The organism is Streptomyces sp. NPDC047081 (genome assembly GCF_040643775.1).
In the GTDB taxonomy this organism is placed as follows: domain Bacteria; phylum Actinomycetota; class Actinomycetes; order Streptomycetales; family Streptomycetaceae; genus Streptomyces.
This window is the reverse complement of record NZ_JBEYUY010000013.1, coordinates 230,687-276,695: the sequence shown is the minus strand read 5'-3', so window position 1 is coordinate 276,695 and position 46,009 is coordinate 230,687. Positions and strand designations below refer to the sequence as shown.

General features: G+C 70.7%; 35 protein-coding genes and 1 pseudogene. 18 read left to right on the top strand and 18 right to left on the bottom strand.

Annotated features, from left to right (window positions below; all coding sequences use genetic code 11):
* Positions 1–70 precede the first annotated feature (70 nt).
* Positions 71–418 (top strand): annotated as a pseudogene (locus ABZ848_RS25865) (pyridoxal phosphate-dependent aminotransferase); the annotation flags it as partial.
* Positions 415–1,482, top strand: a complete 1,068-nt coding sequence (locus ABZ848_RS25860; protein WP_360835643.1) for an MBL fold metallo-hydrolase — start codon at positions 415–417, stop codon at positions 1,480–1,482. The pseudogene ABZ848_RS25865 and the gene ABZ848_RS25860, both read left to right, overlap by 4 nt.
* On the opposite strand, the gene ABZ848_RS25855 is transcribed toward ABZ848_RS25860, so the two are convergent.
* Positions 1,479–2,105: a DedA family protein gene (locus ABZ848_RS25855; protein ID WP_360835641.1), complete on the bottom strand. Its 627-nt coding sequence runs from the start codon at positions 2,103–2,105 to the stop codon at positions 1,479–1,481. The genes ABZ848_RS25860 and ABZ848_RS25855 overlap by 4 nt on opposite strands.
* A complete protein-coding gene (locus tag ABZ848_RS25850; protein WP_360835639.1) occupies positions 2,102–2,875 on the bottom strand; it encodes an MBL fold metallo-hydrolase in 774 nt (257 codons plus the stop codon). Before ABZ848_RS25850 ends, ABZ848_RS25855 begins: the two co-directional genes overlap by 4 nt.
* 84 nt (positions 2,876–2,959) lie before the next feature.
* On the opposite strand from ABZ848_RS25850, the gene ABZ848_RS25845 reads away from it, so the two are divergent.
* The 6 genes from ABZ848_RS25845 (at position 2,960) to dnaK (ending at position 11,008) form a co-directional block, all read left to right on the top strand.
* A complete protein-coding gene (locus ABZ848_RS25845) occupies positions 2,960–3,367 on the top strand; it encodes a hypothetical protein (protein WP_360835637.1) in 408 nt (135 codons plus the stop codon).
* A gap of 86 nt (positions 3,368–3,453) precedes the next feature.
* On the top strand, positions 3,454–5,496 hold the full coding sequence (locus tag ABZ848_RS25840) for an alkaline phosphatase family protein (RefSeq protein ID WP_360835635.1): 2,043 nt from the start codon (positions 3,454–3,456) through the stop codon (positions 5,494–5,496).
* 79 nt (positions 5,497–5,575) lie between these two features.
* The gene (locus ABZ848_RS25835) at positions 5,576–6,637 is read left to right on the top strand and encodes a MoxR family ATPase (RefSeq protein ID WP_360835633.1); all 1,062 of its coding nucleotides are present in this window, start codon (positions 5,576–5,578) and stop codon (positions 6,635–6,637) included.
* A 65-nt stretch (positions 6,638–6,702) separates the two neighbouring features.
* Positions 6,703–8,436 carry a hypothetical protein gene (locus ABZ848_RS25830; protein WP_360835667.1) on the top strand — a complete coding sequence of 578 codons (1,734 nt, stop codon included), beginning with the start codon at positions 6,703–6,705 and terminating at the stop codon, positions 8,434–8,436.
* 57 nt (positions 8,437–8,493) lie between these two features.
* A complete protein-coding gene (locus ABZ848_RS25825) occupies positions 8,494–8,922 on the top strand; it encodes an OsmC family protein (RefSeq protein ID WP_360835631.1) in 429 nt (142 codons plus the stop codon).
* Positions 8,923–9,136: 214 nt separating this feature from the next.
* Positions 9,137–11,008: a molecular chaperone DnaK gene (gene dnaK / locus ABZ848_RS25820; RefSeq protein ID WP_360835629.1), complete on the top strand. Its 1,872-nt coding sequence runs from the start codon at positions 9,137–9,139 to the stop codon at positions 11,006–11,008.
* On the opposite strand, the gene narI is transcribed toward dnaK, so the two are convergent.
* From narI to ABZ848_RS25785, 7 genes are all read right to left on the bottom strand, one after another.
* Positions 11,005–11,727, bottom strand: coding sequence for a respiratory nitrate reductase subunit gamma (narI, locus tag ABZ848_RS25815; protein ID WP_360835627.1), 723 nt, complete (start codon positions 11,725–11,727; stop codon positions 11,005–11,007). The genes dnaK and narI overlap by 4 nt on opposite strands.
* A complete protein-coding gene (gene narJ / locus ABZ848_RS25810; RefSeq protein ID WP_360835625.1) occupies positions 11,724–12,218 on the bottom strand; it encodes a nitrate reductase molybdenum cofactor assembly chaperone in 495 nt (164 codons plus the stop codon). The genes narI and narJ overlap by 4 nt, the downstream gene beginning before the upstream one ends.
* Positions 12,218–13,813 (bottom strand): nitrate reductase subunit beta, encoded by a 1,596-nt coding sequence (narH, locus tag ABZ848_RS25805; protein ID WP_360835623.1) that lies wholly within the window; start codon positions 13,811–13,813, stop codon positions 12,218–12,220. Before narH ends, narJ begins: the two co-directional genes overlap by 1 nt.
* A 32-nt stretch (positions 13,814–13,845) precedes the next feature.
* On the bottom strand, positions 13,846–17,529 hold the full coding sequence (locus ABZ848_RS25800) for a nitrate reductase subunit alpha (RefSeq protein ID WP_360835621.1): 3,684 nt from the start codon (positions 17,527–17,529) through the stop codon (positions 13,846–13,848).
* A gap of 85 nt (positions 17,530–17,614) precedes the next feature.
* A complete protein-coding gene (locus ABZ848_RS25795; RefSeq protein WP_360835619.1) occupies positions 17,615–18,427 on the bottom strand; it encodes an SAM-dependent methyltransferase in 813 nt (270 codons plus the stop codon).
* Between the two features lie 40 nt (positions 18,428–18,467).
* On the bottom strand, positions 18,468–19,331 hold the full coding sequence (locus tag ABZ848_RS25790) for a helix-turn-helix transcriptional regulator (RefSeq protein WP_360835617.1): 864 nt from the start codon (positions 19,329–19,331) through the stop codon (positions 18,468–18,470).
* A 106-nt stretch (positions 19,332–19,437) separates the two neighbouring features.
* Positions 19,438–20,262, bottom strand: a complete 825-nt coding sequence (locus ABZ848_RS25785) for a helix-turn-helix transcriptional regulator (protein WP_360835615.1) — start codon at positions 20,260–20,262, stop codon at positions 19,438–19,440.
* Positions 20,263–20,409: 147 nt separating this feature from the next.
* Here ABZ848_RS25785 and ABZ848_RS25780 point away from each other — a divergent pair, with 147 nt between their 5' ends.
* Positions 20,410–20,715 carry a 4a-hydroxytetrahydrobiopterin dehydratase gene (locus ABZ848_RS25780; RefSeq protein WP_360835613.1) on the top strand — a complete coding sequence of 102 codons (306 nt, stop codon included), beginning with the start codon at positions 20,410–20,412 and terminating at the stop codon, positions 20,713–20,715.
* A 5-nt stretch (positions 20,716–20,720) separates the two neighbouring features.
* Entirely contained in the window at positions 20,721–21,470 is a 750-nt protein-coding gene (locus ABZ848_RS25775; protein WP_360835611.1) for a class I SAM-dependent methyltransferase, read from the top strand.
* Here the strand turns inward: ABZ848_RS25775 and ABZ848_RS25770 are convergent.
* Positions 21,448–21,915 (bottom strand): hypothetical protein, encoded by a 468-nt coding sequence (locus tag ABZ848_RS25770; RefSeq protein ID WP_360835609.1) that lies wholly within the window; start codon positions 21,913–21,915, stop codon positions 21,448–21,450. The two genes, ABZ848_RS25775 and ABZ848_RS25770, sit on opposite strands and share 23 nt — an antisense overlap.
* Positions 21,912–22,391: a hypothetical protein gene (locus tag ABZ848_RS25765; protein ID WP_360835607.1), complete on the bottom strand. Its 480-nt coding sequence runs from the start codon at positions 22,389–22,391 to the stop codon at positions 21,912–21,914. The genes ABZ848_RS25770 and ABZ848_RS25765 overlap by 4 nt, the downstream gene beginning before the upstream one ends.
* A gap of 62 nt (positions 22,392–22,453) precedes the next feature.
* Between ABZ848_RS25765 and ABZ848_RS25760 the strand changes: the two genes are divergently transcribed.
* On the top strand, positions 22,454–23,449 hold the full coding sequence (locus tag ABZ848_RS25760; RefSeq protein WP_360835605.1) for a YafY family protein: 996 nt from the start codon (positions 22,454–22,456) through the stop codon (positions 23,447–23,449).
* Positions 23,450–23,488: 39 nt separating this feature from the next.
* Complete coding sequence (locus tag ABZ848_RS25755; RefSeq protein ID WP_360835603.1) at positions 23,489–25,366, top strand: rhamnogalacturonan lyase; 1,878 nt, start codon at positions 23,489–23,491, stop codon at positions 25,364–25,366.
* 45 nt (positions 25,367–25,411) lie between these two features.
* Here the strand turns inward: ABZ848_RS25755 and ABZ848_RS25750 are convergent, their stop codons facing one another.
* The 3 genes from ABZ848_RS25750 to ABZ848_RS25740 all read right to left on the bottom strand — a co-directional run bounded on the left by ABZ848_RS25750 (position 25,412) and on the right by ABZ848_RS25740 (position 32,013).
* Positions 25,412–26,023: a hypothetical protein gene (locus ABZ848_RS25750; protein WP_360835601.1), complete on the bottom strand. Its 612-nt coding sequence runs from the start codon at positions 26,021–26,023 to the stop codon at positions 25,412–25,414.
* Positions 26,024–26,165: 142 nt separating this feature from the next.
* Positions 26,166–28,823: a cellulose binding domain-containing protein gene (locus ABZ848_RS25745; protein ID WP_360835599.1), complete on the bottom strand. Its 2,658-nt coding sequence runs from the start codon at positions 28,821–28,823 to the stop codon at positions 26,166–26,168.
* Positions 28,824–29,097: 274 nt separating this feature from the next.
* On the bottom strand, positions 29,098–32,013 hold the full coding sequence (locus ABZ848_RS25740; protein ID WP_360835597.1) for a glycoside hydrolase family 48 protein: 2,916 nt from the start codon (positions 32,011–32,013) through the stop codon (positions 29,098–29,100).
* 285 nt (positions 32,014–32,298) lie between these two features.
* Between ABZ848_RS25740 and ABZ848_RS25735 the strand changes: the two genes are divergently transcribed.
* Positions 32,299–33,768 carry a cellulase family glycosylhydrolase gene (locus ABZ848_RS25735; RefSeq protein ID WP_360835595.1) on the top strand — a complete coding sequence of 490 codons (1,470 nt, stop codon included), beginning with the start codon at positions 32,299–32,301 and terminating at the stop codon, positions 33,766–33,768.
* 30 nt (positions 33,769–33,798) lie between these two features.
* The gene (locus tag ABZ848_RS25730; RefSeq protein ID WP_360835593.1) at positions 33,799–35,517 is read left to right on the top strand and encodes a glycoside hydrolase family 6 protein; all 1,719 of its coding nucleotides are present in this window, start codon (positions 33,799–33,801) and stop codon (positions 35,515–35,517) included.
* A gap of 109 nt (positions 35,518–35,626) precedes the next feature.
* Here ABZ848_RS25730 and ABZ848_RS25725 read toward each other — a convergent pair whose 3' ends face one another.
* The gene (locus ABZ848_RS25725; protein WP_360835591.1) at positions 35,627–36,391 is read right to left on the bottom strand and encodes a phytanoyl-CoA dioxygenase family protein; all 765 of its coding nucleotides are present in this window, start codon (positions 36,389–36,391) and stop codon (positions 35,627–35,629) included.
* 182 nt (positions 36,392–36,573) lie between these two features.
* Between ABZ848_RS25725 and ABZ848_RS25720 the strand changes: the two genes are divergently transcribed.
* Positions 36,574–37,500, top strand: coding sequence for a methyltransferase (locus tag ABZ848_RS25720; RefSeq protein WP_360835589.1), 927 nt, complete (start codon positions 36,574–36,576; stop codon positions 37,498–37,500).
* 37 nt (positions 37,501–37,537) lie between these two features.
* Here ABZ848_RS25720 and ABZ848_RS25715 read toward each other — a convergent pair whose 3' ends face one another.
* The gene (locus tag ABZ848_RS25715; protein ID WP_360835587.1) at positions 37,538–39,049 is read right to left on the bottom strand and encodes a glycosyltransferase family 39 protein; all 1,512 of its coding nucleotides are present in this window, start codon (positions 39,047–39,049) and stop codon (positions 37,538–37,540) included.
* A gap of 113 nt (positions 39,050–39,162) precedes the next feature.
* On the opposite strand from ABZ848_RS25715, the gene ABZ848_RS25710 reads away from it, so the two are divergent.
* Together ABZ848_RS25710 and ABZ848_RS25705 are read left to right on the top strand one after the other, a co-directional pair.
* On the top strand, positions 39,163–42,651 hold the full coding sequence (locus tag ABZ848_RS25710) for a hypothetical protein (protein WP_360835585.1): 3,489 nt from the start codon (positions 39,163–39,165) through the stop codon (positions 42,649–42,651).
* 115 nt (positions 42,652–42,766) lie between these two features.
* Complete coding sequence (locus ABZ848_RS25705; protein WP_360835583.1) at positions 42,767–43,474, top strand: SDR family NAD(P)-dependent oxidoreductase; 708 nt, start codon at positions 42,767–42,769, stop codon at positions 43,472–43,474.
* A 99-nt stretch (positions 43,475–43,573) separates the two neighbouring features.
* Here the strand turns inward: ABZ848_RS25705 and ABZ848_RS25700 are convergent, their stop codons facing one another.
* Positions 43,574–44,269: a glycoside hydrolase family 75 protein gene (locus ABZ848_RS25700; protein ID WP_360835581.1), complete on the bottom strand. Its 696-nt coding sequence runs from the start codon at positions 44,267–44,269 to the stop codon at positions 43,574–43,576.
* Positions 44,270–44,462: 193 nt separating this feature from the next.
* On the opposite strand from ABZ848_RS25700, the gene ABZ848_RS25695 reads away from it, so the two are divergent.
* Positions 44,463–45,074, top strand: coding sequence for a hypothetical protein (locus tag ABZ848_RS25695; protein ID WP_360835579.1), 612 nt, complete (start codon positions 44,463–44,465; stop codon positions 45,072–45,074).
* A 78-nt stretch (positions 45,075–45,152) separates the two neighbouring features.
* On the opposite strand, the gene ABZ848_RS25690 is transcribed toward ABZ848_RS25695, so the two are convergent.
* On the bottom strand, positions 45,153–45,989 hold the full coding sequence (locus ABZ848_RS25690) for an aldo/keto reductase (RefSeq protein ID WP_360835577.1): 837 nt from the start codon (positions 45,987–45,989) through the stop codon (positions 45,153–45,155).
* Between the last annotated feature and the right edge of the window lie 20 nt (positions 45,990–46,009).

The window sequence follows — 46,009 nt, the reverse complement described above, 5'->3', positions numbered from 1 at the left end:
GGGCGGGCTGGGGGGCTGAGGCGGGCTCTGGAGCGGCTCGGGGCTGAGGCGGGATTCTGGGGGCCCGGGGCTCTCCCGGCCCCCGCAGGCCGGCCGCCACCTCTACGCCGACCTCGGCCCGCTGCGCACCGCCCTCACCGCACACGGTGTCGGCGACGCACAGGAACTGGAGGACTTCCTCGCCGCCCGGCTCGGCATGCCCGCGCCCGGCGGCCACCGCTTCGGCGACGAACTGGGGGCGCTGCGCGTCCGTCTGTCCACCGGCCCGCTGCTCGGCCGGACGGACGAGCAGCGCGCGGAATGCCTCAGGTCACCCGTGACGTTGGAACTGCCACACGTGCAACGCGCGTTGAACCATGTGAAGTCGGTCTTCGACGATCTACGCGACGACGCTCAGCGATGGGAGCCTCCTCGATGACGCAGCAGTCCGAGTCGACCACCACCACGGGCACGAGTACGACCACGGAGGAGGCCGATGTCCCGGCGTCCTCAGGCCGGTTCGCCCCGGCGTTCCCGCCGCTCGCCGAACCCCGCCCGCTGGGCGGGCGCAGGGTGTGGCCGCGGACCTTCCACGACCGTCTGACCGCCCCGCTGCCCAACCTCAAGGCCATGGCCAGGTTCGCCCGCGAGGGCTCGATCCGCCCCGGCCGCGAGGGCCTCGCCGACATCCCCCGGATCCCCTTCGCCCCCGCCCCGCTGCCCCGCGTCGACGCCCGCACGGTCGCCGTCTCCTGGGCGGGACACGCCAGTTGGATCGTCCGCATCGGCGGCCTGACCGTCCTCACCGACCCGGTCTGGTCCCGCCGCATCCTGGGCACACCGGCCCGCATCACGCCCGTGGGCGTCCCCTGGGAATCCCTGCACCACGTCGACGCGGTCGTCATCAGCCACAACCACTACGACCACCTGGACGCCCCCACCCTGCGCCGACTCCCGCGCGACACCCCGGTGTTCGTGCCGGCCGGACTCGGCGCGTGGTTCCGCCGCCGGCGCTTCACCGTCGTCACCGAGCTGGACTGGTGGGAGGCGGCCGAACTGGACGGAGTGCGCTTCGACTTCGTCCCCGCCCACCACTGGTCCAAGCGCACCCTCACCGACACCTGCCACAGCCTCTGGGGCGGCTGGGTCCTCACGGCACCCGACGGCCGACGCGTGTACTTCGCGGGCGACACGGGCTACGGCCACTGGTTCTCCCGTATCGGCGACCGCTACCCGGGCATCGACCTGGCGATCCTCCCCATCGGCGCGTACGACCCCCGCTGGTGGCTCAGCGACGTCCACTGCGACCCGGAGGAGGCGGTCCGCGCGGCTCGGGACCTGGGGGCGCGCAGGATGGCACCGATGCACTGGGGCACGTTCGTCCTGTCGGCGGAGCCGGTCCTGGAACCACTCACGCGCGTGCGTGCGGCCTGGGAGAAGGCGGGCCTGGACCGCGAAGACCTGTGGGACCTGCCGGTGGGAGGTTCGCGGGTGCTGGACTAGGCGGTCGTCGTACGACGGATCCGCCGCCAGAGGCTCGGCGCCGCGCTGACCAGCACGGTCAGCGCGACCGCCGCCACCACGCCCTCCCACGGCTCCTTGAAGAGCGAGCCGCCGAGAATGCCGATCACCTGGTACGTCGCCGCCCAGGCCAGGCACGCCGGCAGGTTCCCCCGGGCGAAGCGCCGCATCGGCCACTTCGCCATCAGGCACGCCAGCATCACCGGGATCCGCCCGGCCGGCACCAGCCGCGACAGCACCAGCACCGCCACCCCGTGCTCGGCCAGCTTCTCCTGCGCCTGCGTCAGCTTGTCCTCCGGCGCCCGCGACCGGATCGCCTCCAGCCAGCGCGAACCGTTCTTGGAGCCCATGCCCCGCCGCCCCAGCCAGTACAGCGCCCCGTCCCCGAGGAACGCGGCCAGCGACGCCGTCACGAACACCAGCAACAGCGAGAACGGCGAGGTCTGGTGAAACGCCACCACCGCCGCCGTACTCACCAGGGCTCCCGTGGGAATCACCGGCACCAGGGCCCCGAACAGCACCAGCAGGAACAGCGAGGGATACCCGATCGCCTGCTGGGTCGACTCCGGCGGCACGGTCGTCGCGGTGGCGGCCAGCCAGGTCACTTCGCGACCTCCAGCCGCACGCTCTCCCCGTGCCCGAGCCGGTGCACCGCGACCGCCGGCGCGCGCTCGGCCGCCAGGCGCACGAACTCGTCGCCGGGCGCGTGGAACTCATGGGGGCGCACGGCGTCCATCCCGATCGGCCAGTACGTGCCGTAGTGCACCGGCACCGCGCTGCGCGGCGCCAGCCGGGCCAGCGCCTCCGCCGCCCGCCCCGCGTCCAGATGCCCGTCCCCGAGATGCGGCCCCCAGCCGCCGACCGGCAGCAACGCCACGTCGACCGGCCCGACCACGGCCGCCATCTCGTCGAACAGCCCGGTGTCCCCGGCGAAGTACGTCCTGGCCTCGCCCTCGATCACATAACCGAGAGCGGGCGCGCGGTGCGGGCCGACCGGCAGCCGCCGTCCGTCGTGCCGCGCGGGCACGGCCCGTACACGGAGATCACCGACCGTCACCTCGTCCCCGGCACTCACCTCGGTCACCGTGAGATGGCCGAGCCGGCGCAGCCCCGGTACCGCACGGGGCGCGCCCCGGGGCACCAGCAGGCGCGTGCCCTCCGCGAGCCGCTCCAGCGAGGGAACGTGCAGGTGGTCGGCGTGCAGATGCGAGACGAGCGCGAGGTCCGCGCGCACGGCGCCGGGCGGCGGGAGCGCGCCCCGGCGGCGGCGCAGATGGGCGAGGCGGCGGGCGAACAGAGGGTCGGTGAGCACACGCACGTCCGAATCCGTGACCGCGCAGGTGGCGTGACCCCACCAGGTGATCTCCACCGGCACCTTCTTTGCCTCCTTCGCGCGACTCCCCGAAGCCTACGGGCTGGAGTAGGGTCGGCGGCGAAACCCGGAGGTGAGGGGGACGCCATGGGACCGATGCGCGTGCGCGTCACTGCGATCGCCAGTCTGACGCCGCTCGAGGAGCTGGACGCCGATCCCTTCCTGGTGGATTCCCGCAGCCAGCACGCGATGTGCGCGCGGTGGGCCGCGGAGCGCGGGTACATCGTGGCCCGGGAGCTTCTGGTACGAGGGCTGCGGGCCGACCACTGCGTCCTGTGGGACGGGGTCCGGCCGGGCCTCGACCTCTTCGTGGCCCCCAGCCGACGGGTCCTGGAGAGCGCGCTGTCGTCCGTGGAGGAGTTCACCGCGGAGTGCGCCCGGCGCGGGGTGCGGGTGGAGACCGTGGGCTTCGAGGAGCCGTGCTACGACGCCCAGATGAAGGCCCGGGTGCACCGCAGGCTGTCGATGCCGACGGCCGGGTACGACGGGCGGTAGCGCACCGAAGGCCCCCGCGGGATCTCGTATGACAGGCTTGGTCCGGGCCCGCAGCGACGACGGGCCGGGACGTGAGGTGTGCGGGCGTGCGTGGCGGGCGTTGGCGGCGGGTCGTCAGTCAGCTGGGGCGGAGCGTTGCCGTGTGGGCCGTCTCCACGGTCACCATGCTCGTGCTCGCCGGGATCCTCCCCGACTTCAGACTGCAGTCGCCCGACGGCGAGAGCGCCACCCACATCGCGGTCACGGCCGCCGTCGGCGCCGGTGCCTTCGGTGTGCTGTCGGCCCTCGTCTGGCCGCTGCTCGTACGGCTGTTGCTGCTCGTGCCCGCGCTCGTGCTGGGCCTGCTCGTCTTCGTCCTCAACGGCTCCCTGCTGCTGGTGGCCCTGCGCCTGAACCCGTCCAGCAGCGCCGAGGCCGCCCCCGAGACCGCCGTGGTCGTCGCCGCCGTGATGTCCGCCGTCGCCTCCGCCACCGGCGGTGCGCTGGCCGTGCGCGACGACGACGCCTACCGCCGCCGCCTCTACCGCCTCGCCGACCGCCGCCGCAGACGCCTGCCCGCCGGCCCCTCCAGCCCCGGCACCGTCTTCCTCCAGCTCGACGGCGTCGGCCACGACGTCCTGCTGGCCGCCGTCGGCAAGGGCCTGATGCCCACCGTCGCCCAATTCCTGGAGAATGGCACCCACCGGCTCACCCCCTGGCGCACCGACTGGTCCAGTCAGACCGGCGCCAGCCAGCTGGGCATCCTGCACGGCACCAACCACGACGTCCCCGCCTTCCGCTGGTACGACAAGGACACCCGCGAGGTGATGGTCTGCAACCGGCCCACCAGCGCGGCCGAACTCCAGCGCCGGGCCGTCGAGTTCACCGGCGACGGCGGCCTGCTCACCGCCGACGGCGCCAGCCGCGGCAACCTCTTCAGCGGCGGCGCCGACGAACAGGCCCTCGTGCTGTCCATCGCCACCCGCCGCCGCGGCCGCGAGAACCGCTCCCGGGCCGGCTACTTCGCCTACTTCTCCGACCCGGCCAACGCCGTCCGCACCGCCATGTCCTTCTTCGCCGAGGTCGGCCGGGAGATGGGCCAGTCCACCCGCGCCCTGATCAGGAAGCAGCGCCCGCGCGTCTCCCGCGGCGGCCTCTACCCCTTCGTCCGCGCCTTCGCGACCGTCGTCGAACGGGACGTCGTGGTCGCCGCCGTGATGGGCGACATGCTCGCCGGGCGCACCGCCGTCTACGCCGACCTGGTGGCGTACGACGAGGTGGCGCACCACTCCGGGCCGACGAGCCGGGACGCCGAGAAGGTCCTGGAGCGCCTCGACCGCTCGCTCGCGCTGATCGTGAACGTCGCCGAGCACGCCCCGCGGCCGTACCGGATCGTCGTCCTCTCCGACCACGGGCAGAGCCCCGGCGAGACCTTCCGCGCCCGCTACGGGCTCGGCCTCGGTGAGCTGGTGCGGGCCGGCTGCGGGCTGCCCGTGCCGCGCAAGGCGCAGCGCACGCACAGCGGCGCCGAGGCGCGGGCCGCGGTGCGGGCGGCGCTGCGGCGGCCGGTCGAGGAGAAGGGCCCCGCCGGGCGCCGGTCCGAGCCGATGGTCCTGGCCTCGGGCAACCTCGGCCTGGTGTCCTTCCCGGACGTGCCGCACCGGATGAGCAAGGAGGAGATCGACGCCCGCCACCCGGCACTGCTGACGACGCTGGCCAACCATCCCGGGATCGGGTTCCTGCTGGTCCGCAGCGAGGAGCACGGCGGGGTCGTGCTCGGGGCGTACGGCGCGGAGATCCCGGTCGGTGAACTCGACGACAAGAGGGGGCCGTTGGAGCCCTTCGGGCCGGGGGCCGCGGACGCGGTGCGGCGCACGCACTCGTTCCCGCACACGGCCGACATCATGGTCAACTCCTTCCACGACCCCGCCGACGGCGAGGTGCTGGCCTTCGAGGAGCAGATCGGCTCCCACGGCGGGCTCGGCGGGGCGCAGGGCAGGCCGTTCCTGCTGTCGCCGGTGGTGTTCTCCGAGCCGGTCGAGGAGGGGCGAGAGCTCGTCGGGGCGGAGCAGGTCCACCGTGTGCTGCGGCGGTGGCTGCGGGAGACGGACGGGCCGCAGGTGCCGATCGCGCGGGACCGGGCCGCCTGAAAATCGGCTGCGCCGACGGGGACGTACGCACACACTGTTCGAGTCGCAAACTTCTCGAACATCCCGAAGGAGCCGCTTCTTGCAGGCTGCCGTCACGGTTACTCCCGCCCGTATCCCCGAACTGCTTCTCGGCCTCGCCACCGTGCGGCCGGTCTTCATCTGGGGCGCTCCCGGCATCGGAAAGTCCTCCCTGGTAAGGGAGTTCGCGGAGTCCCTGGGGCTGGAGTGCGTGAGTCTGCTCGGTACTCAGCTCGCCCCCGAGGACCTCATCGGCGTCCCGCAGATCCGTGACGGACGGTCGGTGTTCTGCCCGCCGGAGGCGATCGCCCGGGACGAGCCGTACTGCCTGTTCCTGGACGAGCTGAACGCGGCCACCCCGGATGTGCAGAAGGCGTTCTACTCGCTGATCCTCGACCGCCGTATCGGCAACTACGAGCTGCCCAAGGGGTCGATCGTCATCGGCGCCGGCAACCGCGCCACCGACAACGCGCTCGCCCGTCCCATCGCGTCCGCCCTCGTCAACCGCCTCGCCCACGTCCACCTGGAGGCCTCCGCCAGGGACTGGCTGACCTGGGCCGCGAACAACGACATCCACCCGTGGATCCTCGACCACCTCACCGACCGCCCCGACCACCTGTGGTCCAAGCCGCCGAAGACCGAGGAGCCCTTCTCCACGCCCCGCTCCTGGCACATGCTCTCCGACGCGCTGCGCTCCTTCGGCCGCGACCTCGACGAGGAGACGCTGAAGGTCCTCGCGCACGGCACGCTGACGCCCGCGCACGCCACCGCCTTCTGCGGTTACGTCAAGATCGTGCGCAGCCAGTTCGGCATCGAGGCGATCATCAAGGGCGACGCCCGCTGGCCCAGCCGCCTGGAGGACCGCGACCTGCTCTACTACCTCGCCGAGTCCTTCCGCGGCCGTCTGATCAAGGAACTCCCGGTCAGCAAGGAGCACATGTCGGCGGCCGGCCGGCAGACCGCGTACCGGGCGAAGTCGCTGCTGGTCCAACTCGCCGAGATCTCCGTGGAGGTGGCCCAGACCGTGATCGCCTCCGACGCCGACGGCAATCCCGTACTGCCGTCGTGGTTCCTGATCGAGGCAGCCCGGGACATGCCCCGGCTGGTGGAGGCGCGGCGGTGAGCGGCCGCGGCAAGGGCAAGGGGGAGAAGAAGCGGGACCTCGCGGCGGAGGCGTTCGCCGAGGGGATGCGGCTGGTGAAGGCCAACCCGGCCCTCGCGGCGGTGGAGTTCTCCGTCTGCCGGCACGAGGAGTGCGAGTACGCGCCGCGCGACGGACTCGTGGTCGTCGACTCCGACGCCGACCTGCACGTCCACCCCAGCCGCCTTGCCGAACCCGCCGCCTGGGCCTGGGCGTTGGCGCACGCCGTCCTGCACCTGGGCTTCGGGCACGTCCCGGCGGCGAAGGGCGAGCGCACCCAGCCGGACCGCTTCGACCTCGCCGCACGCTGCGTCGTCGTCAACCGCTTCCTGCTCAACTTCACCATCGGCGAGACCCCCGAGCACCTCCCCGCCTCCTATCCCGACGGCGACGAGGAGCAACTCGCCGCGCGCTGGCGGCGGGACGGCCTCCCGCCCGTCTACGAGCACTGCGGTACGGCGGGCGGGGAACCCGACCAGCGGCTCCTGCGCTGGAAGGGGTGGTACGGCGGACCCCCGGACCACCAGCTGGCGTTCGCCGCCGCGCTGACCCGGACCGTGTCCGCGGCGATGGACAAGGCGGGTGGGCGACGGGACTCGCTCAGCGGTGAACTCGCCCCGCAGCGGCCCTGGCAGAAGGCGCTGAGCTGGTTCATCTCCTCCTACCCGCTGCTCGGCGGCATCGCGGCCGGCATCACGCTCGTCGCCGACGCCGAACTGGCCCGCGCGCACGGCATCTCCGTGGCCGCGGTGAACGCCGAGGCCGGCGAGATCTACATCAACCCGCTGCGCCGATTCGACGACGAGGAATGGCGGTTCATCCTCGCCCACGAGATGCTGCACGCCGCCCTGCGCCACGGCGACCGCTGCGGCACCCGCGACCCCTACCTCTTCAACATCGCCTGCGACTACGTCATCAACGGCTGGCTGAACGAGATGCAGGTCGGCACCATGCCGGAGGGCCTCCTGCACGATCCGGCTCTGACCGGTCTCTCCTCCGAGGAGGTCTACGACCGCATCGCCGGCGACCTGCGCCGGATGCGCCGGCTGGCCACCCTGCGCGGCAAGGGCGTCGGCGACGTGCTCGGCTTCCCGCTGGGGCCGCCCGGCGACTACGTCGACCTCGACGAGTTCTACCGGCGGGGCCTGTGCCAGGGCCTGGAGCTGCACCAGGGGCAGGAGCGCGGCTTCCTGCCGGGCGGCCTGGTCGAGGAGATCCGCGCGCTCAGCCACCCGCCGCTGCCCTGGGACGCCCAACTGGCCCGCTGGTTCGACGAGTTCGTGCCCAGCCCGCAGCCGGTACGGACGTACGCGCGTCCCTCGCGCCGCCAGTCGTCCACCCCGGACATCCCGCGCGCCGGCCGCTATTTCCCGCCGGAGGAGATCGCCCGCTGCACCTTCGGCGTCGTCCTGGACACCTCCGGTTCCATGGGCCACACCCTGCTCGGCAAGGCGCTGGGCGCCATCGCCTCCTACGCCGAGGCACGCGACGTACCGGCCGCCCGCGTGGTCTTCTGCGACGCGGCACCGCACGACGCCGGGTACGTGCCGGTCACCGAGATCGCCGGGCGGGTACGGGTGCACGGGCGCGGCGGCACGGTCCTGCAGCCCGGGGTCGACCTCCTCCACCGTGCGGACGACTTCCCGCCGGGCGCGCCCGTCCTCGTGATCACCGACGGCTGGTGCGACGTGCTGCGGGTCCGCCGTGAGCACGCGTATCTGATCCCGGAGGGGGCCGGGCTGCCCTTCACCGCGCGTGGGCCGGTCTTCCGGGTGCGATGAGCGGGAATGTGATCGGATGGGAGCCTAAGAAACCTCCAGCATTCGGAAGGAATCACCGTGGCAACCACGCGCTCCGCACACACCGTCTGGGAAGGCAACCTGATCGAGGGCAGCGGTGTCGTCAACTTCGACTCCTCCGGTGCCATCGCGGCGCAGCCGGTCACCTGGGCCTCGCGGTCCCAGGACGCGAACGGCAAGACCAGCCCCGAGGAGCTGATCGCCGCGGCGCACTCCAGCTGCTTCTCCATGGCCCTGTCGCACGCCCTGAACGGCGCCGGCACCCCGCCCACCAAGCTCGTCACCTCGGCCGACGTGAATTTCCAGCCGGGTGAGGGCATCACCGGCATCCACCTCACCGTCGAGGGCACGGTCCCCGGCATCGACAACGAGACGTTCGTCGCCGCGGCGGAGGACGCCAAGAAGAACTGCCCGGTCAGCCAGGCCCTGACCGGCACGACGATCACCCTCTCGGCCAAGCTGGCGTAGCGCTCCGCTGGGGTGAACCGAGATCGGCCGCTTGTCGGCTGCGGCGCCGTCGTGGCTGGTCGCGCCCCGCGGCGGAGCCGCATATCGATAGAGCCCCGCGCCCCTGAGGGGGCGCGGGCTCAGCGGCCGCTTGCTGGGTACCCGTCCCATTGACAAGAGCCCGCTCAAGTTTTGTGCTGGATTTCGAGCGGTGCCCTGGCGGAAGGGGACGGAGATGGCACGTGCGGTCGGGATCGATCTCGGGACCACGAACTCGGTGGTCGCCGTGCTGGAGGGCGGCGAACCCACCGTCGTCGCCAATGCGGAGGGGGCCAGGACCACACCGTCGGTCGTGGCCTTCGCCAAGAACGGGGAGGTGCTGGTCGGCGAGGTCGCCAAGCGGCAGGCCGTGACCAACGTGGAGCGGACGGCCCGCTCGGTCAAGCGGCACATGGGCGACGCGAGCTGGCGTTTCCCGGACCAGGGCGACATCGACGGCACCCGGTTCCGGGCACAGGAGCTGTCCGCGCGGGTGCTGCAGAAGCTGAAGCGGGACGCCGAGTCCTACCTCGGCGAGGACGTCACGGACGCGGTGATCACCGTACCGGCGTACTTCGACGACTCACAGCGGCAGGCGACCAAGGAGGCCGGGGAGATCGCCGGCCTGAAGGTGCTCAGGATCATCAACGAGCCCACGGCCGCCGCGCTCGCCTACGGCCTGGACCGCGGCGAGGAGCAGACCGTGCTGGTCTTCGACCTCGGCGGCGGCACCTTCGACGTGTCCCTGCTGGAGATCGGTGACGGGGTAATCGAGGTCAAGGCCACCAACGGCGACACGCATCTCGGCGGCGACGACTGGGACCAGCGGATCGTCGAGTTCCTGGTGAAGAAGTTCCAGGGGCAGTACGGCATCGACCTCGGCAAGGACAAGATGGCCCTGCAGCGGCTGCGCGAGGGTGCCGAGAAGGCCAAGATCGAGCTGTCGTCGTCCTCGGAGACGACGATCAACCTGCCCTACATCACCGCGTCCGCCGAGGGGCCGCTGCACCTCGACGAGAAGATGACCCGGGCCCAGTTCCAGGAGCTCACCGCGGATCTCCTCGACCGCTGCAAGACCCCCTTCCACCAGGCGGTCAAGGACGCCGGCATCAAGCTCTCGGCGGTTGACCACGTGATCCTCGTGGGCGGCTCGACGCGGATGCCGGCCGTCACCGATCTGGTCAAGGAGCTCACCGGCAAGGACCCGCACAAGGGCGTCAACCCGGACGAGGTCGTGGCCGTCGGCGCGGCCCTCCAGGCGGGCGTGATCCGCGGCGACGTGAAGGACGTCCTGCTCCTGGACGTCACCCCGCTGTCCCTGGGGATCGAGACCAAGGGCGGCATCATGACGAAGCTGATCGAACGCAACACGACGATCCCGACCCGGCGTTCGGAGATCTTCACGACGGCGACGGACAACCAGCCTTCCGTGGGCATCCAGGTGTATCAGGGCGAGCGTGAAATCGCCGCGTACAACAAGAAGTTGGGCGTCTTCGACCTGACCGGTCTGCCGCCGGCCCCGCGCGGGGTGCCGCAGATCGAGGTGGCCTTCGACATCGACGCGAACGGGATCATGCACGTGTCGGCGAAGGACCTCGCGACCGGCCGCGAGCAGAAGATGACGGTGACGGGCGGGTCCGCGCTGCCCAAGGACGACATCGACCGCATGATGCGGGAGGCCGAGCAGTACGCCGAGGAGGACCGCAAGCGGCGGGAGGCCGCCGAGACCCGCAACCAGGCCGAGCAACTCGTCTACCAGACCGAGAAGTTCATCCGCGACAACGAGGACCGGGTGCCGGCGGACACCAGGACGGAGGTGGAGGCGGCGGCCTCGGAGGTGAAGACCCTCCTGGAGCAGAACGCCGACACGAACGAACTCCGCACCGGCGTCGAGAAGCTCGCCACCGTCAGCCAGAAGATGGGCCAGGCGATGTACGCGCAGGCCGAGCAGCCCACGGCAGACACCGGCACCGGCACCGAACAGCACACCTCACCGCAGGACGAGGAAGGCGTGGTCGACGCGGAGATCGTCGACGAGGACCGGGACGCGAAGGGCGGCGCCGCCTAGGCCCCGGTCTTCTCCCAGCCCCGCCGCTCCGGCCGCGGCCCCAGCTGCTTGGGGTCGCGGCTGCGGTACACCACGTACGGGCGGAACAGGTACTGCACCGGCGCGCTGAACATGTGGACCAGGCGGGTGTACGGGACCAGGGCGATCAGGGCCATGCCGATCACCGCGTGGATCCGGTAGAGGACCGGGACGCCCTCCATCAGGTCCGTCTTCGGCTGGAGTGTGAAGAGGCTGCGGGCCCAAGGGGCGATGGACTCACGGTAGTTGTAGCCGTCGCCGGAGGCGTGGGTCAGCTTGGCGAGCATGCCCATCGCGATCGCGGCCAGCAGGACGAGGTACATCAGCTTGTCGTTGAGCGTGGTCGCGCGGAAGACCGGCGCCTTCGTGCGGCGCCGGTACACCAGCAGCAGGATGCCCCCGACCGCGAGGACACCCGCCGCCGTGCCGCCGTACAGCGAGAAGAGGTGGTACGTGTGCTCGCCGATCCCGATCTTGTCCGTCCAGGACATCGGGACGAACAGGCCCACGACGTGGCCCGCCAGCACGAAGAGGATGCCGTAGTGGAAGGCGGGGGAGGCGATGTTGAGGAGCCTCGACTCGTAGACCTGGGACGAGCGGGTCGTCCAGCCGTACTTGTCGTAGCGGTAGCGCCAGACCAGGCCGGCGATCAGCAACGCGAAGGCGACGTACGGCAGGACGCCCCAGAGCAGTGTGGTCATGGGCGGGCTCCGATACGGGCGGTCGGCAGCGCCGCGCACACGGCGTCCAGCACGGACGCGTACGGTGTGCCGAAGTCGGTGAGCCGGGACCGGAGTTGCTCCAGTCCGGCGCGGTGTTCCGTGAGGAGGTCCGTGTTCCCGGTGCGGGCCGCGAACTCCAGGACCGCGGGCAGGAAGTCGGGGAGCTCCTCGCCGCTGAACTCCAGCCCGGCGGCCCGGTAGACGTCCTTGAAGCGGACCAGCGACATGCCGCGCCGCCGGGTGTCGCCGTCCCGCCACCAACTCAGGTAGAGGCTGTGCCGGTTCTTGAAGTCGAAGACCTGGACGTAGTGCGCGGCCAGTTCCTGCGCCGGGGTGACGGCCGCGTGGTCGACGAACTCCCGTAGCTGCGGGGCGGCTTCGCGCAGCAGCGGCAGCCGGGCGCGGAAGTCCTCGTCGGGGTAGGTCAGACAGAGCGCGGCAGCCTGGTACAGCACGGTGTCGGATGGCATCAGGCCTCCTCGGCGTCGGCGGGGTCGTCGGAGGTCTGCCGTCTCCGCAGCCCGTGGAAGTTCTCCACCGACACCAGCGGCAGGTGCTTGCGTCCCGAGTCCTGGCCGAAGGGGCCGTCGCCGCCCATGCCGGGCCCGCCCTCGTAGTCGAGGCTGCACCCCTCCGGCAGCGCGGACTCCTCCAGGCGTCGCGCGTCGCCGACGGCCGCGGTCGGAATCACGTACCGGTCCTCGTACTTGGCGATCGCCAGCAGCCGGTACATCGCCTCGATCTCCTCGGGCTTCATGCCGACGGCGTCGGTCACCGAGGCGTCGGGCTCCTCGCCGAGGTTGATCGCCCGCATATGGGCCCGCATCGCGGCCAGCTTCTCCAGCGAGGCCCGCACCGGCTCCACGTCACCGGCGGTGAAGACCTCCGCCAGGTATTCCAGGGGGATGCGGAGGGTGTCGATCGCCCCGAAGAGGTTGCCGGCGTCCTCGCCGTCGTGGCCCGTCTCCGTCAGCGCGTCCACCACCGGCGACAGCGGCGGGATGTACCAGACCATCGGCATGGTGCGGTACTCGGGATGCAGCGGGAGCGCCACCCTGTACTTGCTGATCAGCACGTGCACGGGGGAGCGGCGGGCCGCCTCCACCCAGTCGTACGGGATCCCCGCCGCCTCGGCCGCCCGCTGCACCTCACGGTCCTCCGGGTCGAGGAACACCCCCAACTGGGCCTCGTACAGCGCCTTTTCGTCGCGCACGGAGGCGGCCGCGGTCACCTTGTCGGCGTCGTACAGCACGACCCCGAGATAGCGCAGCCGCCCCACGCAGGTCTCCGAACACACCGTCGGCAGCCCGACCTCGACCCGCGGGTAGCACATGGTGCACTTCTCGGCCTTGCCGGTGCTGTGGTTGAAGTACACCTTCTTGTACGGGCATCCCGTCACGCACATCCGCCAGCCCCGGCAGTGGTCCTGGTCGACCAGCACGATGCCGTCCTCGGCCCGCTTGTACATCGCGCCGGACGGACAGGACGCCACGCAGGCCGGGTTGAGGCAGTGCTCGCAGATGCGCGGCAGATAGAACATGAAGGTCTGCTCGAACTCGAACTTCACCTTGTCCGAGGCCTGTTGACGGGTCCGCTCGACCATCGGATCGAGGTCGCCGTAGGCGGGGGCGCCCGCGAGGTTGTCGTCCCAGTTCGAGGACCACTCGATCTTCATCGGCTTGCCGTCGAGCTGGGAGATCGGGCGGGCGACCGGGTAGTCGTCGCCGAGCGGGGCGTCGGTGAGGTTCTTGTAGTCGTAGGTCCAGGGCTCGTAGTAGTCCTTGATCTCGGGCAGTTTGGGGTTGGAGAAGATCCCGGCGAGCTTGTGCAGACGGCCGCCGGCCTTGAGCTGCAGCCGGCCGCGCTTGTTGAGCTCCCAGCCGCCGCGCCACTTCTCCTGGTCCTCGTAGCGGCGCGGGTAGCCCTGCCCCGGGCGGGTCTCGACGTTGTTGAACCAGACGTACTCCATGCCCTGCCGGTTGGTCCACGCCTGCTTGCAGGTCACCGAGCAGGTGTGGCACCCGATGCATTTGTCGAGGTTCATCACCATCGCGATCTGAGCCATGCAGCGTCCAATAGTGACTCCGTCACGGGGCATCAGTACTCGACCTCCTGGCTGCGGCGGCGGATGACCGTCACCTCGTCGCGCTGGTTGCCCGTCGGGCCCAGGTAGTTGAAGGCCCAGCTCAACTGGGCGTAGCCGCCGACGAGATGGGACGGTTTGAGGATCAGACGGGTGAGCGAGTTGTGGATGCCGCCGCGCTTGCCCGTGGTCTCCGTCTTGGGGACGTTGACCGTGCGTTCCTGGGCGTGGTGCATGTAGACCGTGCCGGCCGGCATCCGGTGCGAGACGACCGCGCGGGCCACGACCACGCCGTTGCGGTTGACCGCCTCGATCCAGTCGTTGTCGGTCACGCCGATCGCCTCGGCGTCCTGCGGGGACATCCAGATGCTCTGGCCGCCCCGGGAGAGGGCGAGCATGAACAGGTTGTCCTGGTACTCGGAGTGGATGGACCACTTGTTGTGCGGGGTGAGGTAACGGACCGTCACCTCCCGCTGTCCGTCCGGGCCGAGCTGCGGTTCGCCGAACAGCCTGTGCATGTCGAGCGGTGGCCGGTAGACGGGGAGTGCCTCGCCCAGCTCGTGGATCCAGTCGTGGTCGAGGAAGAAGTGCTGGCGGCCGGTGAGGGTGTGCCAGGGCTTCAGGTGCTCGGTGTTGAGCGTGAAGGCGGTGTAGCGGCGGCCGCCCGACTCGCTGCCCGACCACTCCGGCGAGGTGATCACCGGCACGGGAGCGGCCTGGGTGTCGGCGTAGGTGATCCGCTTGCCCTCGTGCTCGGCGGCCAGATGGGCCATCTCCTGCCCGGTGCGCTCCTCCAGGGTGTGGAAGCCCTGGGTAGCGAGCCGGCCGTTGGTCGTACCGGACAGCGCGAGGATCGTGTTCGCCGCCTTCACGGCCGTGTCCAGGGAGGGGCGGCCCTGGTAGCCGGTGCCGTTCAACTGCCGTAGGTGTTCGACCTCTTGGTCGGGCTTGAGCGCGATTCCCTTGGCGGGCAGGCCGAGTTGCTCGACCAGCGGGCCGAGTGCGGTGAACTTGGCGCCGATCGCGGTGTAGTCCCGCTCCACGACCACCAGGTTCGGCATGGTCTTCCCGGGCACCGGCTCGCACTCGCCGCGCTTCCAGTCCAAGGCCACCCCGCCCGGCTGGGCGGTCTCGCCCGGGGTGTCGTGCTGGAGCGGGGCCGCCACCAGGTCCTTGCGCACGCCCAGATGGTCGACGGCCAGCTCGCTCAGCCGCTCGGCGAGGGCCTTGAAGGTGTCGAAGTCGGTGCGCGCCTGCCACGGCGGGTCCACGGCGGGCGTGAAGGAGTGCACGTAGGGGTGCATGTCGGTGGACGACAGGTCGTGCTTCTCGTACCAGGTCGCGGCCGGCAGGACGACGTCCGACAGCAGCGTGGACGAGGTCTGCCGGAAGTCCAGGGACAGCAGCAGGTCGAGCTTGCCCTCGGGCGCCTCGTCCCGCCAGGTCACGTCACGCGGCCGCTCGTCGGGTGAGGCCTCCTCCGCGCTCAACGACGAGTGCGTGCCCAGCAGATGCTTCGTGAAGTACTCGGCGCCCTTCGCCGAGGAGCCGAGCAGGTTGGCCCGCCACAGCGTCAGCACGCGCGGCCAGTTCTCCGGCGCGTCCGGGTCCTCGCACGCGAACTTCAGTGTCCCGGCGCGCAGTTCGGCCACCGCCTTCGCCACCGGATCGCCGAAGGCGTCACCCAGCTCCAGCGGGTTGCGGTCGAAGGTCGGGTACGAGGGCATCCAGCCCGAACGGGCCGACAGCGCAAGGCAGTCCGCGCCCGTCATGCCCTTGAACCGGCCCTCGCCCAGCGGGGAGGCCAGCACCTCGGCCGTGAACCGGTCGTAGCGCCACTGGTCGGTGTTGAGGAACCAGTAGGCGGCGCCGATCATCTGCCGCGGCGGCCGCGACCAGTCCGAGCCGGCCGCCAGCGTCGCCCACCCCGTCGCCGGACGGCACTTCTCCTGGCCGACGTAGTGCGCCCAGCCGCCGCCGTTGCGGCCCTGGCAGCCGGTGAGCTGGAGCAGGGCCAGGAAGGAACGGTAGATCGTCTCGGAGTGGAACCAGTGGTTGGTGCCCGCGCCCATCAGGATCATGCAGCGGCCCTTGGACCGCTTGGCCGTCCGCGCGAACTCACGGGCGATCTTCACGCACTTGGCCGCCGGGACGCTGGTGTGCGTCTCCTGCCAGGCCGGTGTGCCGGGCGCCGACGCGTCCTCGTAGGAGGCGGGCCAGCTGCCCGGGAGACCGGCGCGGGCGACCCCGTACTGCGCGAGGAGCAGGTCGAAGACGGTCGTCACCAGCGGGCCGCCCCTGCCGCCCAGCCGGGTCGCCGGAACACCGCGCCGGACCACGTCCCCGCGTCCCTGGCCGTGCTCGCCGCCCTCGGTGTCGAAGCGGGGCAGCAGCACCTCGACCGGGCCGGACGCCTCATGGCCGTACAGGGTCAACTGCGGGTCGATCGGGCCGAGTTCGAGGTTCCAGCGGCCCTTGCCCGAGTCGGTCCAGCGGAAGCCGAGAGAGCCGTTCGGGACGACCGCGCGACCGCTCGTGCCGTCCAGCACGACCGTCTTCCACTCGGCGCCCTCGCCGGTCTGCCCGAGGTCGGTGGTGCGCAGGAATTTCGACGGGACGTGGGCGCCGTCCTTCTCGGTGAGGGTGACCAGGAAGGGCAGGTCGGTGAACTGCCGTACGTAGTCCGCGAAGAACGGTGTCTCGCGGTCGACGAAGAACTCCTTGAGGATCACATGCCCCATCGCGAGGGCCAGTGCGCCGTCCGTGCCGGGGTGCGGGTGCAGCCACTCGTCGGCGAACTTGGCGTTGTCCGCGTAGTCGGGGGCGACCACGACCACCTTCTGGCCGCGGTAGCGGGCCTCCGCCATCCAGTGGGCGTCGGGAGTGCGGGTCACCGGGACGTTCGAGCCCCACATCATCAGATAGGCCGCGTCCCACCAGTCGCCCGACTCCGGCACGTCCGTCTGGTCGCCGAAGACCTGCGGGGAGGCGACGGGGAGGTCGGCGTACCAGTCGTAGAAGGAGAGCATGGGCGCGCCGATCAGCGAGTGGAAGCGCGCTCCCGCCGCGTGCGACACCATCGACATCGCGGGGATGGGGGAGAAACCGGCGATGCGGTCGGGGCCGTACGTCTTGATGGTGTGGACGTGGGCTGCGGCGACGATCTCGACCGCTTCGTCCCAACTCGCCCGCACCAGACCGCCCTTGCCGCGGGCCTGCTGGTAACGGCGGCGGCGCTCCGGGTCGTTCTGGATGTCGGCCCAGGCGAGGACGGGGTCGGACAGCCGCTGTCTGGCCTCGCGGTACAGCTCCAGCAGGACGCCGCGGACGTACGGGTAGCGCACGCGGGTGGGGGAGTAGGTGTACCAGGAGAAGGCGGCCCCTCGCGGGCAGCCGCGCGGCTCGTACTCGGGGCGGTCGGGGCCGACGCTCGGATAGTCGGTCTGCTGGGTCTCCCAGGTGATGATGCCGTCCTTGACGTACACCTTCCAGCGGCAGGAACCCGTGCAGTTCACCCCGTGCGTGGAGTTCACGACCTTGTCGTGGCTCCAGCGGTCCCGGTAGAAGGCGTCCGCCTCGCGCCCGCCGACCTTCCCGATGCTGTGCATGTCGGGGGCCGCCGTACCGGAACGGAAGAACCTCCCGGCGCGCAGCAGCGCCGCTCCCGGTTCGGTGGGCGGTATCCGCGTGTCGGTCACGTGCCTCGCTCCCTTGCTCACCCTTTGCCTCGACGCTAGGGGTGAGCAGGGGAACGCACCTGTTCAGGCGGCCGTACGGGTGGTGTCAGGCCTTGCGGGCGACCCCCGCGTACACCGGCACGACGCCCTCGGCCTGGACCGCCACGTCCTCGGGGTCCGGACGCCAGCCGGTCACCGGGATCACGCCGGGGCCCAGCAGCTCCAGACCCGTGAAGAAGCGCTGGAACTCGGCGACCGGGCGGGGGAAGAAGGGCGTGCCGCTGGCGCGGAAGGCGCCCGCCGCCTTGGCGATGGCCTCCGGATTGAGGTCGGGCGTGACCTGCGACAGGATCAGATAGCTGCCCGGGGCGAGAGCCGCGACGTACTTCTGCACCAGGCCGTGGACGTCGTCGCCGTCGGCCTCGTCGCCCAGGTAGTGGGTCAGCGCCACCAGGGACAGCGCGACCGGCCGGCTGAAGTCCAGGGACTCGGCGGCCCGCGCCATCAGAGTGTCGATGTCCCGCACGTCCGCGTGCACATAGTCCGTGCTGCCCTCGGCGGTGCCGCGCAGCAGCGCCTGGGCGTGCCGCAGCACGATCGGGTCGTTGTCGGCGTAGACCACCCTGGACTCCGCAGCCACCCCCTGCGCCACCTGGTGGAGGTTGGGCTCGGTCGGGATGCCCGTGCCGATGTCCAGGAACTGGCGGATCCCCGCCTCGGCGACCGTGCGAACGGCCCGCTGCATGAACCGCCGGTTGGCCCGCGCACCGCGCACCGCGGTGTCGTCCAGGGAGAGGATCTTCCGGGCCAGCTCCTCGTCCACCGGGTAGTTGTCCTTGCCGCCCAGCCACCAGTCGTACACCCGGGCGGGATGCGGCCGGCTGGTGTCGATCTGCGGTGCGGCGTCGGATCCGGTCATGCGTGTCTTCCCCTCCAGATGGACAAGTGCGGTGCCTGGCTCAGAAGTCCTCGCGGTACTCCCGCAGGATCTTCTTCGTGCGCGCGGCCGACGCGGCCCGCGCCGTCATGTGGTCGAGGACCTCCAGATGCGCGGAGACCTCCGTGCGCGAGTCGAGGTACAGCGCCCCGGTCAGATACTCGGTGAAGACCATGTCGGGCAGTTCCGGCTCGGCGAAGCGGAACAGCGTGAAGGGCGCGTACGTCCCCGGGTGCGGGCCGTCCTTGAACTCGGCGACCTGCAGCGTGACCCGGTCCCGCTCGGCGAAGTCCAGCAGCTTGTCCAGCTGCTCCCGCATCACCTCGCCGCGGATGCTCACCGGCCGCTTCAGCACCGTCTCGTCCATGATCACCCAGAGGTGCGGCGGGTCCGGGCGCTCCAGCAGCGACTGCCGGGCCATCCGCAGGGAGACATGCCGTTCGATGAGGTCCGGGCCGGTCTGCCCGATCGTTCCTGCTTCCATGACCGCACGCGCGTACGCCTCGGTCTGGAGCAGCCCGGGCACGAAGTGCGGCTCGTACGAGCGGACCAGGCGGGCGGCGCCCTCCAGGCTGACGTACAGGCTGAACCAGTCCGGCAGCACGTCGTGGAAGCGCTGCCACCAGCCCGGCTGGTTCGCCTCCTCGGCCAGCGCGACGAACGCGGCCGCCTCGTCCTCCTGGACGCCGTACGTCTCCAGGAGCACCTGGACGTACGGGATCTTCAGCGAGACCTCGGCCATCTCCATGCGCCGTACGGTCGCCGGGGCCACCCGCAGCACCCGGGCGGCCTCCTCGCGCTTGAGCCCGGCGGCCTCCCGCAGCTCCTGCAACCGCTTGCCCAGCACCACCTGGCCCACGGTGGGCGCGGGCCGCCGCTCACTCACGTGCCCGCCTCCCCTGGGTTCCAAGTCTGCGCGAAGCAGTGTGTCATGTTCCGCTGTCAGTCTCACGGGGTCGAGGGTGAGGTGCTCGCCACGTGTTCCGGACGGCTCAGGGAAGCAGCGACCGGAGGTACTTGACCGTCGCCGGGTCGGCCGGGAGGAAGGTCTCGATCGCCAGCTCGGCGACCGTCACGTCCATCGGGGTGTTGAAGGTGGCGATGGACGAGATGAAGGAGAGGGTGCGGCCCTCGTGGTCGATGCGCATCGGGAGGGCGAAGTGCGGTGCGGGTTCGGCCGGTTCGTCGTCCACGGCCGTCTCCGGCACGGGGTACGCGGCGACCTCCTCGTACAACTTCCGCAGTGGCTCGGAGCGTTGGAGGGCGATCTGGCGGTCCATCTGGTGCAGGAGATGGCCGCGCCATGCGCGCAGGTTGCGGATGCGGGGAGCCAGGCCCTCCGGGTGCAGGGTCAACCGCATGGCGTTCAGGGGCGGTTGCAGCAGGTGCTCCGGGATGCCGTCGAGGAGCATCGCGATGCCCCGGTTCGCGGCCACCACGTCGTACGTCGCGTCGACCACCAGCGCCGGGTAGGGCTCGTAGCCCTGGATCAGGCGCTCGATGCCCTCGCGCAGGGCGTCCAGGGCCGGGTCGTCGAGCGGGGTCTCCGGGTAGCGCGGGGCGTAACCGGCCGCCAGGAGTAGGGAGTTGCGCTCGCGCACCGGGACGTCCAGGTGCTCGGCCAGCTTCAGCACCATCTCCTCGCTCGGCCGGGAGCGGCCCGTCTCGATGAAACTGATGTGCCGGGCCGAGGAGTCCGCCCGCAGCGCCAACTCCAGCTGGCTGACCCGCCGCCGCTCCCGCCACGCCCGCAGCAGCGGGCCGACGCCCTGGCCGGTGGGGGCGGGGGCGGGTTCGGGGGTCGCGGCGGTGGTCATACGTACGACGGTAGCCGAGGAGCCGACGTGCCGTGGAGTACGGGGGAAGGGGACCCGGCGGCCGCCCGCGCCCGTACTGACCTGGGCCGACTCGGCGCCGCTGTGGCAGCCTGGAGGTGTACCCGACATCCAGTAAGGAGCGAGGTCATGCCCGTCGAACCCCTGTCGCAGAAGGAGATCGAGGACCGGCTCGCGGAGCTGCCGGGCTGGTCCGTCGACGACGGCCGCCTCACCCGCACCTACCGCCTCGGCTCGCACTTCGCCGCGACCGCGATGGTCGTGCACATCGCCCAGGTCCAGGAGGAGCTGAACCACCACTCCGACCTCGCCCTCGGCTACAACACGGTCGCCCTGACCGTGCACACCCACAGCGCGGGCGGCGCCCTGACCACGAAGGACTTCGAGCTCGCCCAGCGGGTGACGGAGCTCGCACAGGGACACGGGGCACACTGACGCGCGTGCTCGACTACGACAAGGAGGCCGCCGCGTACGACGCCACACGCGGCGGCGAACCCAGGGCCGAGGCGGCCGCCGATGCCGTGCTCGGCCTCCTCCCGGCCGGCACCGCCCGCCTCCTCGACGTGGGCTGCGGCACCGGCATCGTCACCCGGCGGCTCACGGCCGGGCTCCCCGCCACCCGGGTGACGGGCGCCGACCTGACGTACGGCATGGCCCGGATGGCCGCAGCCCGGCTGCCCGGCGCGATCGTGCTGGCCGACAGCCGCGCGCTGCCCTTCCCGGACGCGGTCTTCGACGCCGTGACCAGCGTCTGGCTGCTGCATCTCCTCGACGACCCCGAGGACGTACGGGCCGTCGTCGCCGAGTGCGCCCGCGTCCTCAGGCCCGGCGGCATCTACGTCACCACAGTCGACAAGGCCGCCGCGCACGACGTGGGCAGCGACATCGACGCCGTCCTCGCCGCCCGCCCGCGCCGCCCGGCCCCCGACGCCGCGCCCCTGGTGGAGGCGTACGCCGCCGCCCACCGCCTGTACCCCGCCGGACAGACCCGCTTCCCGGGCCGGGGCCAGGGCCGCAGCCCCCGGCGCACCGCGGCCGACCTGCGCCGCGGCTGGTTCACCCAGCTGCCGCCCGGCGACCCGCGGACCGAACGGTTCGCCGAGCGTCTCGCGGCCCTGCCCGACCAGGAACGGCCGCGCCCCGACCCGGAGTTCACCCTGCGGGCCTTCAGGAAGCCGTCGGCCGACTGAAGTCCATCGTCCAGTTGGTGACCCAGCTCCGCCCGCCGTCGACCGAGAACGCCTGCTCCCAGCGGGCGGACACCGGCGACATGCCCGACCATACGAACCGCACCCGTACGTCCTTCCCGTCGTGGGTGTCGTCGCCGTGGAACTCCCCGCGGTCGCCGTCGAAGCGACCGGTCACCGGCGGGAAGAGCGTGCCGGTTCGGCTCGCGGCCCAGTGCAGCGACCACTGCCGGGTCTCCCGGTCGAACAGCCGCAGGGTCGCGCCCTTCGCGCCCAGGTACGGCATGTCGATCTCGTCGACGTTCGCCGCCCCGTCGAACAGCGGCCAGCAGCGGCTCGTGCCGGGGAACTCCACCCAGTCGCTGTCCGGGTCGAGGAAGTCGGTGCGGCGGTGGTTCGTGACCTCCCACTCGCCGTGGAAGAAGTCGAAGTCGTGCGGGCTGCTCATGAGCGGTCTCCAGTGGTTCCAGCGGGCAGGGGGTCGGCCAAGTAGGCCTCGATGTCCGGGACTTCGGGCGCGAGCATGTGCCGCACCCAGGCGTCCCGCTCGTGCAGGACCGGCGGCAGCTCGAAGACGCAGCCGATCCAGGGGGCCCGCGGCCTGACGAAGTGGGTCGGGTCCGCGTCCGGGCAGCCGAGCACCGGTTGGCCCGCCGCCGCGTTGCCGTAGTGCAGGACGTTGTCCCAGACCCAGCTGTAGGCGTTGATGTACGCGCCGTCGTCGTTTCCCCGGTGAACGACGACGAACGTCGCGGGCGGAGTGCCGTCCGGCTCCGGCAGCAGCTCCGGGAGGATCCCGTACGCCGCCTTCTCGACGTCCGGTGCGATGCCGGACGGGTCGGCCGTGACGTGGTAGCGCTTGATCCGCCGGCCGGCCACCTCGATCGGCGGCAGTACGGTCAGCAGTTTCTCCGTGAAGGCCATGAGCCGAAGCTAGGACGGCTTCACTGACACCCTCTGTCAGTGGAGTCTGGAATTCTGGAGGCGTGAAGTCCAGCCGACTCGTCTCGATCCTGCTCCTGCTCCAGACCCGGGGCCGGATGACCGCCGCCCAGCTCGCCGAGGAGCTGGAGGTCTCGGTCCGCACGGTCTACCGGGACGTCGAGGCCCTGAGCGCGGCGGGCGTCCCGCTGTACGGCGACGCGGGCCACGCCGGCGGCTACCGCCTGCTGGACGGCTACCGCACCCGGCTGACCGGCCTCACCGCCGGCGAGGCCGAGGCGCTCTTCCTGGCCGGCGCCCCCGGCCCCGCCGCCGAGCTCGGCCTCGGCTCCGTGCTGGCCGCCGCACAGCTCAAGCTCCGCGCCGCGCTGCCGCCGGAGCTGCGCGCCCACGCCGACCGGATCAGCGGCCGCTTCCACCTGGACGCGCCCGGCTGGTACGCGGACGCCGAGGAGGCGCCGTACCTCCCGGCGGTGGCCGACGCGGTGTGGAACAGCCGGGTGCTGCACGTCCTGTACCGCCGCTGGGCCGAACCCACCGATGTGGAGCGCCGGTTGGAGCCGTACGGTCTGGTGCTGAAGGCGGGCCGCTGGTATGTCGTCGCCGGTCCCGGACCGCGCACCTTCCGCGTCGACCAGATCCTCGAACTCTCCTCCTGCGACGAGGAGTTCACTCGTCCCGACGACTTCGACCTGGCCGGCTACTGGACGGCGTACCAGCGGGACTTCCACGACCGGCTCCACCGGGGCGAGGCGGTCGTCCGCCTGGCGCCGGGTGTGCGGCTGCCGAGGGCGGTGAACGACCGTACGGACAGGGCGGTGAACGGCCGTACGGACAATGATGGTTGGACGGTCGCCACCGTCCCCATCGAATCCGTCGATCACGCGCACGGCGAATTCCTGCGCCTGGGCACGGACATCGAGGTGCTGGAGCCGCCCGAGCTGCGCTCCCGCCTCGCCGCGACCGTTGCCGAACTGGCCAAAAGATACGCCAAGTTGGCGCAAAGGCACGGCAACGAGGGGGCGGACGGCGGCGACTGAGTGGGCGGAACCCGTCCGTCCTCTCTGGAGGTTCGTCACGTGCAGCACCCGCACAGGCACCGCAGACGCCGAGCCCTCCTCTCGGCAGTGACCTCGGCCGCGGCCCTGGTCGCCGCCGGGCTCACCGCACTCGCCGCCACCGGCACAGCGGAGGCCGCCACCGCCCGCCAGGTCGAGAAGCTCGACCGGGGGGGCGTCAGCGTCCACACCGACAGCGGCAACCTGGTCAGCTGGCGCTGGCTCGGCACCGACCCGAACGACGTCTCCTTCAACGTTTACCGCGCCGGTACGAAGGTCAACTCGGCCCCGATCACCGGCTCCACGAACTTCTTCCACTCCGGCGCCCCCGCCCAGGCCGACTACACCGTCCGCGCGATCGTCGGCGGAGTCGAACAGGCCGACTCGGTGCACGCGATCCAGTTCCGCACCGGCTACAAGGACGTGCCCATCACCCCGCCCGCGGGCGGCACGACCCCCGACGGGGTCGCCTACACCTACGAGGCCAACGACGCCTCCGTCGGCGACCTCGACGGCGACGGCCGGCTGGACTTCGTCCTCAAGTGGCAGCCGACGAACGCCAAGGACAACTCCCAGTCCGGCTACACCGGAGACACCGTCATCGACGGCATCAAGCTGGACGGCACCCGCCTGTGGCGCATCGACCTGGGCCGCAACATCCGCTCCGGCGCGCACTACACACAGTTCCAGGTGTACGACTACGACGGCGACGGCAAGGCCGAGGTCGCGATGAAGACGGCCGACGGCACGGTCGACGGGGCGGGAGCCGTGATCGGCAGCTCCTCGGCCGACTACCGCAACTCCAGCGGCTACGTCCTGTCCGGCCCCGAGTACCTGACGATGTTCAACGGCCAGACCGGCAAGGCGATGCAGACCGTCGACTACGTACCGGCGCGCGGCACGGTGTCGTCCTGGGGCGACTCGTACGGCAACCGCGTAGACCGCTTCCTCGCCGGGACGGCCTACCTCGACGGCTCCCGCCCCTCCCTCGTCATGGCCCGCGGTTACTACACCCGTACGGTGATCGCGGCCTGGGACTGGCGAGGCGGCGCCTTCACCCGCCGCTGGACCTTCGACACCAACTCCTCGACCAACTCCGGTAAGGGGTACGACGGTCAGGGCAACCACCAGCTGTCGGTGGCCGACGTGGACGGGGACGGCAAGGACGAGATCGTGTACGGCTCGATGGCCGTGGACGACAACGGCAACGGGCTGTGGACCACGAAGAACGGCCACGGGGACGCCATGCACGTCGGCGACCTCGACCCGTCCCGGGCGGGCCTGGAGGAGTTCAAGGTCGACGAGGACTCCTCCAAGCCCTCCTCCTGGATGGCGGACGCGAAGACGGGCCAGATCCTCTGGTCGACGCCGGCCAACGGCGACAACGGCCGGGGCGTCGCGGGCGACATCTGGGCGGGCAGCGCGGGCGCCGAGTCCTGGTCCTCGCACGCGGACGGCGTCCGCAACCCGCAGGGCACGGTCGTCGCCTCCCGCAAGCCTGCCGGCATCAACTTCCTGTCCTGGTGGGACGCCGACCCGGTCCGCGAGCTCCTCGACGACACCCACATCGACAAGTACGGCACGTCCGCCGACACCCGCCTGCTGACCGGCTCGGGCGTCCACTCCAACAACAGCACCAAGGCGACGCCGTCCCTCTCCGGGGACATCCTGGGCGACTGGCGCGAGGAGGTGGTCTGGCCGACGACCGACAACACGGCCCTGCGCATCTACTCCACGCCGTACGAAACGACGACGAGGATCACGACCCTCCTCCACGACACCCAGTACCGCACGGCCCTGGCCTGGCAAAATACCGCCTACAACCAACCCCCGCACCCGAGCTTCTTCATCGGCGACGGGATGACGACGGCACCGCGGCCGACGGTGTACACGCCGTGAACCAGAGCGGGGACGCACTCGTACGAAGAGCGCGTCCCCGTCTCCCTAGCTGAACCCTCCGGTGAAGTCGCTGTTGAGCTGGGCGGAGCAGATGTTGTAGCCGCCCTGGGCCCGGCCGGTCTTGGTCTTCCCGTCGATGGTGACGGAGCAGTGGACGTCACCGCCGCCCATGAGCTGCGCCGTCACCTGGTAGTAGAGGGCGTCGTCCTTGACGGTCAGGGTCTTCGTCATCGGCAGGCGGCTGCCCTGCAGGTTGGTGCCGTCGTTGCCATAGGTGATCTCCACGCCGGAAGGGGCCGACCCCCACACCTTGAACACCGCCTTGCCCTCCGGTGCGGTGTCGGCGGCGTCCTTCTCCGTCTGCGCCTTGGCCGCAGCGGTCTTGGTCGCGGTCTTGGTGACCGTCACGGTCGGCGCGGGCTCCACCTCGGCCTCCGACTTGGCCGTGACCGTGACGGTGGGCGCCGGCTCAGCGGCGGACTTCTCCCCGTCACCGCCGTTCCCGGCCGACCCGATGCCGATCCCGACGAGGAGGATGACCACGGCGACGGGAAGGAGCACGCGCTTGCGCGCCCACGCCGGCCTGGAGACCGGCGGGACGGGCGGCGGCGGCCCGAAACCGGGCGGAGGTGGTGGAGGCGGTTGTATGTACGACATGGACCCCCCTGAGGTACTTCGCGCCGGGTGCGCGTAATGGGGAGTGTGAAGAATAAGTGAGAGATGGGTAAACGAAGTGATCGATTTGTGACCGTATTCGGTGCGGCAAGGGTGTGCGCCGGTTGGGCGCACACCCTTCGGTTCAGGCCGTGGTGCAGGTCTGGTCGGTCAGTTTGAATGCCGTCGGTTTGGTGTTCGCTCCCGACCAGCTGCCCGTGAAGCCGAAGGTCACGGACGAGCCTGGCGCCACATTGCCGTTCCAGCTCACGTTCTTCGCGGTCACCGCCGTGCCCGACTGTGTGAAGTCGGCGTTCCAGAGTTGGGTGATCTTCTGGCCGTCCGCGAAGGTCCAGCCAAGTGACCAGCCGGTCCAGGCGGTTGAGCCGGTGTTGGACAGTTGGACGTCCGCCTGGAAGCCGCCCGACCACTGGCTGGTGATCTTGTACGTCACCGTGCAGGCGCCGGTGGGTGTCGGCGGCGGGTCCGTGCCACCACCGCCTCCGCTCGTGTCGGAAGTGTCGCCGTAGATGACACCCCGGCCGTTCGTCGAGACATACACCCGGCCGTAGACCCGCGGGTCACCCGTGATCGCCGCGCCCGTCCAACCCCACTGGTGGACATCGTCGTTGATGCGGGTCCAGGTCGCCCCCTTGTCGGTCGAGCGGAAGATCCCGCGTACGCCGCCGATCTTCGCGCTGGTGTAGAGCGTCTGGTAGGAGGCGCCCGTCGCCGCCTTGCCGAAGCCGATCGTGTCGGCCTGCTCGACGTTCGAGAGCTTGGTGAAGGTCGCCCCGGAGTCGGTGGAGTGCCACAGCCCGTACGCGCCGTCCGTGGCCCCGCCAGCAAGCCACACATCACCCTTCGCCCCGGGCAGCGCCTTGAAGCGCACGCTGTCGCCGCTCGGGAGGCCGCTCGCGGCGGACGCCGTGAAGGTCGCGCCGCCGTCCGAACTGACGTAGAACTTTCCGGATTTGAAGCCGTAGAAGGTCTTGGGATCGACCCGGTCCGACTCCACGATCGCGCCGGACGGGACACCGCTCGACGCCGACCACGACGAACCGAAGCCCGTCGCGTACTGCACCCCGGCACCGGCCGGGCTCCACACGAAGCGGCTGCCGTCCGACGCCGCCGCCACCGTCCCGCCGCCGCTGACCCCCGAAGGATCCGTCCCCGCGAACCAGTTGGCGCCGTTGTCCGTCGAGAACGCGATGTGCGGCCCGGAGTCCAGATTGCCCACCCGTACCACCGTGTCGGGGTTGGTCTCGGCGAAGTCCAGGCTCGTGGTCGTCGTGAAGGTCGGTGAAGTGAACATCATCGAGGGGACCTTGGCGAGGTCTGTGTGCCGGAAGCCGCCGATGTCGCCGAGGGCGCTGAGCAGCGGGGCACCGCTCGGCGGGGACGCCAGGTCGTTGACCGCCGTCTCCTCCAGACCCTGCACCATGGGCTTCACGGTGAACTGGCCCCCGCTGTCCCACTTGGTGAGGTCCTCGGTGCCGTAGAGCGTCGCACCCGTGCCGTACATCATCCGGTCGGAGTTGAACGGATCGATCTCCAGCGACTCCGTCATCCACCCGAGTTTCGGGGTCTGTTCGGGCGGCGACGGGTTCGCGCCGAAGGTCAACCACGGGGACGAGGACACGTCGATCGTGTAGCGGTTCGAGCGGTTGGGGTACGACGTGTAGTCCCAGGCCTTCGTCCAGGTCCCGCCGCTGTCCGTGGAGCGGAAGAGCTGGGTGTCCGGCCACCAGGAGCTGTACGCCGTCGCCATCACCGTGCCCGGGTGCTGCCGGTCGACGGTCAGACCGCTGAAGCCGTAGTAGGTGTCGGCCTCCGCCACCGGGCTGATGTTCGTCCAGGTTCCGGTCGCCGTCGCATACCGCCACAGCCGGCCCTTGCCGCCGTCGTACGGGCCGCCCTTGTCGCTGTAGGCGAGGTAGAGGTAGCCGTTCTCGGCGTCCAACACCCCTTTGTGGGCGAGGTATCCGGTCGGCTGGCCGGCCAGCCGCGTCCAGGTCGCGCCCGCGTCGGTCGACCGGTACACCGCGTTGTCCTTGTCGGCGACCCCGACGTAGATGGTCTTCGTGGCGCTGCCCGACGTACCGCTGGACTCGTCGAAGGTGACCCAGACGATCCCCTGGTTGTCGCTCGCGTATCCGCTCGTGTCGGTCGGATCCTGCACGTAGTTGCCGACATTGGGGAAGTTGGTGACCTGCGACCAGGTGACCCCGGAGTCCGTCGACCGCCACAGCCCCTTCCCACTCGGCGCGCCGAGGTACAGCACGCTGTCCTTGTTCGGGTCGACGGCGAGCCGCTCACCCATGCCACGCCCCGGCATGTTGCCGCCCAACTTGAAGGGCAGATCGGTCTTCTGCCAGCTCGCGCCCCGGTCGGCGGACCTGAGCACGGCCCCGTTCGTCGGGTCCCAGCTGTTGGTGTACGTCCCGACGGCCGCGTACACCTTGGTCGGATCGACCGAGTCGGAGGCGAGACTGACGACCCCGGTGTTCCCCCAGTCCGCCCACCCGACCGAGTCCAGCAAGGGCGTCCAGGTCTTCGTCGACTCCTGCCAGCGATAGGCGCCCCCGATGTCGGTCCGGGCGTAGGCAAGATTCTTCTCGGCACGGTTGAAGACGATCCCGGGGACGAAACCACCCCCGTCGATCCGGGCGTTCTTCCAGGTGTACGTGTCGGCGGCGAGCGTGGTCCGGGCGGCGCCGCCTGCGGCGAGTGCGGGCGGGGTGCCGACGAGGAGACCGGCGGCGAGGGCGAGGACTGCCGTCAGGATGCGGGTTCTTCGCACGGGGGAGTCCTTTCCAGGAAAGGGATGCGAGAAGGCGGGAAAGCGCTTTCCGCTAGCAGCGAAGGTTGCCGGGCGACCCCCGTGCGGGTGGGATCGCCCGGCTGTCGGCCCCGCCGTCAGGTGACGGAGCCACGCACGCGGAGCTTTCAGACGGTTCCGCGGAAACGAACGGTGCCTAGTGCGCCCCTTTTAGGGGCGCGAGGAACTGCGCGACCAGCCACAACGGACCCGCAGTCGAATGACACGGCCCAACCCGCGGAGCGCCCGGCGGGGACTATTCGAGAAGCTCCGCGTACGAGCCCATGGCCAAGGCGATGTCCGCCTGAGCCCAGAACCGGTGGTACGTGAACGACGGCGCCGCCCCGCCCGCGAGGTACGCCTCGATCTTCGACCAGGCCGGGTCGTTCTTGTAGAAGGACCTGAGCGAGGTGAAGGTCGACGACGAGTTGATCGCATCGCCGTTCGGCATGTTGCCGCTCCAGCCGCTCGGCACGTACACGCTGTCGTCGAAGCGGTTGTAGTCGGCGCGGGTCTCCGGGACGGCGATACCTAGCCCGTCCTGGTAGTTGCTCCACATGCCGTCCAGCAGCGCCTTCGCCGTCGTCTTCGCCTCCGTGTCACCGGACTTCGCGCCGTAGTACGTCAGCGTCTTCGCGAACGCGGCCGCCACACCGACGTCGTTCGTGTAGTCGGCGACCGTCACGTGAAGTCCGCTGTTGGCACCGGGACTTGACGCGTTCCAGGTGTCGGGCTGCCCCGACCACTGAAGCGTCGACGGGATCAGATACGTGCCGTCCGGGTTGATCGTGGTCTTGGACAGCGCCCAGTCCACCCACTTGTCGAGAACCGCTTTGGCCTGCGCGTTCCCCGTCTGCTGGTAGTACTCGGCGACCCGCTCCATCGACCACGCCTGGAACCCGAACCACTGGTTGGACGGCGGGTCGTGGTAGACGGGCTGCTGGTCGTAGTACATGCCGTAGAAGGTGGAGGTGCCGGCCGGCGGAGTCGCGTACCGTCCCGCCCAACTGTTGGTCGCACCACCGGCGATGGCGCCCTCGTTCGACTGCAGCCAGCGGTAGAACTCCAGCTGCCGGGTGAGCGAGGTACCCCAATCCGCCGCGCCCGTCGACGACTTGGGCTTGAGGTCGGCGTACGAGCTCAACGCGTAGGCGGCGAGGGGGTTTTGATAGCCGCCGTGCACATGGCTCGACCCGATCCGCCAGGCCCAGCCCGCGCTCGTGTCGGTCGCGCCGCCCCACGCGTAGTACCAGGACAGCAGATAGGACGAGGCGTCCTTGCCGGTCCCGGCCGCACAGGTCGACGGCCCGACACAGTTGCCGATCTTCTTGAAGTACTTGTCGTACATGGCGTACCGCAGATAGTCGCCCATCTTCGCCGCCTTGCCGACGGTGGTCGACACGTCACTGCCCTTGCCCTGCCCCTTGGCCCACACGTCGGCCCAGTACGCGGCCTGCACCGCACGTGCGTCGGCGTCCGGGGCGTCCGTGTACTTCCACTGCTTGGCGTAGGACGAGTCACCGGTGAAGAGGTCCAAGTACCCGTTCGTACCGCCGTACTTGAAGGCGTCACAGGTCGGCTGCGGCACCGTCTCCCACACCGATTCCTGCGCGCCGCGCTGGAAGGTGTTGATGTACGACGGCCCGGTCGCCGTCGGCCCGGCCTCGCACTTGCCCGGCTCGTTGCCGTAGCCGTAGACGTTGTCGACGTCCTGCAGCCAGTGCATGCCGTACACGTCGTCCGTGCCGTACGCGCTCTTCAGCTCGCCCGCGATCGGGTCCGAACCCACCGGGACCGACGTGTCGAGCTTCGCCGGATACTCGTTCGGGGTGTCCAGCTCGGGCGCGTACGTCGCCGGTTTCGACGCGTTGTAGAAGGAGTTGGTGGGCTGGTCGGCGTGGGTCGGGATCATGTACTTCTCCATGAGATCCCAGGCGCCGTTGAACTTCGACCAGTCACCGGTGACCTTGCCGTACATCGCCTGCAGCCACAGAAGGTAGCTGTAGGCCTCCGACGTGGTCTCATGACCCTGGTCCGGGGCCTCGACGATCAGCGTCTCGACCGAGTGGTACGGGATGCCCTCGGGCGAGAAGTAGCCGTTCGCCGGGTTGGTGATCTTCCCGTAGAGGTCCAGGAAGCGGGCGTCGTACGCCTTCGAGGCCGCCAGCTCGGTGACGGTGACTGCCGCCTTGGTGAAGCCCGTCGCCGTCGACTCGAAGGACGCCGAACCCGTGCCGGAGGAGTCCGCCGTGATGGTCACGTTCTGCGCGGTGTTCCAGTTGGACGGCGTGAAGGTGAGCGTCGCGCCGCCGGTGACCGTGAGGCCGCTGTTGCCGCTCGCCCGGGCCGTCGTCACGGTCACGTTGGCGCTCGGCTGCGTCGACAGCTTCACCGCGTACGTGCCCGTCTTGCCCTGCTGGACGCCGAGTTGGGTCGGCGATGCGACCACCGCGGGACCGGAGGCGACCGTGATGCCGACCGGCGTCGAGTCCGCCGACGCGCCCAGGCTGTCGTATGCCTTCGCCACCAGCGAATGACTGCCCACGGTCAAACCAGAGGCGGACAGCGTGTACGGCGAGCTGGTGTCCGTCCCCAGCAGGGTCGTGTCGTCGTAGAACTCGACCTTGCTGATCGTCGCGTTGTCGGCCGCCGCCGCGGTGGCCGCGAGCGGGACGGCGTCGCCCTGGGTGTAGACGGCGCCGGCCGTCGGGCTGGTCAGCACGGTGACCGGCGGCTGGTGGGCGCCGGCGCAGGTGGTGCCGTTGATCGCGAAGCTGGTCGGCGCGGTGTTCGTGCCGCTGTACGTGAACTGCGCGCCGGTGGACACGGCCGCCCCGGCCGCGATCTTCGCGTTGTACCCGGCGTCCTTCACGCTGATCGCCGTGCCGGACTGGGACCAGGTCCCGTTCCAGCCGTTGGTCAGCTTCTGGTTGCCCGAGTAGCTGTATGTCAGCGTCCAGCCGTCGATCACGTCGGTGCCACGGTTGGTGATCGTCAGGTCCGCGGTGAAGCCGGAGCCCCAGTCGTTCGTCTTGTAGTCGACGCTGCACTGAAGTGCCGCCGCCTGCGCGGGAGTTGTGCCGGTGCTAAGCATGGTGAGCGGGAGGGCGAGGGCGGCTACGGCGGCGGTCCACAGCCGCCGTACGGCTCTGCGTCTCCTTCTGGGATGCATGTGCTGGTTCCTCCTTGCGGCTCGGGACAAGAAGTGGGGGGAGGGGAGGAGCAACAAGCCTTGAACCAGTGGGAGCGCTCCCATAGTGGAGACGGGGGTAGGGGCGGTCAAGGTGCTTGAAGAGTCGAAAAGATTCGACGCGTTTTAGCTGAGGGAAAGTCAGCGAAAGTCTGTGACCCCCCTGTCCTTTGCTGTCACTTGGCGCTAGCTTCGTTGACACCAGTGGGAGCGATTCCATCAGTCGACGCGTCTGTCACGACGCGCCTGAGCTGCAAGGAGTCGCTCATGCGACACCCCCCGCGTTCAATGCTTTTAGTCGTCGCCGGCGGGATCGGTCTTGTCGGGTCCATGACTATTCCGGTCGTGACGGCGCAGGGAGCCGCGCCCGCCTGCTCGGTGGAGTACTCCGTCACGAGCCAGTGGGACAACGGCTTCCAGGGTGCTGTGAAGATCACCAACAACATGGCGGCCGTGAGCAGTTGGAGCCTGAGCTTCGACTTCGCGAACGGCCAGAAGCTCAGCCAGGGCTGGAACGCCAAGTGGTCCCAGTCCGGTACCACGGTGACCGCGGCCAACGAGAGCTACAACGGCCCGCTCGCCACGGGCGCGAGCGTCAGTGCCGGGTTCCTCGCCTCCTGGTCGGGGAGCAACGCCGTACCGACGTCGTTCAGGCTCAACGGGACGACGTGCAACGTCGATTCGGAGCCGTCGCCCACCCCGACGGACCCGCCGTCGACGGGTACGGCACCCGCACTGCACGTCTCCGGCGACAAGCTCGCGGACGCCGACGGCAAGACGCGCCGGCTGCTCGGCGTGAACCGGTCCGGCGGCGAGTTCATGTGCGTGCAGGGCTACGGCATCTGGGACGGGCCGGTCGACGACGCCGCGATCAAGGCGATCGCCGACTGGAAGGCCAACACGGTCCGCATCCCGCTCAACGAGGAGTGCTGGCTGGGGCTTTCCAACATCAAGCCCGAGTACGGCGGTGCCAATTACGTGGCCGCCGTCAAGGACCTGGTCGCCCGGGTCGAGGCACACGGGCTCACCCCGATCGTCGAACTGCACTGGACCTACGGGCAGTACACGGGCAACTCGGCCGGCTGCTCCGACGTCCACGCGAGCTGCCAGAAGCCGATGCCGGACGCGCAGTACACGCCGTCGTTCTGGTCCTCGGTGGCGAGCACCTTCAAGGCCGACCCGGCCGTGGTGTTCGACCTGTTCAACGAGCCCTACCCGGACCGGGCCACCGCCACGACCACCCAGGCGTGGCAGTGCTGGAAGGACGGCGGCACCTGCCCGGGCATCGGCTACGAGGTCGCCGGCATGCAGGACCTGGTCGACGCCGTACGCGGCACGGGCGCCAAGAACGTCGTCATGGCCGGCGGACTGGCGTACTCGAACGACCTGAGCCAGTGGCTGACGTACAAGCCCACCGACCCGACGGGCAATCTCGTCGCCGCGTACCACGTCTACAACTTCAACACCTGCGCGAACGAGAGCTGCTGGAACTCCACGCTCGCCCCGGTCGCGGCCCAGGTGCCGCTGGTGGCCGGGGAGATCGGTGAGAACACCTGCTCGCACGGGTTCGTCGACCAGGTCATGAAGTGGTTCGACGACCGAGGCCTCTCCTACCTCGGCTGGACCTGGAACACCTGGGACTGCTCCTCCGGTCCCTCCCTGATCTCCGACTACGACGGAACCCCCACGTCGTACGGCATCGGGCTGCGTGACCATCTGCGCGCCATCAACCCGTAATCACCGCAACGGAGAAGGAAACCCGCACTCATGAGTCGTACCAGAACAGCGATACTCGCCGCCCTGGCGCTGGTCGCCGGGACCGCGGGGACGGCGACGGCCGTCGTCCCCGGCGACGTCGGCATCCAGGCCGTGCCCTGCACCGTCGACTACAAGGTGCAGAACGACTGGGGCTCCGGCTTCACCGCGGCCGTCACGGTCACCAACAACAGCGCCGCCAAGAGCAGTTGGGCGGTGAAGTGGTCGTACGCCGGGAACCAGAAGGTCACCAGCTACTGGAACTCCAAGATCAGCCAGAGCGGCGCCGACGTCACCGCGAGCAACGAGACCTACAACGGCACGCTGGCGACCGGCGGTTCGGTCAGCTTCGGCTTCAACGGGACCTACAGCGGCACCAACGCCGTCCCGGCCTCCTTCACACTCGACGGGGTGACCTGCAACGTCGACGACGGTGGCAGCGGCGGCGGTGGGGGAGGCGGGGGCGGTGGCGGCACCGGCAGCCGCGTCGACAACCCGTACTCCGGTGCCAAGGTGTACGTGAACCCCGAGTGGTCCGCGAAGGCCGCCGCCGAACCGGGCGGCTCCCGTGTCTCCAACCAGCCCACCGGCGTCTGGCTCGACCGCATCGCCGCGATCAACGGCGTGAGCGGCGGCATGGGCCTGCGCGACCACCTCGACGCGGCGCTCGCGCAGAAGGGCAGCGGCGAGGAGGTCGTCCAGCTGGTCATCTACGACCTGCCCGGACGTGACTGCGCGGCGCTCGCCTCCAACGGCGAGCTCGGGCCGACGGAGATCGACAAGTATAAGACGCAGTTCATCGACCCGATCGCGGCGATCCTCGCCGACAGCAAGTACAGCTCGCTGCGGATCGTCACGACGATCGAGATCGACTCGCTGCCCAACCTGGTGACGAACACGGGCAGTCGGGCCACCGCCACGGCCGCGTGCGACACCATGCTCGCCAACGGCAACTACGTGAAGGGCGTCGGCTACGCGCTCGCCAAGCTCGGCGCGATCCCCAACGTCTACAACTACATCGACGCCGGCCACCACGGCTGGCTCGGCTGGGACGACAACTTCGCGCCCTCCGCCACGCTGTTCAAGCAGGCTGCGACCAGTGAGGGCGCGACCGTCGACGACGTGCAGGGGTTCATCACCAACACGGCGAACTACAGCGCCCTGAAGGAGAACAACTTCACCATCAACGACTCCGTCAACGGCACGTCCGTGCGGCAGTCGAAGTGGGTGGACTGGAACCGGTACGTGGACGAGCTGTCGTACGCCCAGGCCTTCCGCAACCAGCTGGTGTCGGTGGGCTTCAACTCCGGGATCGGCATGCTGATCGACACGTCCCGCAACGGGTGGGGCGGTACGGCGCGCCCTGCGGGGCCTGGTCCGACGACGAGTGTGGACGCGTATGTCGACGGTGGGCGCTACGACCGGCGGATCCATGTCGGGAACTGGTGCAACCAGTCGGGGGCCGGTCTCGGTGAGCGGCCTCAGGCCAACCCGGCCACCGGGATCGACGCGTATGTGTGGATGAAGCCGCCGGGGGAGTCGGACGGGTCCAGCTCCGCGATTCCCAACGACGAGGGCAAGGGGTTCGACCGGATGTGCGACCCGACGTATACGGGTAATGCGCGGAACGGGAACAACATGTCCGGTGCGTTGCCGAACGCTCCGCTGTCGGGGCACTGGTTCTCGGCGCAGTTCCAGCAGCTGATGCAGAACGCCTACCCGCCGTTGTAGGTTGCGCCGCGATTCGGACTGCGGGCTGTGTGTGGCTGGTCGCGCCCGCGCGGCGGAGCCGCAAATCGATGCAGTCCAGCGCCCCTTTGGGGCGCGGGATTCGCCGGGGTCAGTTCTTGAGGCCCCGGCGGATTGCCCATTCCACTGCCGAGTAATTGCCGTCGGGGCGGTTCAGGTCGTAGGGGACCGCCGGCATCAAGGGTGGCTGGGCCATGAGGCGAGGAGTGCTGCCGTGGTTCGGTTGGGCCGCGTGGACCAGGAAGGGGTGGCAGAGGTAGACGTCGCCGGGGCTGCCCGTGGCCAGGGCCAGGGGGCGGTGGGCCGAGGCCTCGGCCAGATCCTGGGCGATCTTGAGGCCTGAGACGCCGGTCTCGCCGTACGGCTCCAGGAGCGGGGGGACGTCCAGGTGGGAGCCCACGCGGATGCGGGTCGGGGCGTTCTCCTCGGTGACCTCGCTGAACAGGAACAGCATCAGCAGGGCGCGGTCCCTGGAGCGGAGGTTGGTGAAGTACCAGCTCTCGCCCTCGGGCAGGTAGCTGCCTTCGATGTGCCAGCCCGCGTCGTCCGGCTCCTCCTCGTGCGGGAAGCGGAGCGGGAAGCTGCCCAGTGAATAGCGCGGCAACCAGCGGCCCTCACCCACCAGCAGGTCGAACGCCTCATGCAGGGCAGGGGAGTTGGCGGCCGCCGCGAACGGGCCCTGCGCCATCCCGGCCACCCGGACCACCGGGTCCTTCCAGGTGGCGGGGTCCTCGGGGTCGTATCCCGTCTCCTTCCACAGCAGTCGCGCGCAGTCCTCGGCGACCCGCCGCGGGAACGCCCCCTCCAGCTTGACGAACCCGTCCTCGAGGAACGTCTCCACCATCCCGTCGTCCATCGGGCCATCGTGGGGGAGCTGTCGCACCTGGCGCATCCGATTTATCGTCGCGCTCTCGGCTCGTCGTCACGTCTGGTGCCGCCACTTTTTTGCCGGCGGTTTTTGCCGTCCCGGCAACAGTGCTGGCCCATCCCCGGTGCGTCGGAGCACGCTGGGGCTACCCGGACGAGAGGCTGACCAGCATGGCGCACGGACATCACGACCACGGCAATCACGACCACAGCGGCCACGGCCACGGCACGCACGGTCACGGCACCCACGACCACACCGACATCGACTGGGCCGAGATGGCCCCGCTGCTGGAGTCCCAGGCGGAGCTGTTCACCTCCCTGTACGAGCGGGCGATGGCCTGGCTGACCGACAAACAGACCGAGCCCGGACTGATCGTCGACGCGGGCAGCGGACCCGGCGTCGTCGCCTGTCTGCTCGCCGAGGCCTTCCCGGGCGCCCGGGTCGTCGCGGTCGACGGTTCCGAGCCGCTCCTGGAACGGGCCCGCGCCCGCGCGGACCGCCTCGGCGTCGGCGACCGCTTCGGCACCATCGCCGGTGAACTGCCGGACGCACTGGGCCAGTTGGACTACCCGGCCGATCTGCTGTGGGCCAGCCGCAGTCTGCACCACCTCGGCGACCAGCGGGCCGCTCTCGCCGCCTTCGCCGAGCGGCTCGCCCCCGGCGGCACCCTCGCCATCATGGAGGGCGGACTGCCCTCCCGTTTCCTGCCGCGTGACATCGGCATCGGCCGCCCGGGTCTGCAGTCCCGGCTCGACGCGCTGGAGGAGGAGTGGTTCGCCGAGATGCGGGCGAGTCTGCCGGGCAGCGTGGCCGAGACCGAGGACTGGCCCGCGCTGATGACCGCCGCGGGCCTGCGGCCGACCGGCAGCCGCACCTTCCTGCTCGACCTGCCCGCGCCGGCCAAGGACCGCGCCCGCGCCTACGTCGCCGCCACCCTCACCCGCCTCCGCGACGGCTTCGGTGACCACCTCGACCCCGAGGACCGCGCCACCCTCGACCGCCTGGTCGACCCCGACGACAAGGCGAGCGTCCACCACCGGCCGGACGTGTTCGTGCTGGCGGCGCATACGGTGCATACGGCTGTGCGGAGCGTCTGACAGGCACCCTTACTGACAGGCTTACTGACAGGCACCTTTACTGACAGTGCCCGGCGCGTGCGTACACCGTCACCCGCGCCCCCTGCACCCGCCGCGTCCCGCACTCCACGAAGTACCGCGCGAGTACCTGCCGTTTGACCGCCTCCCCAGGGATCCGGTCCACGGGCTGCCCCGCCGGGTCGCGCAGGGCGACGATCCTGGGCGTCGCCAGCATGCGCGCGCGGATCACGGGGGCGGGGACCTCCGTGCCGTACAGCGTGCGGGACGCGGTGGGAGCGCCGTCCAGGGCCAGGTCGCGCAGGCCGCGGAAGGGGCCCGGGTCGGGCAACGACCAGATCCGGCGCCGGGCGGGCAGGTAGACGACCCCGTCCGCGTCGCGCCCCATGGCCCGCACCGCCTCGGCCACCGCCGTGACGTCGTCGGTACGGCTCTGCGCCGTGCGCAGTTGCAGCGTCACGGGCAACAGCGCGAGCACGGCGGCTACGGCGGTGAGTACGGCGACCAATCCGGCCCGCCCGCCCGCGCGGACCAGCCGGTCGAGCGCGGCGCCGACCAGCAGGGCCAGTCCGGCCTGGGCGTACAGGACGTAACGGTCCACGTAGAGCGGTTTCGCGAGGGAGAGCAGGAGGAGCAGCAGGGGTGGGAGGACGAGGAGGGGGAGGGCCAGGGCGGTCAGGGGTGCGCGCTTGAGGACCACCGCACACCCCACCCCGAGCACCGTCACCCCGCCGAACCCCAGCAGCGCACCGGCTCCCACTCCGCCGATCCACGCCACCTGGTCGGTCTGGCGCGTGCTCAGTAGGGCCAGTGGGGCGAGGCAGACACAGACACCGGTCATCGCGCGTGCCCCGGCCCGGCGGGCAGGTCCGGGAAGGGCCGCGAAGTGCGCGGTCAGGGCGAGCACGGCGAACTCGTGCAGCAGACAGGCGACCAGGGTTACGGCGCCGTAAGCGAGCCAGGTCTTTCCGGTACGGACGCGGACCGCACGTACCAGCAGATACGTCGCCCAGACCACCAGCGCGCACACGAGCGCGTACGAACGGCCCTCCTGCGCATAGCGCTGCACCGGCGGGAGGAGCGTGAAGACGACGCCGGAGAGAAGGCCCGCGCGGGGGCCGGCGAGGCGGTGGGCCAGGAGGGCCAGGGTGCCGGTCGCGGTGGCGGTCGCCAGGACCGAGGGGAGCCGGAGGACCAGTAGGGGGTCGGCTCCGGGGGACAGTTCGAACAGGGCGTGCATGAGGAGGTAGTAGAGGCCGTGGACGGCGTCCGCGTGGCCGAGCGTTGCCCAGAGGCCGGGGAGGGGGCGCAGTGCTATGTCATATGTCACTGCCTCGTCGCGCCACATCGTGCCGCCCCGGCGGACGCCCCACAGGCCGAGGGCGAGGGACAGCACCACGGGGACGAGGACGACGTACGCGGGGGCGCGTGACGCCGGGGTCGCGGTTCGGGTGCGCGGAGGGCGGACGGGTGAGAGGACTCGTCCGGGTGCGTGGGTGGTGGTGATGGCCGGCTCCGGTGCGTTGCGGTGGGCGCGAGTTCGGGCGTGCACCGACGAGTCCAGAGGTCAGGGGATTGTTGGGCAGCCCCGATCCGGCGCGCACAACAAAACGGCGGGGCGGTTGTTAGCGTGTGGAGCGACCGTGAGCGAAGGGGGAGACGCGCATGGGACGCCGGGAGAAACCGCTGGATCCGGGGGACGGGGCCGTACCGCGGTTCGCCTATGAGCTGCGGAAGTTGCGTGACGAGGCGGGCAGTCCGACCTACCGTGCGATGGCATTGCGGGCCGGCTACTCGGCACCCACGCTCGCCGCCGCGGCCGGTGGCGAGCGGCTGCCCAGTGCGCCGGTGCTCACGGCCTACGTCACCGCGTGCGACGGCGACCCCGAGGAGTGGACTCGGCGCCTGCGGGAGGCGGTTGCCGAGGCCTCCGACGCCCGGGCCGCGGAGGACACGGACGAGACCGACAGCCCGTACCCCGGCCTCGCCCGCTTCGGGACCGCCGACGGCGAGCACTTCCACGGCCGCGACGACCTCACCGCGGAACTGCTCCAACTCATCGCGCGCAGAAGGTTCGCGGCCGTCGTCGGGGCGTCCGGGAGCGGCAAATCGTCATTGCTGCGGGCGGGGTTGATACCGGCACTGCGCGAGACGCCCGCCACCGCCTCGAGCCCCGCGGCCATCCGCCTCCTCACCCCGGGCCCGCATCCCGCCCGCACCCACGCCGCCCTCTTCACCCCGCACGACGCCCCCGGTGAAACCCTGCTCGTCGTCGACCAGTTCGAGGAGGTCTTCACCCTCTGCACCGACCCCGCCGAACGCGCCCTGTTCCTACGGCAGTTGCTCAACGCCGTCGACCCGGCCTCGCGGTTGCGCGTCCTGATCGCCGTACGCGCCGACTTCTACGGCCGCTGCGCCGAACTCGGGCCCCTCGCCGAGGCGTTGCGGGACGCCACGCTCCTCGTCGGGCCGATGCCGGCGCAGGGGCTGAGGGAAGCAGTGGTACGACCGGCCGCCGCACGTCGGCATGTCGTCGAGCGCGTCCTCACCGCCCGTGTCGTCGCGGACGTCGCCGACGAACCGGGCGGACTGCCCCGGATGGCCCACGCCCTGCGCGAGGTCTGGCGGCGCCGCACCGCCAAGACGCTCACCCTCGCCGCGTACGAGGCCGTCGGCGGAGTCCGGGGCGCCGTCGCGCACACCGCGGAGGCGGTCTACGGCGAGTGCACGCCCGCCGAGGCCGCTGCCGTACGGGCCCTGCTGCTGCGCCTCGTGAAGCCCGGCGAGGGCACGGAGGACACCCGGCGCCCGGCCGCCCGTGCCGAGCTGGACGCCGACGAGACGACCGCCCGGGTCCTTGAACGCCTGGTCAGTGCACGTCTGTTGACCGTCGACGACGACACGGTCGACCTCGCCCACGAGGCCCTCATCGCCGCCTGGCCGCGGCTGCGCACCTGGATCGACGAGAACCGCGAACGGCTGCGCGTGCACCGCCGACTCACCGAAGCGGCCGGTGCCTGGGCCGAGTTGGGGCGGGACGCGGGTGCGTTGTACCGGGGGATACGGCTGACGGAGGCGCGGGAAGCCTTCGGGGACCAAGTGCCTGGAGCCGAGGGGAAGTTGAGCTGGCTTCCAGAGAGCGACGGGGAGTTGAACCGGCTTCTTGAAGGCGACGGGGAGTTGAATCGGCTTCCTGAAGGCGGCGCCGCGTTGAACCGGCTCGAGCGGGACTTCCTCGCCGCGAGCGTCGGCGCCCACGAGCAGGGGCGGCGTACCGCGGCCCGGGCCGCTCGGCGGATGCGGTCGCTCACCGGGTCGCTCGCCGTACTGCTGTGTGTCGCCGTCGTGGCCGGTCTGGTCGCCTGGCGGCAGAGCGGGGTCAACGCCCGTCAGCGCGACGAGGCCGAGGCGCGCAGGATCGCCGCGCTGACCGACACGCTGCGGGAGTCGGAGCCGCGCACCGCGATGCGCCTCGCGCTGGCCGCCTGGCGCACCGCCGACCTGCCCGAGACGCGGGCGGCCCTGCGCACGGCCGCGGCGCAGAGCGAGCAGGACGTGTTCAGCCGGCCCGAGGAGGGCGGCCGCGCCCTCAACGCCCCTTCCTGGCTGAGCGAAGACGGCCGGGTGCTGACGTCGGTCGCGCACGACCGGGCCGCGCAGTGGGACGTGCGCACGCACCGGCGGATCCGTTCCGTGCACATCGCGGGTCTGTCCGAGAACGTGATCGACGTCAGCGCGGACGGCCGGCTCATCGCCATGACGGCGCCCGGCGGCAGGGACACGATCGTCCGCGGGCTCGCCGACGGCAGCACCCGGCGGCTGAGGACCGGCGAACGGGCGGACGCGGGCGGCCGGTTCGGGCCCGGCGGACACGCCTACCTCGCGAGCCGGCTCGCCCACGACCCCGGCGGCGACCGCATGATCCTGGAGGTGTGGGACGTCGACCGGCAGCGCGTGCGGTACCGCTACGAGCACGGTGAGGACGACGGCCCGCTGCCCATGCTCGGCCCGGACCAGCGCCACCTGGCCTGGTGCGGCAACGACGACACGAAGCTCCGTGTGCTGGACTTCGCGGCGGGCAGGCTCGTCGCCACCCACCCGCCCCGGGAGACCGAACGGCTGCTGTGCCAGACGGAGGAGGTCGTCTTCACCCCCGACGGCGGGGCCGTCGCGGGCGCCACCCCCGCGGGCATCGTGACCTGGGACTTCCGCACCGGCCGCGAACGCCCCCGGCTACCCCTCGCGGGCGGCGCGAACGCGGTCGTCTTCCACGGCGCCTACGCCCTCGCCTGGACCCCCGGCTCCTTCTCCTTGTGGCGTACGGACCTCCCGGCCCCGGCGGACGACAGCGCGCGCGAACCTCTGCTCACCTACCGGGCGGCGAGTCTGACGATCGGCGACTTCCGGTTCGACCCGGCGGCGGGCGTGCTGCGCTACCGCGAGGGCGGGCGGACCGATGTCGTACACGCGCTGTCGCTGCACGGGCTGGCGGGCCCGGCATGGCGGGCGAAGGCGGTGGCCCACGCGGCGTTCGACACGCGCGGTCGGCCCGTGACGTACCACGAGCCCCCGGTCGTCAACAGGACGGCGACCGCGGGGGTCGACGCCACGGGCCGCACCGCCGTCACCGACGAGGGCACCCTCGTCGACGTCGCCACCGGCCGGCGGCGCAGCGGCGGGGTCACGGGGGAGGACTGGCTGCGTGGAGCGGTCTTCAGCTCCGACGGGCGGTACCTCGCCGCCGAGGACGTCGGGGGCCGCCTCACCCTGTGGGACGCGCACGCCTGGCGCAGGATCGCGGTCCTCAGAGCGGCCGGTTCCACCGTCGTGAACTCGGCGATGGCGTTCTCCGCCGACGGCGCGCTGCTCGCGGCGAGTGACGGCGACGGGTCCGTGCAGGTGTGGGAGACGGCCCGGACCAGGCTGCCCGCGGCGACCGTACCGGCCGGGGACGGGCCGGTCCTCGCCGTGGGATTCGGCGCCGATGCGGGGGAGTTGCACATCGCGACGCCCCATCTGGCCGATCGTACAAGCCCCTTGCAGCCGGGGCGGGCCGTGGCCGAGGTGTGCGAGCGCGCCGAGGGCGGGGCCACCACGGCCGAGTGGCGCCGGTACCTGCCGTCCGTGCCCTACCGCGACACCTGCGGCACTTGACTTCGAGAGCGCTTCAACTGATTCACTCCCAACCGTCCGACGGGAACACGGGAACACGGGAACACGGGACGGAAACACCGGACGGAAACACCCGTCGGAAACACAGGGGGTAATCATGTCCACCAGCACCGGATCCCCGGTCGCGCTCATCACCGGCGGAGCCACCGGCATCGGCGCCGCCGCTGCCCGGCAGCTGCTCGACGCCGGGCACAAGGTGGCCGTCACCGGTCGCCGCGAGCAGCGGCTGCGGGCCTTCGCCGAGGAACTCGGCCGACCGGAAGGACTCCTGACCATCGTCGGCGACGCCGCCCAGTACGCGGACGTGCAGAGCGCCGTCGACAGCACGCTCAAGGCCTTCGGGCGGCTGGACACGGTCGTCTCCAACGCCGGTTTCGCCACCCATGACACGGTCGCCGACGGGGACCCGGCCGGCTGGACCGAGATGGTTCTCACCAACGTCCTCGGCCCGGCGCTCCTCATCCGCGCCTCGGTGGACGCCCTCAAGGAGACCCGGGGGCGCATCGTCCTGGTCGGCAGCGTCGCCGGGTTCGTGAACGGTCCCGGCAACATCTACGGGGCGACCAAGTGGGCGGTGACCGGCCTCGCCGAGAACACCCGCCGCCAGGTCACCGAGTTCGGCATCGGCGTCACGCTGATCGCGCCGGGCCGGGTCGAGACCCCGTTCTGGGACGGCAACGGCCTGCCGCCGGGCCATCTCCTGACGGCGGATCAGCTCGCCGAGTCGATCGTCTGGGCGATCCGCCGGCCGGAGGGGGTCGACGTCAACACCGTGGTCGTACGACCCATCGGGCAGCCCAACTGACCTTCCCGCAAAGGCCGGCCGGGCTGCCCGACACCCCCCGGCATGGGACCGGGCTCGTCTGTTTGCCCTTCCTGTCAGTCGTTCTCCAGGAACTGCTGCTCAGTTGTTCTGCAGGAACTGCTTCGCCAGCTTGTCCCCCAGCGTGACCGCCGCGCTGTGGCTCTCGATGGGGGACACCTGCGAGTTCTTGAACAGGATGTAGGTCACGCCGGAGTCGGCGCCGCCGGTCTCCGGGTTGCTGTCGATGCCGAGGGCCTGGGCGGTGGCGTACGAGGCCTCGCCGATGATCTTCGTGGGGCCGGTGTCGCCGACGACGGCGTACTCGACCTTGTTGTTGTAGATCACCGCGACCACGCCGCCGCCCTTGATGCCGGCGCTGGAGTACTTCCAGATGCTGCTGGCGCTGGGCACGACCACGTACGGCAGTGAATCCGCCTTGAGCGGCTTGCCGTTGGACTGGTGGAACGCCGTGTCGTCCTGGTACCAGGGGTCGGTGTCCTCGTTGCACTTCGACGTGCGCTGTCCGTCGCAGTCGATGTCCATGTCGGCCTTCCAGAACACCGCGCCGTTCTTGCCGCACACGGGAATGTTGGCCGAGGTCTCGTCGTCGGTCTTGTACTTGCCGTTGGAGATCTGCGAACAGGACGTCACCTTGGCGAGCAGGTCGGCCGCGCTGACCGAGCCCTCCTGGGTGGACGCCGGTCCCGCGGAGCCGGAAGCGCTGGCGGGGAGCACTCCGGCGGCGAGCAGCGCGGCCCCGGAGGCCGCGGCGAGGGTCAGTGTTCGTATGCGCACTGTGGGGGACCCTTCTGTTAGGAAAGTTTCCTGACCGGGTGCCGTACAAGGTGGTCCCCTCGGCATGGCCCCGTCAACCCCTCTGGTACGGACTTTTCGAACCCGGCTCTGATTGCGGCGGCTCCCGCGCAGGAGAAGACTGGAGATAGCGAACATTCCGGAAAATCGCCCGGCTTCAGGGAGGCGAGGCGTCATGTTCGTCCGCACCGTTTACGCGACCGGCGATCCCGCGAAGATCGACTCCGCCGTGAGGGCCTTGAACGCGCAGGGGCGGGACCTGCTCGAAGAGCGTCCGGGCTACCGCGGGGCCGGCATCTTCGTCGACCGGGAGCTGGGCAAACTGCTGGCCGTGAGCTGGTGGGAGACGGAGGAGGCGCGGCGCAACAGCGACGAGGTCATGCGGGAGAGGCGTGGCGCGCTGCTGGAGCCGTTCGCGGCGACGACCGCCGTCGACAACTACGAGGCGCTGGTCTTCCACTCGGTCCGGCAGCCGGCCGCGGGCGGCGGACTCCGGCTCACCCGGCTGGAGTTCGACCCCATGGACACGGATCTGCTCGCCGACACCTTCCGTGCCACGGTCGTACCCCGCGTCGAGACCCTGGCGGGCCTGGCCAGGACCTCGCTGCTCGTCGACCGGGAGCGCGGCCGCGGCCTGGTCGGGGCCCTCTTCACGGACCGGCAGTCGCTGGTGGCCTCGCGCGGGGCACAGGCGGAGGCCCGGCACGAGGGCGCGGCCAAGGCGCACGTGACGGTGACCGGCCTGGAGGAGTTCGAGGTGGTCTTCACGGACGTGCGCGGCGACTGACGAGACCCCTGCGGCTCTAAGCAGAACACCGGCCCCCGCCGCACGGCGGGGGCCGGTGTCGTCGTGACCGGGCGGCGCTCAGGCCGCGTTGAACGTGCTCGGGTCCGGGCCCAGGCGTCGGTCCTCGTTGAGGGCGCTGATCGCGGCCAGGTCCTCGGTGTCCAGGCTGAAGTCGAAGACCTCGATGTTCTCCTTGATCCGGGACGGGGTCACGGACTTGGGGATCACGATGTTGCCGAGCTGGAGGTGCCAGCGCAGCACCACCTGGGCCGGGGTGCGGCCGTGCTTCTGGGCGATCGCGACGATCGCCGGGACCTCCAGGAGGCCCTTGCCGGAGCCGAGCGGGGACCAGGCCTCGGTGGCGATGCCCTGTTCCGCGTGGAACTCCCGGGCGGCGCGCTGCTGCAGGTGCGGGTGCAGCTCGATCTGGTCGACCGCCGGGATGACGGACGTCTCGGCGATCAGCCGCTCCAGGTGGTCCGGCTCGAAGTTGGAGACGCCGATCGCGCGGATACGGCCGTCGGCGTGCAGCTTCTCGAACGCCTTGTAGGTGTCGACGTACTTGTCGCGCTGCGGCGTCGGCCAGTGGATCAGGTACAGGTCGACGTACTCCAGGCCGAGCTTCGCCAGCGAGGTGTCGAAGGCGCGCAGTGTGGCGTCGTAACCCTGGTCGCTGTTCCAGAGCTTGGTGGTGACGAAGATGTCCTCGCGGGGGACGCCGGAGGCGGCGATCGCCTTGCCGGTGCCCTTTTCATTGCCGTAGATCGCCGCTGTGTCGATGCTGCGGTACCCGGCCTCCAGTGCGGTGGCGACAGCCCGCTCCGCCTCGTCGTCCGGCACCTGCCAGACGCCGAAGCCCAGCTGGGGCATCTCGACGCCGTTGTTGAGGATGATCGGGGGGACCTTGCTGCTCACGAGCTCTTGATCCTTACGGT

Coding starts and splice junctions, on each gene's coding strand:
- ABZ848_RS25720 (WP_360835589.1), top strand. CDS start 36,574: ATGGCGCACGGACATCACGACCACGGCAATCACGACCACAGCGGCCAC.
- ABZ848_RS25725 (WP_360835591.1), bottom strand. CDS start 36,391: ATGGACGACGGGATGGTGGAGACGTTCCTCGAGGACGGGTTCGTCAAG.
- narI (WP_360835627.1), bottom strand. CDS start 11,727: ATGACCACACTGCTCTGGGGCGTCCTGCCGTACGTCGCCTTCGCGTTG.
- ABZ848_RS25795 (WP_360835619.1), bottom strand. CDS start 18,427: ATGACCGGATCCGACGCCGCACCGCAGATCGACACCAGCCGGCCGCAT.
- ABZ848_RS25860 (WP_360835643.1), top strand. CDS start 415: ATGACGCAGCAGTCCGAGTCGACCACCACCACGGGCACGAGTACGACC.
- ABZ848_RS25765 (WP_360835607.1), bottom strand. CDS start 22,391: ATGGCCTTCACGGAGAAACTGCTGACCGTACTGCCGCCGATCGAGGTG.
- ABZ848_RS25845 (WP_360835637.1), top strand. CDS start 2,960: ATGGGACCGATGCGCGTGCGCGTCACTGCGATCGCCAGTCTGACGCCG.
- ABZ848_RS25740 (WP_360835597.1), bottom strand. CDS start 32,013: ATGCATCCCAGAAGGAGACGCAGAGCCGTACGGCGGCTGTGGACCGCC.
- dnaK (WP_360835629.1), top strand. CDS start 9,137: ATGGCACGTGCGGTCGGGATCGATCTCGGGACCACGAACTCGGTGGTC.
- ABZ848_RS25750 (WP_360835601.1), bottom strand. CDS start 26,023: ATGTCGTACATACAACCGCCTCCACCACCTCCGCCCGGTTTCGGGCCG.
- ABZ848_RS25735 (WP_360835595.1), top strand. CDS start 32,299: ATGCGACACCCCCCGCGTTCAATGCTTTTAGTCGTCGCCGGCGGGATC.
- ABZ848_RS25705 (WP_360835583.1), top strand. CDS start 42,767: ATGTCCACCAGCACCGGATCCCCGGTCGCGCTCATCACCGGCGGAGCC.
- ABZ848_RS25780 (WP_360835613.1), top strand. CDS start 20,410: ATGCCCGTCGAACCCCTGTCGCAGAAGGAGATCGAGGACCGGCTCGCG.
- ABZ848_RS25785 (WP_360835615.1), bottom strand. CDS start 20,262: ATGACCACCGCCGCGACCCCCGAACCCGCCCCCGCCCCCACCGGCCAG.
- narH (WP_360835623.1), bottom strand. CDS start 13,813: ATGGCTCAGATCGCGATGGTGATGAACCTCGACAAATGCATCGGGTGC.
- ABZ848_RS25770 (WP_360835609.1), bottom strand. CDS start 21,915: ATGAGCAGCCCGCACGACTTCGACTTCTTCCACGGCGAGTGGGAGGTC.
- narJ (WP_360835625.1), bottom strand. CDS start 12,218: ATGCCATCCGACACCGTGCTGTACCAGGCTGCCGCGCTCTGTCTGACC.
- ABZ848_RS25830 (WP_360835667.1), top strand. CDS start 6,703: ATGCGGCTGGTGAAGGCCAACCCGGCCCTCGCGGCGGTGGAGTTCTCC.
- ABZ848_RS25730 (WP_360835593.1), top strand. CDS start 33,799: ATGAGTCGTACCAGAACAGCGATACTCGCCGCCCTGGCGCTGGTCGCC.
- ABZ848_RS25695 (WP_360835579.1), top strand. CDS start 44,463: ATGTTCGTCCGCACCGTTTACGCGACCGGCGATCCCGCGAAGATCGAC.
- ABZ848_RS25710 (WP_360835585.1), top strand. CDS start 39,163: ATGGGACGCCGGGAGAAACCGCTGGATCCGGGGGACGGGGCCGTACCG.